The 57,671-nt window shown below is 40.7% G+C and carries 50 protein-coding genes, 1 tRNA gene and 1 CRISPR repeat array (1 of these 52 cut by a window edge); of the genes, 45 read left to right on the forward strand and 6 right to left on the reverse strand.

The window, feature by feature from the left end; genetic code table 11:
* The first annotated feature begins 230 nt into the window (after positions 1 to 230).
* From AU255_RS09125 to AU255_RS09160, 8 genes are all read left to right on the forward strand, one after another.
* The gene (locus AU255_RS09125; RefSeq protein ID WP_080522583.1) at positions 231 to 1,118 is read left to right on the forward strand and encodes a viperin family antiviral radical SAM protein; all 888 of its coding nucleotides are present in this window, start codon (positions 231 to 233) and stop codon (positions 1,116 to 1,118) included.
* A gap of 401 nt (positions 1,119 to 1,519) precedes the next feature.
* Positions 1,520 to 2,476 (forward strand): CRISPR-associated endonuclease Cas1, encoded by a 957-nt coding sequence (gene cas1, locus AU255_RS09130; RefSeq protein WP_080522584.1) that lies wholly within the window; start codon positions 1,520 to 1,522, stop codon positions 2,474 to 2,476.
* Complete coding sequence (gene cas2 / locus AU255_RS09135; protein WP_158083091.1) at positions 2,457 to 2,735, forward strand: CRISPR-associated endonuclease Cas2; 279 nt, start codon at positions 2,457 to 2,459, stop codon at positions 2,733 to 2,735. The genes cas1 and cas2 overlap by 20 nt, the downstream gene beginning before the upstream one ends.
* Before the next feature lie 177 nt (positions 2,736 to 2,912).
* Positions 2,913 to 6,371 (forward strand): hypothetical protein, encoded by a 3,459-nt coding sequence (locus AU255_RS09140; protein WP_158083092.1) that lies wholly within the window; start codon positions 2,913 to 2,915, stop codon positions 6,369 to 6,371.
* A gap of 13 nt (positions 6,372 to 6,384) precedes the next feature.
* Positions 6,385 to 12,216, forward strand: coding sequence for a DEAD/DEAH box helicase (locus AU255_RS09145; protein ID WP_080522587.1), 5,832 nt, complete (start codon positions 6,385 to 6,387; stop codon positions 12,214 to 12,216).
* Positions 12,217 to 12,442: 226 nt separating this feature from the next.
* Positions 12,443 to 15,181: a CRISPR direct-repeat array (repeat unit 36 nt; unit sequence GTTAGAAAGTAGCCCTGTTTACGAAGGGATTAAGAC).
* A gap of 155 nt (positions 15,182 to 15,336) precedes the next feature.
* Positions 15,337 to 15,492 carry a hypothetical protein gene (locus AU255_RS20085; RefSeq protein ID WP_158083093.1) on the forward strand — a complete coding sequence of 52 codons (156 nt, stop codon included), beginning with the start codon at positions 15,337 to 15,339 and terminating at the stop codon, positions 15,490 to 15,492.
* Positions 15,493 to 15,713: 221 nt separating this feature from the next.
* Positions 15,714 to 15,959 carry a hypothetical protein gene (locus AU255_RS21370; RefSeq protein WP_080522589.1) on the forward strand — a complete coding sequence of 82 codons (246 nt, stop codon included), beginning with the start codon at positions 15,714 to 15,716 and terminating at the stop codon, positions 15,957 to 15,959.
* A gap of 311 nt (positions 15,960 to 16,270) precedes the next feature.
* Entirely contained in the window at positions 16,271 to 19,708 is a 3,438-nt protein-coding gene (locus AU255_RS09160; RefSeq protein ID WP_080522590.1) for an SbcC/MukB-like Walker B domain-containing protein, read from the forward strand.
* A gap of 154 nt (positions 19,709 to 19,862) precedes the next feature.
* Here AU255_RS09160 and AU255_RS09165 read toward each other — a convergent pair whose 3' ends face one another.
* On the reverse strand, positions 19,863 to 20,372 hold the full coding sequence (locus AU255_RS09165) for an exosortase system-associated protein, TIGR04073 family (RefSeq protein WP_080522591.1): 510 nt from the start codon (positions 20,370 to 20,372) through the stop codon (positions 19,863 to 19,865).
* A gap of 279 nt (positions 20,373 to 20,651) precedes the next feature.
* On the opposite strand from AU255_RS09165, the gene AU255_RS09170 reads away from it, so the two are divergent.
* The 5 genes from AU255_RS09170 (at position 20,652) to AU255_RS09190 (ending at position 26,439) form a co-directional block, all read left to right on the forward strand.
* Positions 20,652 to 21,554 (forward strand): serine/threonine protein kinase, encoded by a 903-nt coding sequence (locus AU255_RS09170; protein ID WP_080522592.1) that lies wholly within the window; start codon positions 20,652 to 20,654, stop codon positions 21,552 to 21,554.
* Between the two features lie 123 nt (positions 21,555 to 21,677).
* Positions 21,678 to 22,607 carry a bifunctional riboflavin kinase/FAD synthetase gene (gene ribF / locus AU255_RS09175; RefSeq protein WP_080522593.1) on the forward strand — a complete coding sequence of 310 codons (930 nt, stop codon included), beginning with the start codon at positions 21,678 to 21,680 and terminating at the stop codon, positions 22,605 to 22,607.
* A gap of 7 nt (positions 22,608 to 22,614) precedes the next feature.
* The gene (gene ileS / locus AU255_RS09180) at positions 22,615 to 25,446 is read left to right on the forward strand and encodes an isoleucine--tRNA ligase (RefSeq protein WP_080522594.1); all 2,832 of its coding nucleotides are present in this window, start codon (positions 22,615 to 22,617) and stop codon (positions 25,444 to 25,446) included.
* Between the two features lie 238 nt (positions 25,447 to 25,684).
* On the forward strand, positions 25,685 to 26,152 hold the full coding sequence (lspA, locus tag AU255_RS09185; protein WP_080522595.1) for a signal peptidase II: 468 nt from the start codon (positions 25,685 to 25,687) through the stop codon (positions 26,150 to 26,152).
* Between the two features lie 101 nt (positions 26,153 to 26,253).
* Positions 26,254 to 26,439, forward strand: coding sequence for a hypothetical protein (locus AU255_RS09190; protein ID WP_080522596.1), 186 nt, complete (start codon positions 26,254 to 26,256; stop codon positions 26,437 to 26,439).
* 19 nt (positions 26,440 to 26,458) lie between these two features.
* Here the strand turns inward: AU255_RS09190 and ampD are convergent, their stop codons facing one another.
* Positions 26,459 to 27,019, reverse strand: coding sequence for a 1,6-anhydro-N-acetylmuramyl-L-alanine amidase AmpD (ampD, locus tag AU255_RS09195; RefSeq protein WP_080522597.1), 561 nt, complete (start codon positions 27,017 to 27,019; stop codon positions 26,459 to 26,461).
* Between the two features lie 159 nt (positions 27,020 to 27,178).
* Here ampD and AU255_RS09200 point away from each other — a divergent pair, with 159 nt between their 5' ends.
* The 6 genes from AU255_RS09200 (at position 27,179) to greA (ending at position 34,513) form a co-directional block, all read left to right on the forward strand.
* On the forward strand, positions 27,179 to 27,754 hold the full coding sequence (locus tag AU255_RS09200; RefSeq protein ID WP_080522598.1) for a hypothetical protein: 576 nt from the start codon (positions 27,179 to 27,181) through the stop codon (positions 27,752 to 27,754).
* Positions 27,755 to 27,882: 128 nt separating this feature from the next.
* The gene (gene nadC / locus AU255_RS09205) at positions 27,883 to 28,725 is read left to right on the forward strand and encodes a carboxylating nicotinate-nucleotide diphosphorylase (protein ID WP_080522599.1); all 843 of its coding nucleotides are present in this window, start codon (positions 27,883 to 27,885) and stop codon (positions 28,723 to 28,725) included.
* Entirely contained in the window at positions 28,713 to 29,192 is a 480-nt protein-coding gene (locus AU255_RS09210) for a flavin reductase family protein (protein ID WP_080522600.1), read from the forward strand. Before nadC ends, AU255_RS09210 begins: the two co-directional genes overlap by 13 nt.
* A 321-nt stretch (positions 29,193 to 29,513) precedes the next feature.
* Positions 29,514 to 30,641 (forward strand): glutamine-hydrolyzing carbamoyl-phosphate synthase small subunit, encoded by a 1,128-nt coding sequence (carA, locus tag AU255_RS09215; protein WP_080522601.1) that lies wholly within the window; start codon positions 29,514 to 29,516, stop codon positions 30,639 to 30,641.
* Between the two features lie 24 nt (positions 30,642 to 30,665).
* A complete protein-coding gene (gene carB / locus AU255_RS09220; RefSeq protein WP_080522602.1) occupies positions 30,666 to 33,884 on the forward strand; it encodes a carbamoyl-phosphate synthase large subunit in 3,219 nt (1,072 codons plus the stop codon).
* A gap of 152 nt (positions 33,885 to 34,036) precedes the next feature.
* Entirely contained in the window at positions 34,037 to 34,513 is a 477-nt protein-coding gene (gene greA / locus AU255_RS09225; protein ID WP_080522603.1) for a transcription elongation factor GreA, read from the forward strand.
* 110 nt (positions 34,514 to 34,623) lie between these two features.
* On the opposite strand, the gene AU255_RS09230 is transcribed toward greA, so the two are convergent.
* The gene (locus AU255_RS09230) at positions 34,624 to 34,938 is read right to left on the reverse strand and encodes a YhbY family RNA-binding protein (RefSeq protein ID WP_080522604.1); all 315 of its coding nucleotides are present in this window, start codon (positions 34,936 to 34,938) and stop codon (positions 34,624 to 34,626) included.
* A 56-nt stretch (positions 34,939 to 34,994) separates the two neighbouring features.
* Between AU255_RS09230 and rlmE the strand changes: the two genes are divergently transcribed.
* The 14 genes from rlmE (at position 34,995) to AU255_RS09300 (ending at position 44,618) form a co-directional block, all read left to right on the forward strand.
* The gene (gene rlmE, locus AU255_RS09235) at positions 34,995 to 35,618 is read left to right on the forward strand and encodes a 23S rRNA (uridine(2552)-2'-O)-methyltransferase RlmE (protein ID WP_080522605.1); all 624 of its coding nucleotides are present in this window, start codon (positions 34,995 to 34,997) and stop codon (positions 35,616 to 35,618) included.
* 149 nt (positions 35,619 to 35,767) lie between these two features.
* On the forward strand, positions 35,768 to 37,687 hold the full coding sequence (ftsH, locus tag AU255_RS09240) for an ATP-dependent zinc metalloprotease FtsH (RefSeq protein WP_198942577.1): 1,920 nt from the start codon (positions 35,768 to 35,770) through the stop codon (positions 37,685 to 37,687).
* 59 nt (positions 37,688 to 37,746) lie between these two features.
* On the forward strand, positions 37,747 to 39,084 hold the full coding sequence (glmM, locus tag AU255_RS09245) for a phosphoglucosamine mutase (RefSeq protein ID WP_080522607.1): 1,338 nt from the start codon (positions 37,747 to 37,749) through the stop codon (positions 39,082 to 39,084).
* A gap of 54 nt (positions 39,085 to 39,138) precedes the next feature.
* Entirely contained in the window at positions 39,139 to 39,891 is a 753-nt protein-coding gene (tpiA, locus tag AU255_RS09250; protein ID WP_080522608.1) for a triose-phosphate isomerase, read from the forward strand.
* Position 39,892: 1 nt separating this feature from the next.
* Positions 39,893 to 40,351 carry a preprotein translocase subunit SecG gene (gene secG / locus AU255_RS09255; protein WP_080522609.1) on the forward strand — a complete coding sequence of 153 codons (459 nt, stop codon included), beginning with the start codon at positions 39,893 to 39,895 and terminating at the stop codon, positions 40,349 to 40,351.
* 8 nt (positions 40,352 to 40,359) lie between these two features.
* Positions 40,360 to 40,444 (forward strand) — tRNA-Leu (locus AU255_RS09260).
* A gap of 176 nt (positions 40,445 to 40,620) precedes the next feature.
* Positions 40,621 to 41,805, forward strand: a complete 1,185-nt coding sequence (locus AU255_RS09265) for a tyrosine-type recombinase/integrase (protein ID WP_080522610.1) — start codon at positions 40,621 to 40,623, stop codon at positions 41,803 to 41,805.
* Positions 41,806 to 41,913: 108 nt separating this feature from the next.
* A complete protein-coding gene (locus AU255_RS09270) occupies positions 41,914 to 42,252 on the forward strand; it encodes a hypothetical protein (protein ID WP_080522611.1) in 339 nt (112 codons plus the stop codon).
* Between the two features lie 128 nt (positions 42,253 to 42,380).
* Complete coding sequence (locus AU255_RS09275) at positions 42,381 to 42,599, forward strand: helix-turn-helix transcriptional regulator (RefSeq protein WP_080522612.1); 219 nt, start codon at positions 42,381 to 42,383, stop codon at positions 42,597 to 42,599.
* A complete protein-coding gene (locus AU255_RS09280) occupies positions 42,599 to 43,237 on the forward strand; it encodes a hypothetical protein (RefSeq protein WP_080522613.1) in 639 nt (212 codons plus the stop codon). The genes AU255_RS09275 and AU255_RS09280 overlap by 1 nt, the downstream gene beginning before the upstream one ends.
* Positions 43,234 to 43,431, forward strand: a complete 198-nt coding sequence (locus AU255_RS09285; RefSeq protein WP_080522614.1) for a hypothetical protein — start codon at positions 43,234 to 43,236, stop codon at positions 43,429 to 43,431. Before AU255_RS09280 ends, AU255_RS09285 begins: the two co-directional genes overlap by 4 nt.
* Positions 43,428 to 43,787: a hypothetical protein gene (locus tag AU255_RS09290; protein WP_080522615.1), complete on the forward strand. Its 360-nt coding sequence runs from the start codon at positions 43,428 to 43,430 to the stop codon at positions 43,785 to 43,787. The genes AU255_RS09285 and AU255_RS09290 overlap by 4 nt, the downstream gene beginning before the upstream one ends.
* Positions 43,774 to 44,025 (forward strand): hypothetical protein, encoded by a 252-nt coding sequence (locus AU255_RS09295; protein WP_080522616.1) that lies wholly within the window; start codon positions 43,774 to 43,776, stop codon positions 44,023 to 44,025. The genes AU255_RS09290 and AU255_RS09295 overlap by 14 nt, the downstream gene beginning before the upstream one ends.
* A gap of 272 nt (positions 44,026 to 44,297) precedes the next feature.
* Complete coding sequence (locus tag AU255_RS09300) at positions 44,298 to 44,618, forward strand: hypothetical protein (RefSeq protein ID WP_080522617.1); 321 nt, start codon at positions 44,298 to 44,300, stop codon at positions 44,616 to 44,618.
* Here AU255_RS09300 and AU255_RS09305 read toward each other — a convergent pair.
* Entirely contained in the window at positions 44,536 to 45,507 is a 972-nt protein-coding gene (locus tag AU255_RS09305) for an IS1595 family transposase (protein WP_080521899.1), read from the reverse strand. The two genes, AU255_RS09300 and AU255_RS09305, sit on opposite strands and share 83 nt — an antisense overlap.
* A 97-nt stretch (positions 45,508 to 45,604) precedes the next feature.
* Here AU255_RS09305 and AU255_RS09310 point away from each other — a divergent pair, with 97 nt between their 5' ends.
* From AU255_RS09310 to AU255_RS21375, 10 genes are all read left to right on the forward strand, one after another.
* Positions 45,605 to 46,210 (forward strand): toprim domain-containing protein, encoded by a 606-nt coding sequence (locus AU255_RS09310; protein ID WP_080522618.1) that lies wholly within the window; start codon positions 45,605 to 45,607, stop codon positions 46,208 to 46,210.
* The gene (locus AU255_RS09315; RefSeq protein ID WP_080522619.1) at positions 46,210 to 47,658 is read left to right on the forward strand and encodes a DUF3987 domain-containing protein; all 1,449 of its coding nucleotides are present in this window, start codon (positions 46,210 to 46,212) and stop codon (positions 47,656 to 47,658) included. Before AU255_RS09310 ends, AU255_RS09315 begins: the two co-directional genes overlap by 1 nt.
* Before the next feature lie 576 nt (positions 47,659 to 48,234).
* On the forward strand, positions 48,235 to 48,744 hold the full coding sequence (locus AU255_RS09320; RefSeq protein ID WP_080522620.1) for a hypothetical protein: 510 nt from the start codon (positions 48,235 to 48,237) through the stop codon (positions 48,742 to 48,744).
* A gap of 19 nt (positions 48,745 to 48,763) precedes the next feature.
* Positions 48,764 to 49,174 carry a hypothetical protein gene (locus AU255_RS09325; RefSeq protein ID WP_080522621.1) on the forward strand — a complete coding sequence of 137 codons (411 nt, stop codon included), beginning with the start codon at positions 48,764 to 48,766 and terminating at the stop codon, positions 49,172 to 49,174.
* Between the two features lie 84 nt (positions 49,175 to 49,258).
* Complete coding sequence (locus AU255_RS09330; protein ID WP_080522622.1) at positions 49,259 to 49,720, forward strand: hypothetical protein; 462 nt, start codon at positions 49,259 to 49,261, stop codon at positions 49,718 to 49,720.
* A gap of 17 nt (positions 49,721 to 49,737) precedes the next feature.
* Positions 49,738 to 50,325: a hypothetical protein gene (locus tag AU255_RS09335; protein ID WP_080522623.1), complete on the forward strand. Its 588-nt coding sequence runs from the start codon at positions 49,738 to 49,740 to the stop codon at positions 50,323 to 50,325.
* Positions 50,318 to 51,220, forward strand: coding sequence for a S49 family peptidase (locus AU255_RS09340; protein WP_080522624.1), 903 nt, complete (start codon positions 50,318 to 50,320; stop codon positions 51,218 to 51,220). Before AU255_RS09335 ends, AU255_RS09340 begins: the two co-directional genes overlap by 8 nt.
* Positions 51,221 to 51,717: 497 nt before the next feature.
* The gene (locus AU255_RS09345) at positions 51,718 to 52,278 is read left to right on the forward strand and encodes a Panacea domain-containing protein (RefSeq protein ID WP_198942578.1); all 561 of its coding nucleotides are present in this window, start codon (positions 51,718 to 51,720) and stop codon (positions 52,276 to 52,278) included.
* Positions 52,275 to 52,676 carry a hypothetical protein gene (locus tag AU255_RS09350; protein ID WP_080522625.1) on the forward strand — a complete coding sequence of 134 codons (402 nt, stop codon included), beginning with the start codon at positions 52,275 to 52,277 and terminating at the stop codon, positions 52,674 to 52,676. Before AU255_RS09345 ends, AU255_RS09350 begins: the two co-directional genes overlap by 4 nt.
* 419 nt (positions 52,677 to 53,095) lie before the next feature.
* Positions 53,096 to 53,200: an Arm DNA-binding domain-containing protein gene (locus AU255_RS21375; RefSeq protein ID WP_408606478.1), complete on the forward strand. Its 105-nt coding sequence runs from the start codon at positions 53,096 to 53,098 to the stop codon at positions 53,198 to 53,200.
* A gap of 249 nt (positions 53,201 to 53,449) precedes the next feature.
* Here AU255_RS21375 and AU255_RS09355 read toward each other — a convergent pair whose 3' ends face one another.
* Entirely contained in the window at positions 53,450 to 54,157 is a 708-nt protein-coding gene (locus tag AU255_RS09355) for an arginyltransferase (protein ID WP_332889040.1), read from the reverse strand.
* Positions 54,145 to 54,837, reverse strand: coding sequence for a leucyl/phenylalanyl-tRNA--protein transferase (gene aat, locus AU255_RS09360; protein WP_080523319.1), 693 nt, complete (start codon positions 54,835 to 54,837; stop codon positions 54,145 to 54,147). Before aat ends, AU255_RS09355 begins: the two co-directional genes overlap by 13 nt.
* Positions 54,838 to 55,146: 309 nt before the next feature.
* Here aat and AU255_RS09365 point away from each other — a divergent pair, with 309 nt between their 5' ends.
* The gene (locus tag AU255_RS09365; RefSeq protein ID WP_408606479.1) at positions 55,147 to 55,389 is read left to right on the forward strand and encodes a FeoA family protein; all 243 of its coding nucleotides are present in this window, start codon (positions 55,147 to 55,149) and stop codon (positions 55,387 to 55,389) included.
* Positions 55,389 to 57,671: the 5' portion of a Fe(2+) transporter permease subunit FeoB gene (gene feoB, locus AU255_RS09370; RefSeq protein WP_080522627.1), read on the forward strand. It continues 30 nt past the right edge of the window; only the first 2,283 of its 2,313 coding nucleotides appear in the window; the start codon lies at positions 55,389 to 55,391; the stop codon falls past the right edge of the window. The genes AU255_RS09365 and feoB overlap by 1 nt, the downstream gene beginning before the upstream one ends.

Raw genomic sequence — 57,671 nt, forward strand, 5'->3', positions numbered from 1 at the left:
TCGTTTTCACGTCTGCACCTTGTCCAGTCTTTAGACGTATGCTGGTTTATTAGACCACTACAGAGAGCTATGGGGCGATATTCAAACCACTGAAGAGCATCGGCTTGTTCACCGTATATGCAGATGATTTAGGTTTCTATTGCTGCCAAAACTAACAAATTTGTCTAAACGGATTCAGGTTTGAATAACTGTTTTAATAACCCTGAGTTTAATAGTCAGGGAATAAAAAAATGCAAACAAAATCTGCGCAAAACAGCTTAGAGACGGTCATAAATTACCATATTACAGAGAAGTGTAATTTTGCCTGCCATTATTGTTTCGCTAAATATGGCCTGGAAGATAAATTTAAAATGGAGTTACACCATGATTTATCCCAGGTAAAGCTGATGCTTGAAGATATTTACCAGCACTTTCAAAATGGCAATGCTGGAAATGATGTGCGTATTAATTTTGCGGGTGGTGAGCCAATGATATTAAAGAAATTTCCCGAGATTATCGAAATGGCTTATGCAATCGGCTTTAAAGTTTCGCTGATAACCAATGCCAGTGTTCTGACTGATGATTTTATTAACAAGCAGGCAAGACATTTATCCGTGTTTGGATTGAGTATCGATTCATTCCAAGAGGATACCAATCAAAATATCGGCAGAGTTACCTGGTCTGGTAAAGCTAATAAAACCGCTGAGATTATGCAGAAAATTGCTTTGATAAGAAAGCTAAACTCGGAGATATCAATTAAATTAAATACCGTGGTTACGCATAAAAATTATGATGAATTAATGGCGACGGAGATCAATAGAATTGCTCCCGATAAATGGAAAATCTTTGAGGTGTTGCCTAATGGTAATGCAGGGGGAAAAGTATCTAAACAGCAGTTTGAGCATTTCATCTGCAATCATGCAGAAACGGTAGATGTCCCCAAATTTGTTGAATACAATGATGATTTGCTTGATTCCTACTTAATGATTGATCCGCTAGGCCGTTTTTATCAGAGACAAAGCGTGGGTCATAAAAATATATTTAGTGCTCCGATAATCATGGTAGGCGCAAAGCAGGCGTTGCAGCAGGTAACCTTTGATCAACATAAATTTGATCAACGTTATGTCAGTTTTTCCTGAAGTTTTATCATGTTTGCAGGGTTGTTATCGTAGTCTGCATGAAGTTTACGCAATGCAGGGAATAGGTGCCATGAATAATCCCGTATTCCGCTAGCTCCATAACGGGCTACACAGAATTTCCTGATTACCCATAACTCTCAGTTATATTCGTCATTCCTGCACGCTTTTAGCAGGAATCTCGTGGGGTAAGCAAGGATTCCCGATAAAGCTTGTGCCCAAGCTTGACTGGGTAGACTTCGGGAATGACGAGACTATTAACATACTGATATTTAAAATTTTTTTAATATGGCTGTGAGTTGTACGTTTTCAAAGAATTTTGGTTATAGGCTGAAAATTATACGTCATCAGGGAATGCTATAGCGCTGGCTAAATAAGTGAGTTCCTGATTTTTGGAGAGAGTGATGAAGACTTTGTTTGTAGAAAAAAAGGCGATGGAATTACGCTATGAGCGCTCCTGTTTATTGCTTTATCATGCAGGTAAGCGAGTGAGCAGTGTGCCGTTAGCGCAACTTGAGCGCATTGTGGTTGCACCTCATGTGGCTTTAAGCGCGGGCGTTTTAGGTCTGGTGGCTGAGAAGCAGGTGGCGTTATTAGTCCTTAATACGCGCTATCCGGACCGTACAGCGATTTTATCAGGTACGATGCAAGGCGATATCCATCGCCGTTTAGCGCAATATCAATGTCATCAGGATGCAGCGTTCCGTTTGCACTGGTCGGTGTTGCTGGTCAAGCTTAAAATCATCCGCCACTGTCGATTATTGACACAACTTCGCCTGCAACGCCCTGATCTGCGTTACCCACTGACCCAGTCAATTGAGGCATTGGAGAAAATAATAGCCGAGATGTATAATGAACAGTTGATCACTTCCTTGCCACATTTGCGCGGTAAAGAAGGTGCTGCGGCTGCACTGTTTTTTAAGGCGTTTACACATGTATTTCCTGCGGCATTGAATTTTACCGGGCGTAATCGCAGACCGCCTAAAGACCCTGTTAATGTCTGTTTATCGCTGGCCTATACTTTGTGTTATCAGGAGTCGGTTAATGCGATTAAAACAGCGGGATTGGATTCTGCCTTAGGCTGTTTGCATGAGCCTTATTACAACCGGGATTCGCTGGCTTGTGATTTAATGGAACCCCTTAGACCGTTAGTGGATAAGTGGGTCTATCAGTTATTTCATCAGGCTGTATTAGGCCAGGAAGATTTTACTATCGCGGAGAGTTGTTTGTTACATGCCTCCGGAAAACAGCGGTTTTATGAGGCCTTTAGATTAAAGGCCCCTGCGTTTAGATGTTTGTTGCGGCGCTATGCGCGTTATGCGGCACATATTGTTAGCCAGCATGAGCAATCACTTCATTAAATATCTGGTTTGTTACGATATTTGTGATGTATCGCGTTTACGTCGCGTACACAGATTGATTAGAGATTGGGGCATCCCTATCCAGTTTTCTATTTTTGAGCTTGAGCTAAGTGCGTGTCAATTAGATCATCTGATGGCTGAGCTAAAGGGCATCATTAATTTGGACGAGGATAAAGTGATGTTTTATCGCTTGAGTCCACAGCAAGAGCGCATTTGTTTGGGGTGTGCAGTGCAGACAGAAGATTTGTTGTTTGTTTAACGATCCCTGGGTGCGCAGGCAGCTTGCCTCTTACACAGACGAGCCGTCTGTGCCCGACATGGTACTGGCAACGTTGTCAGAATGCACATAGAGCAATAATTACTTTACTAGCATTGTTTTACTATTCTTTGTGAAGCAGCTGCTAGCCCTTAGCACACAAATATTAAAAGGAATTTTATGATGTCTTTAAACCCGACTGCCGCTATCTGGCACCAACATACTGAGGAAGCCTTGCGTAACTCTATTACACAAGGTGAATACCCTTATCTAGGTCTATATCGTGCTAGTTTTACAACTAAGATGCGCGAGTTCCTGGATAAGCAGGCCAGGCTTAAAAGTAAACCTGTTAACGAATATATCCATGCTTTGCGTAAATGGCCGGCTATTTATGCGTGTTATTTAACGTTGCATGTCGCTGAAAACTATGGTGATGAAACAGTTCGCGGCGTTTATCCCGCTATTGGCTTTGCGATATCTGGTACGCGTCAAGAATTATCGACACATGACAGAGAGGCGCTTTGGCTTGCTTATCGGCAGGCTTGTTTAAAGCTAGGTTTAGCGGTTTCTTCGCGCCAGTCGGGTACAAATTATATGGTGAATGAGTATCTTCAGCAGAGTGGCGTGCCTGTAAACTATGTTGAAGATCTGGTTAAACGCATGATTCGCTACGCTAAGAAAGTCGGTTTACCTTCCGATGATAATCCGCAAGCGATTCAGCAGTGGATGAGCGCTTTTGCCGAGCGCTTAAAAACCCCGGTTTCAATTACTGTACGTAATGCGATTGAAAATGATGAGCATGGCTTTTATTTACGTTTATTTTTGCGCCTTATTGATAGTCCTGAGTTATCTGCCTCAGAGTCAGAGCTTGAAACTATTATGGCTAAAACGATTACTGATTTTGGTGCTGAGCAGTTAAGCAATGTAGGTCAATTATCTTTACCGCGATTGTTATGGTTAGATAATGGCTTTGCGCTTGAGTTGCCAGCAGGTGAGTCGTCTATATGGACGGTACAGTTAGATGATGAATCAATCTCGCAAGTCGGAAAGTATGAGCTACAACTAATACCTTTGCAGAGGACTGACTATAAAGCGATTAACTTATCGGATGAGGCAAAAAATACGTATAGTTTTAATTTGTGGCCGGATCATAAGGACAATCGCTTGTTGGTTTTTTCTGAGCAGGGTGAATTTATAACGCAGGCTCAATTAAGTGCCGAGAGTAATGTTTTGGCATTGGCACCAGGGCATTATCAGTTTGTCAGTCGTTTTAGACCCAAAGGCCTGGATGCTGAAATTGAGTGTTTGGCAGAAGGGCCTGATTTGTATGGCTTAGAGGTGGATTTAAGACCGGAACAAAAACTTAGCTTACAACGCGGTCATGCAAGTTTGCTTGTTCAGGCGGATGCTAAGCCGTATGTGGGTTTAATAGGGCAGTCTTATCATGATACCAAAGGGCATGAAATCTATGCTTCTGCGGGATTAAAGCTTGGGGTTAGCCTCCCCGCGGAGTATTTAAAGCAAACTGAGTCAGGGTATGTTGTTCGCTTAGTGCCTGGTGATTCGGGTGAAGCGTGTGAAATTACAATTAATCCTGCAGATAGCGGACTTGTGGAATTAGCTCTTTCTACTCAAGCCAAACAGTGGAAAGCGGGGCTTACGCGGTTGTTAATTGAATTAAAGCGGGGCGATATTGCCCGGCCTATTGCACGTTTATCGGTGTTATTCTGGAATGGTCTGGTGTCTGTCAAAAATGCGAATCAGTTTTATTGTGATCGATTGCCTGAGAATTTGCTGTCAGCAGAATCTGATAATTCAGCGACGTATGAGAAATATGTTTCGTATAAGGATGCGCATCAGAGATCTTTTGGTTTATGTTTTCAATTAAGTGAACATAAAAAAATCTCGCTTGCCTGGTTTGTACAGGGCGTCTTTATAAGTCTGAAAGATTATTCTAATGGCCAGTATAGTGAGCGTATTTTACAAAAAAATACGCCTTTGACCGTGAATAATGCTTCGCGTGCTTTGCTGGAGGTTTTTTCCTCTACGCCCGGTGTTTTGCAATTAGGTCGTTTTAGTAAAAACATAGGGGTTAAAAACAAGACGCTAAGACTGCATCTTTCCAGTTTGGTGGAATATTTAACACCAGAATCTCATATATTGCAGTTTACTGCTCATGGTTCACTGGTCGCTGAGCCGCTATTAAATTTAATGACCTCGAATGAATTATTGTCATTCAGGGTGAGTCGCGTTGATGATTTTCAGTTGGTTGCTATGTCATTGAGCCACGTTGTCAGTGTTTTCAGGTTGACGGCTGTTGATCAATTAACTGGGCAGTGTGTCAGCGTTGAATTGGTGCCAGATGATGTGAGTAACCTGCATAATGCAAGTCGATTGGCTAATGTAACCAGTAGCACTGAAGGTGATATAAGGCATTATTTACTGGAATGTCCAATAAGCAACTGGTCTTCAGGGGCCTGGGTGATTACTTTAGAGGTTAAGGTTAATAATCGCTGGGGTTTTTTATGTAATGCCAGGCAGGATCATTATGCTTTTGGCTTATTGGTTAATGCGAGCGGTCATAGTCTGCTGCCATCAGATATTGAAGCTTTGTTAAGTTTCTTGTCAAATAGTGAGTTATTACCCGTTTTGCGACGTGTGCATTTGGCATTATTAATCTGTTATGCGCAAGAGTCATGGGATGAGATTGCGTGGTTAAAATCACTGTGGCTTTATCTGGTGCATCGGCTTAAGCCGCAGACAGGCGAGTTGCTGTTAGAGTCTTTGCATTTGGCGGCGCAATATCCCCCTGATACGGCTTCATCTGGTTGGGTGCCTATTCTTTCTTTAGGCGCTACTATTCCCTGGATTTTTTCTTGTTCGGCCGATGCTTATAAAGGTTTTGAGCATCGTAGAGAAAATTTATTGTTAGCTTTTAAAGTATTTGAGCCGTTAAATGACGGTGTTGCCTCTTTATTAAGACAGGGCCTGTTGAATGGCATTCTGGCATTTTCGTTTGCCAATCTTCAGGCAGTTATGCAAGGAAGTGAGCCTAGAGGCTTTGATATGGGTACTTATAGAGATGCATTGGTGTGTGAGGATATTTCCAGTAAGGTCAGTGTTATTTATCAGGATGACTGGCAGCCAAGAGCATGTGAATTTTTAGGGGCATTGCATTATCAATGGGCGGTGAAGACATTTAAAGATCATTACCTCAGAACCAGCAAAGGCAATGATTTTAGACGCATTACCGCTTTAGGCTTGATTAAAAATTGTACTCGCCTGTCTATTGATAAACTTTGCTCTGAGGTGTTGCCGGATTCTTTTCAAGCCTATTCTTTGGGTTTACTTGATGCCTTAAGTGATGATGATATTGATTTATTATCCGATGAAGCTGCGCAACAAAGAGAGAATTATCTGGCTATGATTCAGTTTCTTGCGGTTTTTGCGCAAGTGTGTCGACATGAGGTGCGTAGCCCAGGTGTACTAAAACTATTTATTAATGAATTATCTGCGCAAGTGGCTAACGGATTAAATGAGTTGCAGGGCGTGTTAGGGTATTTATTGTTTGTTGGTGAAGATATTTTTGCGTTTTATCTGCTTCTTTGGGAAATCGTTTTTCAAGCGGATATGGATTAACCTGGATGACTAAATGACTGAGAATAACCCTTTAATTTTATATAGACAGTTGCGTGACACCTTAAGACGCTATATTCCAACGACTTTACCGATTAGTCGAAATTATCCTGAATTAAAAAAAGCATTTCAGGCAGTATTAAATGCAGAAGTCTTGGTTAAAGGGCCTTATATTGAGGCTTTGCCCGATTTTGAAAAAGGTAACTCACTGCGTACCTTACTCAAAGAACACGGCGGCTTTTTGCATCATGGTTTTGCTCAATTACCTGATGCTTTGCTTGACAGAGCCTTGCATGCGCATCAACAAGAGGCGTTAACCGCCGCTTGCCGAGATCAGCAAAGTTTGTTGGTCGCAACCGGTACAGGCAGTGGCAAAACCGAGTGTTTTTTATATCCATTGGCCCAGCAATTATTAAGTGATTCTAATCCAGACGAGCCAGGGGTACGTTGTTTATTAATTTATCCGATGAATGCTTTGGCAAACGATCAACTGTATTACCGTATCGCTCCGCTTTTTGGTCAGCAGCTGGCGCAGCAGCAGATTTCATTTGGGCGTTTTACTTCGCAAATACGCGCGAATACGACGCGAGCTGAAGAAGAAATTCGTTTGCAGGATAATGATAAATTGATGCAGGCATTAGGCGGTAAAATTCCTGGCCATTGGCGACTAACCAGAGAGGAGATGCTAGCGTCTCCGCCGAAGATTCTGGTGACGAATTACGCCATGCTGGAACATTTATTGTTGTTACCCAGAAATGCCCCGTTATTTGTACACAATACCTTAAGAACGATTGTACTGGATGAAATTCATACCTATCAAGGCGCACAGGCGACGGAGGTTGCCTTTTTATTACGCAAACTGAAAAATCGTTTAAAGGTTCAGCAACCTTTACAGGTTTTTGGTACCAGTGCGAGTTTACCGGCGGGTATTGCAAGCGATACAAAAATTCGCTCCTTTGCAGAGGATTTATTTGGGGAGCAGGTGCATCGAGTGGTCAGAGGGCTTCGAGTGCCCCATGTACGGCTACAGCAACAGGCTTCTTTATTTTCTTTAAATGCACAGACATGGTGTTGTGTCGGTAAAGTGCTGAATAGTCTGATCGAAGATGATAATTTCAATCTGCGCGAGTGGCAGTATTTAATAGAAGAGGAAGGTATAGCAGCGCAAATACCCAAATTAAATGAATCATTAGCTTTAGGACATTTATTAGAATCTGTCTTTGCTAATAATATCGAAATCAGAAAAGTGTCTGAAATTCTTGATACAGGGAGTGTTGTCGAGTTTAAAAATCTTGCAGAGTTAATTTTTGGCGCGGATGATGAGCAAGCTTGTGCCGCTCTAAGCGCTATTATTCATATGGGCATGCTGGCTAGAGCAGATGATAATGGTTTTCCTTTATTGCCTGGGCGTTATCATATTGCGACGAATAGTATTGAAGGTATTTCAATTCGTCCGAGTAATACCCATAAAGAAGGCTGGAGTGCTATTAAAGCCTATCGCTTTTATGCGGATGAGCAAGGTATTTATTATCCAATGTTAGTCTGTCGTAAGTGTGGTCAGCCTTATATGGAAGGTTTTAAATATCATAATAAACTGCATAACCGGATGCCCATCCTCAGCTCGGGCAGTGCGAAACGTATGCTCTTTTGGCTAGGAGAACCGTTAGGCCATAGTACGATTGATGAAGAAGATGATGATACAGAATTGGTTGAAAGCGAAAATCAAAGCATCAGGATTGATCCTTTTACCGGTGAGCTATCTTCTAATGAGGCGGCTAGCCTGAAGCTATACCAAATAGCATCCAAAGATGACGAGGAAACCGGCCGTTTGTATGTGCCTCGTTGTCCCGCTTGTAATGGTTCAAGTGGTATGGCAGGGGCTGAGGTAATGACGCGAATGCACCCGGGCAATGAAGCATTAGGTTCCGTTGTGCTACAAAAATTACTCGAGTCTTTGCCTGGCAATCATGATAATTCAGTGCCTAAACCAATGGGTGGGCGTAGTTTATTAACTTTTTCTGATAACCGCCAGGATGCCGCTTTTTTTGCGCCGTATTTTGAGCGTACTAATAGTGATTTAGCTTTGCGCTCTGCTTTAGTTCAAGTGCTTCGTAAGCATAGCGAAGAACGAATGGATTTGGAGTGGTTGTTTGAGGAAGTGTATAAGCACTGGAAGATACAAGGTCTCCCCGTGATGATTAATCATCAGGGCTTACTTATTCAGCAGAAAGCCAAAATGCATGATTTGTTAATGGGGCGTATTGCGGCTGAATTTTTTACGCCGACAGGGCGACGAAATTCATTGGAAGCATTGGGTTTGGTACGTGTTGAGTATGATGAAAAGCTCATATCTCGTCTAACACGAGATATTTCTGAATGGATTCCAAAGAACTATCAAAACGACAGTGACGCACTGATTTATTTTTTACTGGAAACGATCAGGCGTGAAAAAGCGATCGCTAATTTATATGAATTAGATATGCACGACCCGTATATTTGGGGGCAGGTGTATGCTAATCATCGTGCTTTTGAACTGTATAAAACCAATGACAAAATTCGCTTTGCATGGATTACCCAGGAAGGTTCTAAGCGACATAATCGCCGTACCTGGTATTTAGTCGAGCAATTAGGCTGGACCTGGGAAGAGACAAGAGCCTTTTTAAATAACTTTTGGGAGTCACTGATACAGGTAAGATTGTTATGCCCAATTAAGCCTGGCTATGGCCTGGATGGTAAAAAAATCACCTTTATATCCGCCCAGTCTTTTCCATTATATGCGTGTAATGAGTGTGGCTTGTTGCAGACGGTCTCAGTGAGTTTAAAGTGTACTGCCTTTCGCTGTAAAGGCAGTGTGAGTGAATTATCACATGATAAACGAGTATCGTTGGAAGAGGAAAATCATTATATTTATAACTACCTGAATGCCAATACGACAACAGCACGGGCGCGAGAACATACCGCCTCTTTATCGACGGAGTTAAGAGAAGAAATAGAGCGTGAGTTTGCTGATAAACAAATCAATGTTTTAAGTTGTACCACTACAATGGAAATGGGCGTTGATTTGGGCGATCTTGATGCGGTATTAAATCTTAATATCCCACCTAATATTTCCAATTACCAGCAAAGAACAGGTCGAGCAGGCAGGCGGGCACAAGCCGCACCTGTTTGTATTACCGTTGCACGTTCAGGCCAATATGATCAAGCTATATTTAGAGATTTTAAGAATTTCTTAAGCAGCAGTGCGGATGTGCCTTTTATTAGAACAGACAATGCCCGATTGTTTAGACGCCATCAAAATGCCATTGTTTTAGCGCATTTTTTGCGCAATAGAATTTCAGATCTCACAACGAATGCGCCCACGCTAAAAGCCATGTTTGATGAGCGTTTTGATAATGCGGCACACCAGGCATTTACGGATCAGCTTAATCAATGGATAGAAGGAGAGCAGGGCAAAATAGCGCTGGATGAAGCGGAATTGTTAGCAACTCTTTTGCCTTTTAATACCTCGCCGATGATTGCCTTGTCGGGCAAAGAGTTGATGAGTTTTTTCCGTAGTCAGATGATGAATTTTGCCAATGAGGTCAATGGCAAGTGGTCTTTGTATGCGGACAAGATAGCAGAGGCGAGCGACACAAAAGACTATAAAAAAGCCGCACATTGGGAAAATTTGCAAAAACGCTATATTCAGCAGTTTTTAGTCAATCAGCTGTCACAGCATAGCTTGATTCCAACCTACAGTTTTCCTGTGCATTCATTAACGCTTGAAGTCACAAAGGAGTACGCCAAGAACAATAGTTATGGCAATCAGGGTGATGTTGCGCTGAGTCGGGATGCGAGTCAGGGGATTAGTGAATATGCTCCCGGAGCAGAAGTCGTTGCCAATGGCCGTTTGTGGAAAAGCAGCGGTTTGGTGAGTTACCCTAAAATGTTTATGCCAACAGAATGGTATGCCTTGTGTCGCTTATGTCATCATGTGGATATCGGTATTGAAAAGCAAGATGTCGCACTGGAATGTAGCCATTGTGGTAATACCGATAAACGAACCGTAGGGCAATATATAAAGCCCTTAGGCTTTGTCACCAGTTATGCTGATCGGCATGGCAGTGATCCTGGTATGATGCGTAAAAAACAGCGTAGAGCCGATGAGGCAAAGTTAATTACCAGGCCAACGTCTGAGCAGTTTGAGGAAACCGATGTCACGTTAATTGAGAAGGCTATTTTACGCGCACAGCCTGTTGATGATTCGCCTGCCGGGAAACTATTTATATTAAACAGAGGGCCTTATGGTTTGGGCTATCACGTATGCCCGCTGTGCAGATACAGTGAGCCTGCTAAGCTTAAAAAGTTTATAAAAATGAAGCATGCTGATCCGTTGTCAGATAAAAGTTGTCAGAAAAATGAGCTGCCATATCCAGTGGAGTTAGCGCATGAATTCGATACCGATGTGTTAATTTTATCGTTTAGTAAAACCTTACCTTGTGCTGATGATAAGGCAGATAATATACAAAGCTTTCTTGATGGCTTTTGTCGAACTTTAAGTGAGGCATTACGTTTTGCTGCAGCGCGTTGCTTACACGTTCAATCCAATGAGCTGCGTTCTACTTTCCGTATTAATGGTAATGAAGTTGAAGCCATTTTATATGATGCAGTTTCAGGCGGGGCAGGTTACTGTACGCGTATTTATTCTGATATTGCGTTTAAAGATATTTTACAGCAAGCGTTATCCATTTTAAGTTGTCCGCGTGATTGTGTCAGTGCATGTAGCGCTTGCCTATGTGATTACTCCAACCAGCATGTCTGGGATTTATTTGATCGAAAACCAGTGATTGAATGGTTAAAGCAGCTTGTGCAGGAAGGCGATACCGATCCCTACGCAGTAAATGGCGCTATTCGATGGCATAGCCCGAGTTTACAGGGGTTTTCTGGGAAGCTAGACGGTTGCGAGCATTTGCATATAACCGGCAAAAGATTAAACCTGCTATCCGGAGGGTCAGATCAAGTACGTCAGTGGTTAGTTGATTGGCTCAACTCTGGAAAACGCTTAAGTATTTATTTGACCGAGCCATTCAATATATCAGCAAAGACAAACTCACCTTATATGCGTCAGACTATTCGCTATTTGTATCCTTTTATCAAAGAAAAGCGTTTAGAGATTAGATTTAGTCCAGTAAAGGGTGAATTCCCGCGTATTTTTATAGACCTAACGTCAGGAGCAACAAGCTGGATAACGCCCAAAGATTCGCCGGCGATATTAGAAAATTTATGGGTCACACCTATCTACCAACAACCCATAAATGCAGTGATGCAGGACGCTTTAAATAACTTTATTGCAGCTTCTGAGGTCTATCCTGATAGTCAATTCCAGGAAGGTCAGCCTATTGATTTGTGGCAGTTCTCAGCAGGAGAAACAAGAGATTTCAACGCGGTTTTTTCAGCGATTAACGGCGCTTACATTGAAGAAATGGTTATCAGAGATCCTTTTTGCGGCTCTCCAGATTGGCAAAGAGCACGTTTGCTTCAGTTTGTTACTCTGTTACTGGATATGGTAAAAGAAGTAGAGCATATAGTTATTCACTGTCGTGAATTACATTATAAAGATGCCAATTATGAGGCCAGCTATTATATTAAGGATTGTTTGGAGGCGAAATTAAACCACCTTAGATCCACAGTCACGATAGAAATACATTCATTTAAAGATAAAAAAGAGTTTCACGACAGAAGTGTTGATATAAAATTGCTTGCTGCTGATGGTTCTTCAATGCTGCATAAATATGATTTATCCGGTGGAATAGATAAGCTTATGGATACTCAGTCTGCAACAAAAGTTTATCGCTACGATATTTCTTGAGATTGCATGTCATGGGCTTATTTGATTTAGATGATGCCTTGAGGGGGAAAAATAAAGTAAGCTAATAGTGTCTTTTAGCTTATAATTCACATTCGAATAAATAGTAGTATTTAAGAGAAAAATGAGCAAAAAGTCGCCTTTTTTATGTTCAAAAAATCACCCAATAACCCTACTTGTGAAGGGTATTTGCAGCTTATTGAATATAAAGGATTATTGGCGGCGTGCAGTTAGAAAGTAGCCCTGTTTACGAAGGGATTAAGACTTTCCCTCTCTAACTACCTAGGGACCCAGCCCTGTTAGAAAGTAGCCCTGTTTACGAAGGGATTAAGACCTATAAAGACCTCCAAATTCTCCAGGGTCCTAGGTTAGAAAGTAGCCCTGTTTACGAAGGGATTAAGACTAAATTGCCTCCTTTACCCCATACATTCTTTACGTTAGAAAGTAGCCCTGTTTACGAAGGGATTAAGACAGTTAAAGAATACTCTCTACAACCTTTACCTTTGTTAGAAAGTAGCCCTGTTTACGAAGGGATTAAGACCCAGACAAACACTTTATGAGGTATCTAAGAATGCGTTAGAAAGTAGCCCTGTTTACGAAGGGATTAAGACTCACTTGTTTTGATGTAACAATTGCAATTTGTTTGTTAGAAAGTAGCCCTGTTTACGAAGGGATTAAGACAGTAATTGAGCTTAGTTGTGCAGGTGTATTGATGTTAGAAAGTAGCCCTGTTTACGAAGGGATTAAGACAACATATGACTAGTATTAATTTCCACACATTATGTTAGAAAGTAGCCCTGTTTACGAAGGGATTAAGACCTACTATTGTAGGTAGCTGCCCCACTCCTGTAGGTTAGAAAGTAGCCCTGTTTACGAAGGGATTAAGACCGAGCAGAACTTACAGCAGCACCCGATTGTTTAAGTTAGAAAGTAGCCCTGTTTACGAAGGGATTAAGACGGTGCTGTGAATGTAATAGAACAAGGAGGGCCGGTTAGAAAGTAGCCCTGTTTACGAAGGGATTAAGACCTATGAAATTTGTTTCCGTTTCTAGTCTCTGTATGTTAGAAAGTAGCCCTGTTTACGAAGGGATTAAGACATATATATTGTAGGAGGCATGAAAGATCTATTTAGTTAGAAAGTAGCCCTGTTTACGAAGGGATTAAGACTTATGGCGTTGTGTTGTGCGGCTGTAATATTCTTGTTAGAAAGTAGCCCTGTTTACGAAGGGATTAAGACTGGTAGAATCTGTAACTCCTACACAGTCTATAAGTTAGAAAGTAGCCCTGTTTACGAAGGGATTAAGACGCCACGATATTTTTAGTTATTTTAGTCATGATAGTTAGAAAGTAGCCCTGTTTACGAAGGGATTAAGACTTTATTTACGCTGAGTGATGCGATAGTTTATGTCAGTTAGAAAGTAGCCCTGTTTACGAAGGGATTAAGACGGAGAAGGGAATCCCACCGAAGTGGTAATGGTGTTAGAAAGTAGCCCTGTTTACGAAGGGATTAAGACATTAATTTATAGCGATCCTGGCCGTAACTTATGTTAGAAAGTAGCCCTGTTTACGAAGGGATTAAGACCAAATTTGTAGGTGAACAAATAGCAAAGTCAGTCGTTAGAAAGTAGCCCTGTTTACGAAGGGATTAAGACACAAACAATAGGTTCAATTTTATGGCTATTATTTGTTAGAAAGTAGCCCTGTTTACGAAGGGATTAAGACATCAGAGATATTGCCGCTATAATGAGTCGTTTCTGTTAGAAAGTAGCCCTGTTTACGAAGGGATTAAGACATCGAGACCTGGACATTGGCAGCAACCCAACTATGTTAGAAAGTAGCCCTGTTTACGAAGGGATTAAGACAACTAAATATAGTTAAGCCTAAGAGAACGGTTAAGTTAGAAAGTAGCCCTGTTTACGAAGGGATTAAGACGTATGTGGCGCGTTGGTCTGTGCTGAATAGTACTGTTAGAAAGTAGCCCTGTTTACGAAGGGATTAAGACATAACCATATAGCCATTAGGAACGATAGCTTCTGTTAGAAAGTAGCCCTGTTTACGAAGGGATTAAGACAAACAGTCCGGAGTTTCTGTTGTTGCTGCTAAGTTAGAAAGTAGCCCTGTTTACGAAGGGATTAAGACTGCTGCTTCTGTTTGTTCTGTCATTTTCTTGCCGTTAGAAAGTAGCCCTGTTTACGAAGGGATTAAGACGAAAGCGCTTTTTCGCTTGCTCTTGTGAATTCGTTAGAAAGTAGCCCTGTTTACGAAGGGATTAAGACTGTTTTTGCAGACTTCTTAGGTGACTCATATGCGTTAGAAAGTAGCCCTGTTTACGAAGGGATTAAGACATCAAGGGTGGAGGGCCTGATTGCGTTACCTTAGTTAGAAAGTAGCCCTGTTTACGAAGGGATTAAGACAAAAAAAAGCGCATCAATCTGCTAGAACAACAAAGTTAGAAAGTAGCCCTGTTTACGAAGGGATTAAGACCGCATCAAGCTCTGTTTTTAGCTCGGCATTTTGTTAGAAAGTAGCCCTGTTTACGAAGGGATTAAGACGACCAAACTAAATAGAAAGGTAATCTATTTAAAGTTAGAAAGTAGCCCTGTTTACGAAGGGATTAAGACAAAAAAGGAATGATGAATGAGTTATTGACCAAAGGTTAGAAAGTAGCCCTGTTTACGAAGGGATTAAGACCATTAAAAAATCTGACAGCGCACATGCCATAGCCGTTAGAAAGTAGCCCTGTTTACGAAGGGATTAAGACGAGTATGTTTCTTCGTATTGCTGCTCTTTTGGCGTTAGAAAGTAGCCCTGTTTACGAAGGGATTAAGACGAGTATGTTTCTTCGTATTGCTGCTCTTTTGGCGTTAGAAAGTAGCCCTGTTTACGAAGGGATTAAGACGAGTATGTTTCTTCGTATTGCTGCTCTTTTGGCGTTAGAAAGTAGCCCTGTTTACGAAGGGATTAAGACTTATATCTATCGTAAGCTGTTGCGTAGCTACCCAATATAGACTGATGGCCGTGCTCTATAAAGATGGGCACGAAAAAGACCTTTGCCCATCCTACAAGTTGCTCATATTATTTCGTGCATGTTCCTTAGTGGAGCTCATTGCAACAGTTGAAAGAATGAAAAAGACATCACATTTTGCCTATTTCAGTGCAGACTTGAGTCTTTGTATATTTAGTTTTTTAGGCTGGGCGAAAAGCATTGCAATTGTAATTAAACTAGCATTAGAATTCCCATACTTTGACTACATGGGTGAAATAGAGCGCTATCAATAACTGGAATGAAAACAGATGGTTACTACGATGCACATTTGGACACTTAACGAGCTGACTCGCCCCGTATCTATCCTGACTTGAAGACGCTGTCAAGGGGGCGATGAGGTCATTCGAAAACATTGCCGCATGCACAATTCTGGGTATTGACTTGTCCGAAGGAGGAAACGCTGTTTACGCACTAAAGCGCCTGATTGGCAACGTGCGTAGTGTGTCAAATTTAACTGTCTCGGTTTTTTCTAAGCGATTTTCCTGCGAATGATTTCAACCCTCTGTTTGCCAACTTGTTTCCGGGCGGAGACGCTGCTTTTGGAGGAGACTGTGTCTTTTCAGGCACAATTGCGGGTTCCGCATTCAATCGTTATGTCCCCGCAGAAAGCCTTAATATCGCAACGACGCTCAATGCGGTCGGATATCTCGAAATCAAGCCATCCAACAACAAGACTTGTTCACCGAACAAAGCTCAATAAACTGGCTTAAACCAAGCTATATAAAACTGATGACTTGATTGTCATCTATTTTAAGGGTGTCAGATTAAGTGTAAGCCAGTATAAATTATTGCAAACTGCAATTTGCATCATTCATTTTAATGCAATTACTGTAATTAAACTTATTGAGCTAAATGTGTCGTGTCTAATACTAAAATAATTAGAATAATGGTTTTTCATTTATAATAGGCAGAGATGACATATAAGTGAGTGATTGAAGTATACCAAAGGGTGTGCTAATTGTGTGAAAGACAGCTTATATCCTTGGTGTAAGCCACGTAAATCAATAAGATATGAAAATACTGAACGTTTATTTTAATAATATCAATTCACTGGCAGGTGAAAACCGAATTGATTTTGATAAGGCGCCCTTTGTGGATGCGGGTGTCTTTGCGATTACTGGACCAAATGGTTCCGGGAAAACCAGTATTTTAGATGCCATTAGCCTGGCTTTATATGGCGAGACATTTCGGTTTAATAAGCCTGCGGAAAATGTCATGACTAAAAATACAGCTGTGTGCTTTGCACAAGTCGAATTTATAGTGAATGGTGAAAAATATCGTTCCAGCTGGCAGGTTAAGCGAGAGGATGCTTCCCCTGAAGGTAAGATCATGGCAGCACAAATGCAATTGATGCATGTGAATGGTGAAGATCAGATTATAGAACGCGAGGCGTATAAGGTGCTAGCACTTAATACTGAGATAACCGGGATGGATTTTCGCAGGTTCACTCGCTCAATTATGTTGGCGCAGGGCGATTTTGCGGCATTTTTAAATGCGCTGGATGCTGAACGTCTGGATATTCTGGAACGTATAATCAGTAATGATATTTATACTGATTATAAACAACAGATTCACGTATTAACTAAACAGGCAGAACAGCAATTAGCCAGTTTGCAAGTACGCCTGGATGAAATTGATTTGATGACAGATATTCAGCGTGAGACAGCTGAGCTGGATTTAGCGGATCAGAAATTAACTTTTGCAGAATTAAAGCAAGAAAACACTAGCTTATTGCAGTTACAGGCTGGTTTGCAGGATTTACAGAAATTAGAGCAGAATATTAGCCAGTTAGAGCGAACTCAAACTGAAGAGCAGAAAAAATTAGTTCAAGCGCAGGCCGATTTGGTCAAGATTGCTAACGCGACAGATGTATTGGCATTCAAGCCTGGTCTGGATAGTGTCGCTGACAAAAGGGTATTGATAGGTCAAATACATCAGCAACAAGCGACTTATCAAAAGGATTTACAGAAAATTCAAGATAAATTAGCTGTTGATGGAGTTGATGACAGTACATTAGCTTCTTTGACCAGGCAGGATGCTACGCTTGTTCAGCAAAAGCTATCAGATTTAAGAGCTAAAACTGCTCAACTCAAGTTAGACAGGCAATCAGAAGCAGCGCTGTTAAATGCGATAGAGGCTCAATTGCCGGATAAGCAGCAGACCTTATCGGAGGTTGATAGCTGGCTGTCTGACAGAAAAAAAGATCATATTCTTATTGAGAATATGCCTGAATTAGGGCGTTTAAAAAATTTACGCAATCTTAGTGTTGATATACAAAAGCAACTTAAAACATTTAATAAATTACATAAAAGTAGCTCTTACGCTTCAACTAAAAACCTCAAGCGGTTATCTGTAACAGAGAAAGAAATTGCCAGTGGTAAAAAATCTTTAGAGCAATTAGGTCATGAGCTGGAGTATATAGCTGATGGACATAGTTTTGAAGAATTCATTGCCTTGCATCAAGAGCAGAAGGAGCGTGTAGCCAATTTTGTTGAATTATTCAATTTAGCAAAAGTACATCGGAGTTTTGTTAAAAAAGGTTTTTCTAAACGCTATGAGCATTTTGATAGGGCGCAGTTAGATAAGCAGTTAGATGCTAAAAATAATCAAATTGAATCAGCACAAAATATTCAGCAGATATTAGAAAAAGCGGTCTATCGCGAGCGACTAACTATTAAGTTAGCGGAAGATAGAACAAGGCTGGAATATGATACACCCTGTCCATTGTGCGGCTCTCTTGATCATCCGTATACCAGAAAATCACCTGCAATATATGATTCGCAAAAGGCTTTAAATGATCAATCTGCAACAGTAAAATCACTGCAAAATGAAGCGAGACGAATTGCACAACAGCTTGCTGCCTATATGGCTGTCAAAGACAAGAATACCGAGCATGCCGAGCGGATTAACCGGGTTAAAACAGAATGGTTGACCTTGTGTACGCGGCTAAATGCGGTGAGCGATGATTTTGATATAACGAGCTTTCGAGCTATGAATAGTCGTATAAAAAATGAAAAGCAGGATCTAAAAGAAATTGCAGCTGTGATTAAACGCTTTCAGGCAAAAAAGAAAGAAATTGCAAAAATGGATGTCTGGGTAATTAAAAAACAGGTTCAGCTGGAAAGAATACAGGCTAAACAGAAAGTACTCGATGAAAGTGGTCAGGGACGACCTCAGGAGATTGTTAATCTGGAAGCTGAATTAGCAAAATGTATGCAGGAAGAAAGTACTCTTACAAAACTGATTAGCACCCTTTTAGCTGAATTGGGTGAAAAGTTACCAGGTGTCGGCAAAGAGGATGGTTTGTATGATTTGCTTAGTAAGCGTAGGCAGGATTATCAAAGTTACAGTTTTCGCCAGAAATCCCTGTCGGATGAAGTTGCGCAAATAATGGCAAAAATCACTGCGAGTAATGAATTACTGCATGATCTGGATCAGCAGTTTCAGGCATTATTAGCCCAGATTCGTGAGCAAGAAATTGCACAGCTGTATTTTGCTAAATTAGATTTACAATCTCAGTTGGCGGGACAAGAAAAATCAATTGCACAATTAGAGCTAGAGTTAAATCAGAGGCTTTCAGCTTTAAATGTGCAGTTACAACAATCAAATTTTCAATCTTTGGATGAAGTTCAGGAATTGATTGATTTATGTGTGCGTAAGGATGAAATACAGTCCCTATTGCTAAGTTTGCAGGAAAGTATCGTGCAATATCCTGCTCAAATTGAGGCATTGCATAGACAGTTAAATGCCGAACGCGAAAATATAGCGACTGAGGAGACGCTGGAAAGTGTTGTGATAAAACTTAGGGATAAGAAAGTACAAATGGAAATCGCCCAGCAAGAAGTCAACACATTGGAGACCAGTCTGCAAAAACAACAGCAATTACAGCAGGAAAATGCACAACTGATCAAACATATTGAGCAGCAGGAAATTTCTGTACAGCAAATGCAGGAGCAGCAACAGAAAATTGATGCTGAGCCAGAGAATATTTTCAGGCGTCGAGTGCAGACAGCTGTTGCAGAAAAGTTATTGGTCTTGACCAATAGTTTTCTGGATAAAATAAACGGCCGATATCATGTCTCTAGTGTGCCTAGTGAACTTGGGCTGGCAATAGAAATTATTGATAATAAACAGCAAAAAAGCAAGCGTGCCGTAAAATCTCTATCAGGAGGCGAGGCTTTTGTCGTCAGTCTGGCGATGGCCTTAGGTTTGTCAGAGATAGCCAACAATGGCAGGGCTATTGATTCGTTATTTATTGATGAGGGTTTTGGAAACCTGGATGCAGAGACGCTTTATACAGTAGTAACAACACTGGAATCTTTAAAGGCGCATGGGAAAACGGTTGGTATTATTTCTCACGTTCAAGGCGTAAAGGAACGCATTAAAGCGCAGATTGAATTAATTAAGGAACCTAATGGTATGAGTCGTGTTATTGCACAAGAGTATTAGGTGATGGCTCTTTTTTGTCTTCAAACCCTTTTCGGAGGGTATATTGGGGATAATAAAGGCCCGTATGAAATATCAGGTTTCTCCTTCCAGAGGAAGGAGATTGTGCTTAAGTTAGAGTGTTTAGTATGATACTTGCCTATTGGCTCTGCTTGTTTTAAAAATCCAATACGAACATATCGTCATAGGCAGTATATACGTCTAAATAATGATTCCAGGGATAAACCGGTTGAGTAATGGATTTAGTCGCCAAGGGAAAAGTGAGTAGATCAAGTACGCCGACTGAGATACGTCCAACTGTATTTAGTATGCCTAGCCCAGTACCGCCGGTGAGACCATATAACAGATTGGTTCGGTTGGACACTATGATGATATTTTTGGGGATCTCTATTACTCCCGCTGAAATATTAGCTAAAGCCCTTAGAGTTTTGTTTCCTATTTTAGAGCCATAAGTATCCTTAGCTTTTTTTTGTGAACCAGTTTCTGTTTCAGTTGTATTTTTTTGCGAATCAGTTTCAGCTTTTGTTGTACTTTTTTGCGAATCAGTTTCAGCTCCAGTTGTATTTTCTTGCGAACCAGTTTCAACTTCAGTTGCGTTGCTTATGCAAGAAAAAGATAGCAAAATGCTGGCTAATAGAGCTAAGACGATTGTTTTATTAAATTTCATCAAGGGACCTTAATATGTATTGGTTATTTAATTTTTAGTATAGCAGAACTTTTGAGGAACAAAATCGCAGTAGAATAAAATAGGTTCGGCGTTTTTTGAGGCAAAACTCTGAAATCAAATATAGAGAGCAAGAATAGTTTTTTCATCAGCTCTCGTTAAGGCAAATAAGCAGTTTTAATCGTATTTTTCTGCTATCGTTTTAGCCTAAAAAATAAGTATTTTATCAATAGAAAGAAAATATGCTAATGTACCAGAGATACGTTTTAGCCAGGGATTTTTATGTCTGAATATTACGACCCCAGAACCTACCCGGCTCAATGGAATTATCTAGAACCGGGTACCGTGGTTGATGACTATATTATCGAGCGTGAGATTGCGCATGGTGGGTTTAGTTCAGTTTACTTAGCCAGACATCGTATAACCCAGGTGCAGGTAGCGATCAAGGAATATTTACCACGTAAACTGGCGCATCGAACCTGGAACAATAATATTGTCGCAAATAGTGATGAAGCACAAAGATTATTTGTACACGGGCGAAGCCTATTTATTGAAGAAGCAAAGGTGCTGGCAACACTGAAACATCCTAACATTATAGAGGTGGTTAATTTCTTTCATGCCAATTCGACTGTTTATCTGGTGATGATGTATGCTTATGGTATTACTCTGGATAAGTTATTACTAACGCAAAAAGTCAATATTAATAACCAGTGGTTAATACAAATTTTTAGTAGATTGCTGGAAGGTTTGCATCTGATTCATGAACATAATATGCTGCATTTAGATATCAAGCCTGCTAATTTATTGATCCGTCCTGGTAATGATCTATTGTTGCTCGATTTCGGTGCCATTCAGTCTTTTCCACTGAGTACAAATAAGCAGAAAGCACAGGTTTTAAGTAAAGGATTTTCGCCTATAGAGCAATATTCTGCGACAGGTGTTTTGGGTGCATATTCTGATATCTATGCTGTGGGCATTAGCATGCGTACCTGCCTGGATTGTAATGTGCCGCCGCAAGCGCCGGATCGAGAAGCTCATGATGATTTTCCTTTAGCGCAAACTGCCCATGCTGGGAAGTTTGATAACAGGCTGCTAATGATTATAGATTGGGCTATGGAAGTGGCACCGGATAAGCGACCTCAATCGGTGCAGGAATTGCAGGATGCTTTGAAAAATTTACTCTAAGCAATAGGATGAACGCATTTTGGAGTCTGGTTTCAGAGTCAATAACAATTCGATTCTGTTGATCCTGAGTGCTCATTTGTTATAAAAATGTTAATATAGTCGTTTTTTCTAAAGCAGAATTGAATGCAGCTAATTCGTGGTGTACAAAAGCTACAGTCCATTGCTTCTGGATGTGTGCTTACAATCGGCAACTTCGACGGTGTACATAAAGGCCATAGTGTTGTTATCAACAAGTTAGCTGAAAAAGGGCAATTGTTAGGTTTGCCAGTGGTCGTTATGGTATTTGAGCCACAACCACTGGAATTTTTTCTTAAAGATAACGCGCCATCACGATTAACGCGATTAAGAGAAAAAATAATTCATTTCAAGGATTTGCCCGTAGATAATTTACTAATTGTCAATTTTAATCAACGTTTTGCAGATTTAGACCCCGCGTATTTTATTCAGGAAATATTAGTGCAGCGTTTAAATGTTAAATACTTGGTCGTAGGCGATGATTTCCACTTTGGTAAAGCTCGGCGAGGTAATTTTGCGTTATTACAGGAGGCCGGGGACAAATATAATTTTAAGGTGATCGATACAGCGTCTTATTCAGTTAAGGGCAGTAGGGTCAGTAGTACTTTGATTAGAGACGCCCTTAATAATGGTGATTTAGCCAGTGCTGAGTCGATGTTAGGGCGTAATTATTCAGTATGTGGTCGAGTTGTTCATGGAGAAAAACTGGGACGAAAGATCGGTTTTCCTACGGCAAATATACAAATGCAACGAAAAAATACGCCAATACAAGGCGTATTTGCCGTGACTATGACAGGTATAGGCGAAAAGCCGGTATATGGCGTAGCAAATGTCGGCACTAAGCCAACGGTTAATGGCGGTGCAAAAGTGTTATTGGAAACACATTTGTTTGATTTTAACCAGGATATTTATGGAAAGTATGTAGAAGTGCATTTCAAATACAAAATAAGGAGTGAGATGCGCTTTCAATCAGTGGATGATTTAAAACGGCAGATTCAATTGGATACTGCACAAGCCAAGACTTTAATGCATATTTAGCAAACTAATGACCATCGATTATAAAAAGACACTAAACTTACCCAAAACAGCCTTTCCAATGAAAGGTAATTTGGCGCAACGTGAACCTGAACGCTTAAAAAAATGGACTGAAGCGCAGCTTTACCAAAAAATTCGAGCTGAATTTGCGGGCAAACCGCAATTTATTTTGCACGATGGCCCTCCCTATGCGAATGGTGCCATTCATATTGGTCATGCGGTAAATAAAGTTCTGAAAGATATTATTTTAAAGTCGAAGACGCTCTCCGGTTATGATGCACCTTATGTGCCTGGCTGGGATTGTCATGGTTTACCGATTGAATTAATGGTCGAAAAGAAAGTGGGCAAAGCTGGAGGTAAAGTTTCTGCAGAGGTTTTTCGTAAAGCATGTCGAGAATATGCGACCAAGCAAATCAAATTGCAAAAAGATGAGTTTGTGCGTCTGGGTGTTTTAGCCGATTGGGATAATCCTTATCTGACCATGAATTATAAATTTGAGGCTGATATCGTTCGTTCATTAGGAAAAATCAATGCCAAAGGACACTTAAGCAAAGGCTTCAAACCTGTTCACTGGTGTACTGATTGTGGGTCTGCTTTGGCTGAAGCTGAAGTAGAGTATGAAGACAAGCATTCTCCAGCGATTGATGTGCGTTTTGAAGTTATTGATGAAAAGAAATTTTTTGCCAGTTGCCATCACGTACCTGAACATGAGGGTGAAGGGCCATTATCGTTGGTTATTTGGACGACAACCCCATGGACCTTGCCTGCTAACCAGGCAGTGTGTTTAAATCCCAAGTACGAATATGTGGTTGTACAATGCGAAAAAGATGGACAAAAAGAGCGCTTGGTACTGGTCAGTCAATTATGGAACGATGCCATAGCACGTTATGGCATGGAAAATAGCCGTGTACTGGCTTACTGCAATGGTGATGCGCTAGAGAATCAAATGTTGATGCATCCTTTTTATCATCGTAAAGTGCCGATTATTTTAGGGGATCATGTGACTGCAGAAGCAGGAACTGGAGCTGTGCATACGGCCCCTGGGCATGGTCAGGATGACTATGTAGTTGGTCGACGTTACGGTTTAGCTATTGATAATCCTGTTGGCGATAATGGCGTATTTTTGCCTAATACAGAATTATTTGCCGGGGAGCATGTCTTCTCTGCTAATGATCATGTGGTTAAGGTTTTAAGTAGCAGGCATAAACTATTACACCACGAAGCATTGTTACATAGCTACCCGCATTGCTGGCGACATAAAACCCCGATTATTTTTCGGGCAACGCCGCAATGGTTTATTTCTATGGAACAAGGTGAGTTGCGTGAAAAGGCGCTACAAGAAATAAAAAAAGTCCAATGGATACCTGACTGGGGACAAGCCCGAATTGAAGGTATGGTAGAAAACAGACCTGATTGGTGCATTTCAAGACAGCGTACCTGGGGTGTTCCTATCCCTTTCTTTGTGCATAAAGAAACAGGTGAGTTACACCCGGAAACAGATAAGCTGGTTGAAGATATTGCGCTACATATAGAACAAAAAGGTATAGAAGCATGGTTCGCTTTGGATAAAGCTGAATGGCTAGGGGATGAAGCGGATAATTATGAGAAAACTCAGGATACCTTAGATGTCTGGTTTGACTCAGGTGTAACCCATGAAGCGGTATTAAATCAACGTAAGCAACTGCGTTTTCCGGCTGATTTATATCTGGAAGGCTCTGATCAACATCGTGGCTGGTTTCAATCATCATTATTAACTTCAGTTGCCATGAATGGTGAGGCTCCGTATAAATCAGTTTTAACGCACGGTTTTACTGTTGATGCCGATGGAAAAAAAATGTCCAAATCTCGCGGTAATGTAGTCGCTCCGCAAACGGTAGTGAAATCACTGGGTGCGGATGTTTTGCGACTCTGGGTATCTGGCACAGATTATCGTGGTGAGATGACCGTTTCTGATGAGATCTTAACGCGTACATCTGATGTCTATAGACGATTAAGAAACACTTCACGCTTTTTGTTATCCAATCTGGATGGCTTTGATCCGGCGCAGCATTGTGTGCAAGCAGAAGATATGCTGGCATTGGATTGCTGGATAGTCGATCGGGCATTCCAATTACAAGAGGACGTGATACAGGCCTATGAACAATATCAATTCCATGTTATTAACCAGAAAGTACATCATTTTTGCGCGATGGATCTAGGTGGTTTCTATCTGGATATTATTAAAGATCGTCAATACACTGCAAAAGCAGATGGTTTGGCGCGTCGTTCAGCTCAAACTGCGATGTACCATGTCATGGAAGCATTAGTGCGTTGGTTGGCACCCATTACTAGTTATACAGCAGATGAGATCTGGCAGTACATGCCTGGAGAGCGCAGTGAGTCAGTGTTATTGGAAACATGGTATCAGGGTTTATTTCCCTTGGCAGAGGATGCTTTACTCTCCGGTGCAGATTGGGAAACAGTCATGTCCGTTCGTGAAGCTGTCAGTAAAGAACTTGAGCAAAAACGTAAGTCTGAAGTTATCGGTGCCTCATTAAATGCTGAAGTAACGTTATATTGCAGTGATGAATGTGCTTCAGTGCTGAATAAACTAGGGGATGAATTACACTTTATTTTTATTACCTCTAAAGCATTCGTTGCGCCTATGCAAGATGCACAGGAGGGGGCGGTAAATACTGAGTTAGAAGGATTAAAGATCAAAATCAGTGCCTCTGAGCATGATAAATGTGTCCGGTGTTGGCATTACGTAGAAAATGTTGGAATTGATGCAGGGCATCCTGAGCTCTGTGGGCGTTGTGTGGAAAATGTTGCGGGTGAGGGTGAAGTTCGGCAATTTGCCTAAGCTATTTATTTTCAGTGCATGGTTTTTCTAATACACAGGCCTGTAATAATGCAAAATTAAGAATTCGTTATTCCTGTATGCCGTTAGCAAGCATCAGTGAAGTTAAATATTGACTCCTGATTAAACACCAGGAATGACGATTTTATGCACAAGTGCCTGGATTATGGCGCAGGTTAACTAAAGTACACACTGTGGATATTACTTTTACAAGCTATCCACCCTTTTTTAAAAGAAGATTATGATGAAATGGCTGTGGCTATCTGTCTTGGCGGTAATATTAGATCAGCTAAGCAAGATCTGGATTGCCAGTAATATGAATTTGTATCAATCTATGCCGGTATTTCCAGGTTTTAATATTACTTACGTGCATAATTTTGGCGCTGCCTTTAGTTTTTTAAGTGAAGCAGGCGGCTGGCAACGTTGGTTCTTTGCACTACTTGCCGCATCAATTAGTGTCGGAATTGTCATCTGGTTAAAGCGGCTGAAACCCGAAGAAACTTTATCGGCAATTTCTCTCGGTTTGATTCTGGGTGGAGCTATTGGTAATTTAATTGACCGGGTTATTTATGGCTATGTGATAGATTTTTTTGATGTCTATTATCAGGTATGGCATTGGCCTGTGTTTAATATTGCAGACTCCGCAATTACACTTGGAGTGGCTTTAATGTTATATGAATCTTTTATGCATAAACAACAAGAAGGTTAATGGCTACCCTCATGCGACAGGTGAGCTTTTCATTACTTGAATCCTTAAAGATAATAAAAAAGCTACTAAAGAAAACGAAAATAGTAAACAACAGGAAAACAATGTCTGAACTAGCAGAAAAGCGTATTAATTTTATTGCGCAATTACATGAAATTTTTATGATAAATAAAGGTTATGGTGCTTTGGCGTATATTTCTCTTAACGAAGTTATGGATCTATTTAATAGTTATCTGGAGTCAGGCGAGTCAGCTGAGATATTTATTAATCGATATGTCAAGTCTTTTTGATAGCCGCTTTACGGATTTTTCAAGTTAGCAATTCTAAATTTTTTAACTGCTGATTAAGTTTTTCCCAATCAAAATACTTTCCCGGGTCGGTTTTTCGTTGTGGAGCAATATCACTATGCCCTGTTATGTCCTTCTGGCTTAGGTTTGGATATGACTGGATTAAGCATTGAATTAAAGTAGCAAGTTGTGAATATTGTTCCTCGGTATAGGGGCTGTATTCTGTTCCTTCCAATTCTATGCCAATAGAGAAATCATTGCATTTTGTTCGTCCATGGTACTCTGAAGCGCCAGCATGCCAGGCGCGTTTATTGAATGGGACATATTGAGTCATAGCTCCATTACGCTGGATTACGATATGACTGGATACTTGTAATTTGCATATTTCTGTAAAACTGGGATGAGCCACGGCATCAAGCTGATTTGTAAATAATTGCTCAATAAAAGGCGTGTCGAATTGCCCCTCTGGCAAGCTAATGCAATGTATGACAATGAGAGAAATATCGTTTTCATTTTCACGGTTATCGCAATTTGGCGAGCATGTTTTGCGAGCTGATGTTAGCCAGTGATTGTTGATTTTCATTGTTAACTATGGCTTAAAAAGAATAAAAAATCTATTACTATCCGCTTTATTATATGGAATAATGCTGCTCGAGTAATGGGTATTTTTTAAGGGCGTTCACTGGGCGTGTTCTTTAATCCCATATTATAATAAAAATATGTGTAATAGAAGGGGAAGATTGTGATTGAAATTGGGGTGATTTTAGCTGTGATTGTTGCAGCATGGTTTTATCTGCGCGTAAAAAAAGAAAAACAAGGTTCAGTAACACAGTCTGCAACGATGCAGACGGTTACACCAAAACCTAAAGTTATGCAAGAGCAAGAGCCTGAGCCAGTAAAAGCTAAGCCTGTAGAAACAAAAAAGGTAAGTAAACCTGCTATTGTTATTCCAGAAGACTCTATGTTAAGACGGCATTATATGCAGAACTTAACGGCAACAAAAGAATGTCGGGAAACGCCATTCCCTGAGGATTCAACCCTAAGGCGCCATTATCTACAGAATTTGGCGGCTCAACAGGATAAAAATGTAATCAGTAAAGCAGATAGCAAAGTCGCTGCTGCTGAAGACTTAATCATACCAGCAAGCAAAAAAACAAATATTCCTGAAGAAGCGGAATTAAAACGTGATGTCATTCAGCAGTTAGTTGCAGAAACAGAGGCAACTATGCCGCCTCGCCCTACAGATTCTACTCTAAAGCGTCATTATGATACTCAATTAATGAGTGTTGTACTGAGCAAATTGCAAGCATCAAAATAACAATTGTGTAGTCTATAGTTTTTGAGCTCATTGCGCGAAAAGCGCACTGCGTATCTCCTGTCTCCCAGCGGTTTTATCGGCTTGAGTCAGGTTGTATGCAGCTTTTCTCTATTATTTCCACGTTAAATATGACCTATTCAAGCCCTATTAATGTTCAAGCTTTTCTGGATGAAGATATAGGCAGTGGTGATATTACTGCATTAATTATTCCTGAAACCAGTATGGCTGTAGCGGAAATAATCACTCGTGAAGCCATGGTGTGTTGTGGGCAAGACTGGTTTAATGCGGTTTTTAAAATATTACAAACAGACCTGTATGTGCAGTGGCATGTTCAGGAAGGGCAATGGTTAGAAGCAGATACCTTGCTATGCACACTAAAAGGTAATGCGCGATCATTATTGACAGGTGAGCGTACTGCGCTGAATTTATTGCAAACACTTTCAGCAACTGCCACACAAGCTCGCTTATATGCTAATGCAATTGCAGGAACGGGGTGTAAAATTCTGGATACACGTAAAACCATTCCGGGTTTGCGTGACGCGCAGAAATATGCAGTAATCTGTGGCGGTTGCCATAATCATCGTATCGGTTTGTATGATGGTATTTTAATTAAAGAAAATCATATTATGGCAGCAGGTTCTATTGCTCTGGCAATCGCTCAGGCAAGACAAATTAGCGATAAATTAGTTGAAGTTGAAGTTGAATCAATGACTGAACTGGAACAGGCTTTAGCAGCTAAACCAGACAGAATTATGCTGGATAATTTTTCTATTCCCCAATTGCGGTTGGCGGTTAACAAGGTAGCAGGGTGTTGTGCTCTGGAAGCTTCGGGTAATATTTTATTAACTAATATTCGCGAGATTGCAGAAACAGGAGTTGACTATATTTCTGTCGGTGCTTTAACTAAAAATGTACAGGCAATAGATTTATCCATGCGTATCGTTTTGGAGAAAGACTTATGCATAATATAGACAGTATACTGCAGCAGTACATTACTCAAGGCGTTTACGTAGTTGGAGTCGCCGATGGCGATAAAACTAATGCCTTTACTGCTGCATGGGTGATGCAGGTTTCCTTTTCCCCCGTGTTATTAGCGATCAGTATTAATCCCGAGCACTATTCTTATCAATTACTTAAACAAGGCAGTGTCTGTAGCGTGAATGTCTTAAGTCAGGAACAAATGCAAATGGCCGCACATTTTGGCCGGTCTGGGGTTCCCGATAAAATGTTAGTTGGAACCTGGGCGGCGGCAGTGACAGGGGCACCTGTATTGCAAGAGAGTCTTGCATATTTTGATTGTAAAGTAAGTCATGAAGTCTCAGCGGGTGATCACCAGTTGGTGATCTGTGAAGTTCTGGAAGCCAGGCAGCTTAATGTTGGTGCTGCAATGCTTTATAGCGAGACAGGCAATATGGATAATAGTACTGCGCTATATTAATATTATTTTTGTTATATTAAATTTCTCTTTTAAGAAAAATTATGCAAGCAGGATAGGCGAGGTGTAACGAATCCATTTGCTGATAATGCATCTGAGTTTCAGTATGACGAAAAACCTTTGTCCAACTTTGGATGTCTTATTTAGATGAAATATAATAGTAGATAAATGGTTTTTTCAAAATCTTAATGACCGCGCCCTGATAATTCAGTAAAATTAAACAAATAATTCGGTTATCCGAGTGACGCTTTTGTTGGGCGTATTTATTCTATAACGGGAAGGGCCGCAAGGTGCTTCCCGTTTTGCACATTTAAGGTGGCTACATTGAACAAACCTGCATTATTAATGTTGGAAGATGGAACAGTATTTAATGGCATATCGATAGGCGCGGATGGTTGTTCGGCTGGAGAAGTGGTGTTTAATACATCCTTAACCGGGTATCAGGAAATTCTTAGCGATCCTTCATATGCGAAACAAATCGTAACCTTAACCTATCCGCATATTGGTAATGTCGGAACTAATGATGAAGATAATGAATCGACTGGTGTGTTTGCCAGTGGCCTGGTTATTCGTGATTTACCGATACTGGCTAGTAATTTTCGTTCTAAAAAAAGCTTATCCGATTATTTGCAGGCCAATAATGTGGTTGCCATTGCTGATATTGATACACGTCAATTAACGCGCTTATTACGAGATAAAGGAGCGCAACGTGGATGTATCATCGCTGGTGACACGATTGATGCAGCGCTTGCAAAGGCCGCGATAGAAGCATTTCCGGGATTGAAAGGGATGGATCTAGCTAAAGAGGTTACGGTTAAGGAGACTTATGAATGGATGGAAAATACCTGGACTTTAGGGCAAGGCTATACCCAGACTAGTATCCCAACTAAACATGTTGTTGCTTATGATTTTGGTGTTAAGCGTAATATATTACGTTTATTAGTTAATCGCGGTTGTCGAGTAACAGTGGTGCCAGCAATGACACCAGCAGGTGATGTTTTGGCTATGAATCCAGATGGCGTTTTTCTATCTAATGGTCCGGGAGATCCAGAACCTTGCACATACGCAATTGCAGCAATTCAAACTATATTAGAGAAAAAAATACCTGTATTTGGTATTTGCTTAGGCCATCAGTTATTAGCTTTGGCATGTGGTGCCAAAACAGAAAAAATGAAGTTTGGTCATCATGGTGCTAACCATCCGGTGCAAGAAAAAGCGTCCGGACGAGTAATGATTAGTAGTCAGAATCATGGCTTTGCGGTTGATGAAAAATCATTACCCGATAATTTAACGGCAACCTATCATTCTTTATTTGATGGCAGCTTGCAAGGTATAGCACGTACCGATATTCCTGCAATGAGTTTTCAGGGACACCCTGAAGCAAGTCCAGGGCCGCATGATGTAGAGTCATTATTTGATGACTTTATCGAAATGATGAATCAAGCTAATTAATCAAAGCAGAGTAATTATACTAATATGCCAAAAAGAACCGACATAAAATCCATCTTATTATTAGGCGCGGGCCCTATTGTGATTGGTCAAGCCTGTGAGTTTGATTATTCAGGTACGCAAGCCTGTAAAGCGCTACGTGAAGAAGGTTACCGTATTATTTTGGTCAATTCTAATCCGGCAACGATTATGACTGACCCGGATATGGCGGATGCGATTTATATCGAGCCGATTGATTGGCAAACCGTCGAAAAAATTATCGAAAAAGAACGTCCTGATGCGGTTTTGCCAACTATGGGGGGGCAGACAGCGTTAAATTGTGCCTTGGATTTAGATAAGCACGGTGTATTGGAAAAATATGGCGTGGAAATGATCGGTGCAACAAAAAAAGCCATTAATATGGCGGAAGATAGAGAGCTATTTAACCAGGCGATGGGAAGGCTTGGTTTTGAAGTGGCAAAATCTAAAACTGCACATAACATGGAAGATGCTTTTGCTGCGCAAGCAGAAGTTGGTTACCCCACTGTAATTCGACCGTCGTTTACTATGGGTGGGAGTGGTGGAGGAATCGCTTATAATAAAGAAGAATTTGTTGAAATTTGTGAACGCGGTTTGTATTTATCGCCCACCAACGAATTATTGATTGAAGAATCTGTTCTCGGCTGGAAAGAATTCGAAATGGAAGTAGTGCGTGATCGTAACGATAACTGCATCATTATCTGTTCAATTGAAAATTTTGACCCGATGGGTGTACATACGGGTGATTCGATTACCGTTGCCCCCGCACAGACTTTAACAGATAAAGAATATCAGATTCTGCGTAATGTTTCCGTGGCAGTGCTACGTGAAATTGGCGTTGATACTGGTGGATCTAATGTTCAGGTTGCGATAAATCCAGCTGATGGACGTATGGTTGTCATTGAAATGAATCCTCGAGTTTCACGTTCTTCAGCCTTGGCCTCTAAAGCAACCGGTTTTCCAATTGCCAAAGTAGCGGCAAAGTTAGCTGTCGGTTATACACTGGATGAATTGAAGAATGAGATTACAGGCGGTGTGACTCCTGCCTCTTTTGAACCCACAATTGATTATGTGGTTACAAAAGTACCACGTTTTACGTTTGAAAAATTCCCGCAAGCGGATGATCGTTTAACTACACAGATGAAATCTGTAGGTGAAGTGATGGCGATTGGCCGTACTTTTCAAGAGTCTTTACAAAAAGCCTTGCGTGGACTGGAAATAGGTGTCGATGGTTTAGATGAAATTGTAGATTTTAGTGAATCTGATGCAAGCGATAGAATGCAGCGTGAAATGCGACATCCAGGACCTGAACGACTATGGTATGTTGCAGATGCGTTTCGTAGTGGCATGTCACTTGACACGATACATGAGGCTAGCAAAATTGATCTGTGGTTTTTAGCGCAAGTGGAAGACCTGATACTGACGGAGAAATCTTTAGCAACAAAAACCCTGGCAACGATAAAGAGTGAAGAGTTATTCCGCTTAAAGCAAAAGGGGTTTTCTGATGCGCGTTTAGCAAAATTGCTGGATACTAACGAGTCGGATATACGCAATACACGCCATAAGCTGAATATACGCCCAGTATATAAGCGTATTGATTCCTGTGCCGCAGAGTTTTCCTCAGATACCGCATATCTGTATTCCACTTATGAGCATGAGTGTGAAGCACGTGTCTCGGATAAAGAAAAAATTATTATTTTAGGGGGTGGGCCTAATCGCATTGGACAAGGTATCGAGTTTGACTATTGTTGTGTACATGCAGCTTTAGCATTGCGTGAAGCAGGTTATGAAACCATCATGGTGAATTGTAATCCGGAAACAGTTTCTACTGACTTTGATACTTCAGATCGCTTGTATTTTGAATCACTCACATTTGAAGATGTGATGGAAATTATTCAGCTAGAAAATCCTAAAGGTGTTATCGTGCAGTACGGTGGTCAAACGCCACTAAAGTTAGCACGTGCCTTAGAAGCAGCTGGTGCGCCCATTATTGGCACTTCACCTGATGCGATTGACCTGGCAGAAGATAGAGAACGTTTTCAGAAATTACTGACAAAATTAGACTTGAAACAACCACCTAATGGCACGGCTTCTTCATCAGAACAGGCCATGAATGTTGCTAAAGAATTAGGTTTTCCTTTAGTGGTGCGTCCTTCTTATGTGTTAGGTGGACGTGGTATGGAAATCGTATATAACGAAGAAGCTCTACAGCGTTATATGAAGGATGCGATTAGCGTGTCTAATGATTCACCCGTGCTTTTGGATCGTTTTCTGGATGATGCAATTGAAATGGACGTGGATGCTATTTATGATGGCGAAACCTTATTAATTGGTGGCTTAATGCAGCATGTTGAGCAAGCCGGGGTGCATTCTGGCGATTCAGCTTGTTCGATTCCACCTTATGATTTAGCGCCACATTTGCAAGATGAATTGCGTATTCAAGTTGCAAAAATGGCGGAAGCGCTAGGTGTAATTGGCTTAATGAATACCCAGTTTGCGATTCAAGGTGAAACCATTTATGTTTTAGAGGTTAACCCGCGAGCCTCACGAACTGCACCTTTTGTCTCTAAAGCAACAGGTTATCCTTTAGCGAAGATTGCTGCGCTGTGTATGGCAGGCAAGTCACTAATAGAGCAGGGCATAACTGAAGAACGCATTCCAGAGTATTTTTCAGTTAAAGAAGCCGTATTTCCTTTTGTTAAGTTTCCAGGTGTAGATCCCTTGTTGGGGCCAGAAATGAAGTCAACAGGTGAAGTCATGGGTGTTGGCAAAACCTTTGGTGAGGCCTTTGCTAAATCACAACGCGCAGCTGGAGTAGATTTAAGTCATAGTGGTAAAGTGCTAATCAGCATAAGGGAAGCAGATAAGCCTAAAATAGTTGAAATAGCACAAATGCTGATTGCCAAAAATTATGCAATTGTTGCTACACGTGGTACAGCAAAAGTACTTCAGAAGGCTGGAATTGATTGCGAAGTAGTTTGTAAAGTAAATGAGGGTCGCCCTAATACCGTTGATATGATTAAAAATGATCAGATTCAGTTGATTGTTAATACCACTGAGGGCGTTAAAGCAGTAGCAGATTCTTTTACTATGCGCAGAGAAGCATTGCAGCATCATGTGACATATTACACAACCATGGCAGGAGCAAAAGCTGCCTGCTATGCACTAGGTGAATTAGATGCGGGTGATGTCAATTGTTTGCAGGATTTGCATAAAAAAATACATTAAGATTAATAAATCCGGATAATTTAAGGACATGGCTTTGGCCATTTTATTGGCGAGCCAAAGTCTCGTTCTGCAAGTTTGATAATACCCTGTCTTAAGTTGAGAGCCTTGTTTTTAAATGATTGAATATAAAATTTTAAAGTTTGGAGTTTTGGATGGATAAAGTACCTCTTACAATAGCGGGAGCTAACAAGTTAAAAGCTGAGTTAGAAGAGCTAAAAACAGTGATACGACCACGTATAGTCGAAGCAATTGCAACGGCAAGAGCGCATGGTGATCTAAAAGAAAATGCAGAATATCATGCTGCGCGTGAACAACAGAGTTTTTCAGAAGGACGTATTAATGAAATTGAAACAAAATTGTCTAATGCACAAATTATAGATGTCACAACAATTGATGCTAAAGGTAAGGTTATTTTTGGTGCAACGGTAGAAATTGAAGATTTAGAGTCCGAGAAAAAAGTGACTTACCAAATTGTTGGTCAAGATGAAGCTGATATTAAGCAAGGGCGTATTTCTGTAGGATCACCTATTGCCAGAGCGTTAATTGGTAAAGAAGAAGAAGATGTCGTGACTGTTAAAACGCCTGGCGGTGAAGTGGACTATGAGATTTTGTCTATTAAGTATATTTAAATAACTTTTATGAAACGCTATTAGCATTTATTTAAGCTCATAATAAAAGGCGCAAGTTGGGTTAGATTTATTTCTGCAGTCATAAAATTCTAACCCAACCAGGTTACTATTTAACGAGTTCCATCTCTTCTTCTGGTATGTGGTGCGGGTTTTTTCTTGGCTTCTTCGGGTTTCTTGCGATAAATAACAATAATCTGACCGATACCCTGAATGAGTTCAGCCTTAGTTTCTGTGCAGATTTGCTGCTGGATCTGTTTTCGAGCTTCTCGTTCAGCGCGAATTTTTATTTTAATCAATTCGTGAGTATCAAGTGCAATCTCAATTTCTTTTAGTACTGCTACTGTCAATCCGGCTTGACCTATCATAATAACTGGCTTAAGTTCATGGGCCAGGGCTTTCATTTGTTTCAGTTGTTCAGAATTCACTCTGTATTTCCTTCAATATAAATAATTAATGCAATTCTACACTAATAATATGATATATGGCGCGCAGTAAAAGTAGTAATCAATGGATGCAAGAACATCTTAATGATGAATATGTTAAAAAGGCAAAAGCACTGGGCTATAGATCGCGGGCTACTTTTAAACTGATTGAAATCATCGAAAAAGATAAGCTGGTGCAAACAGGTATGAATGTTGTTGATCTTGGGGCAGCGCCCGGTGGGTGGTCTGAATATGTGCGCGGCATTGTAGGTAAAAAACAAAAAGTTGTAGCACTGGATATTCTGGATATAGACCCTATTGATGGGGTGAATTTTATTCAGGGTGATTTTAGGGATAACGAGGTCTACGAACAGCTGTATAGGATTCTGGATGGAGCTCCTATCGATGTGGTCTTATCCGATATGGCACCTAATTTAAGCGGTAATAAGGCTATAGATCAGCCTGGCACGATGTATTTGTGCGAATTAGCATTAGAGGCTGCAGAGGCTATTTTAGTCGAGGGCGGTTCATTTCTGGTAAAGGTCTTTCAAGGGACTGGTTTTGATGCGTATAAAAAGCAAGTAGCAAACTCATTTGATAAAGTGCTGATAAGAAAACCTAAGTCTTCAAGGGCACGGAGTAACGAGGTTTATATTTTAGCAAAGGGCTTTAAAAAGCAATAACAGCCCTTATTGTAAGTATTTACTGGTTTATTTGCGATAAACCAGAATGAGAATAGTGATAAGTCAGAGTTCACAACCCTGATATAATCACTATCTAATGAATTTTTGATAAGGACTGTTCTGGTCAGGGGCGAAAGAAATTGAACGATATGTTTAAAAATATACTTTTATGGGTAGTCATTGCCGTTGTTTTGATGTCCGTATTTAATAATTTTGGTTCTCGGGGAACCCAAAAAAGTGAAGCGCTTTCCTATTCGCAGTTTATTGATGCGGTAAAATCAGGACAAGTACAGAGTGTTGTATTAGATGATGAAAATGGCATAAAAGGAGACTTGCAAGGTGGTGAGAAGTTTACCTCATATGCGCCGAACGATCCTCATCTGGTTGATGATCTATTAGCAAATGGTGTGGAAATAAAAGCCCAAGCAGCTCAAGAAGAGTCGATGTTAATGCAGATATTTATTTCCTGGTTTCCTATGTTATTACTGATTGGTGTGTGGGTGTTTTTTATGCGCCAGATGCAAGGTGGTGCCGGTGGTAAAGGTGGGCCAATGAGTTTTGGTAAAAGCAAGGCCCGGATGCTTGAAGAGGACCAGATAAAAGTGACTTTTGCCGATGTTGCAGGCTGCGATGAAGCTAAAGAAGAAGTGGAAGAAATGGTCGATTTTCTTAGAGATCCTTCAAAATATCAAAAACTGGGTGGTAAAATACCTCGTGGTGCATTGATGATAGGACCACCAGGAACAGGTAAGACCTTATTAGCTAGAGCAATTGCGGGTGAAGCTAAGGTGCCATTTTTCACTATTTCTGGTTCTGATTTTGTGGAAATGTTTGTTGGTGTTGGTGCTTCGCGTGTACGTGATATGTTCGAACAGGCAAAGCGTCATGCCCCGTGTATTATTTTTATTGATGAAATTGATGCAGTTGGTCGTCAACGTGGCGCAGGTTTGGGAGGCGGAAATGATGAGCGCGAACAAACCTTGAATCAACTCTTAGTTGAAATGGATGGATTTGAAGGCAATGAAGGCGTCATTGTTATTGCAGCAACCAACAGGCCTGATGTATTAGATGCAGCACTTTTACGTCCTGGGCGTTTTGATCGTCAGGTGACAGTGAGTCTGCCGGATGTAAAAGGTCGTGAAAGAATTCTGGCTGTGCATATGGGCAAAGTTCCTGCAGCTGATGATGTGCAGATCAAATATATCGCACAAGGCACGCCAGGTTTTTCTGGCGCTGATTTGGCAAACCTAGTGAATGAAGCAGCTTTATATGCTGCTAGAATGAATAAACGTCTGGTCAGTATGTTTGATCTCGAGAAAGCGAAAGACAAGCTCATCATGGGAGCAGAAAAACGCTCGATGGTCATGGATGAAAAAGAAAAGAGAATGACTGCTTATCATGAGGCAGGTCATGCCATTGTCGGTAAAATAGTACCTGAACATGATCCTGTTTATAAAGTCAGCATTATGCCGCGAGGTCGTGCTTTAGGTGTTACTATGTTCTTGCCTGAAAAAGATCAATACAGTGCCAGTAAGCGTAAACTGGATAGCATGATTTCCAGCTTATATGGCGGGCGTATTGCTGAGGCGCAGATTTTTGGTTGGGAACAAGTCTCTACCGGTGCTTCTAATGATATAGAACGTGCGACCGAACTTGCAAGAAATATGGTAACCAAATGGGGTTTATCTCAACGTTTAGGTCCCCTGGCTTATAGCGAAGAAGAAGGTGAGGTGTTTTTAGGGCGCTCGGTAACTCAGCATAAAAGTGTTGCCGATGAAACCTCGCACACTATTGATGAAGAGATACGTTCTATTATTGATAAGAATTATGAGCGTGCAGAAAAAATCTTAAAAGAGAATGAAGATATACTCCATGCCATGGCTGATGCTTTAATGAAATATGAGACCATTGATAAAGATCAGATTGATGATCTGATGTCGCGTAGGCCAGTAAGGGATCCGCAGGGATGGGATGATAGTGCACCGCCTAATTCAGGTGTTAAGGTGCCAAGTGCTACTGAAGCTAAAGAACCACAAGCTCCAAACATTAATACCGCTAAGCAAAACTAAATAAATAAGGGAGCAGTCGAAACTGCTCCTTTTTTTTGTTATGGATAAACAGGATATATATGAAGAAATATTTTGGTACTGATGGTATTCGAGGTACAGTCGGTGAACAACCTATTACGCCCGATTTTTTTCTAAAATTAGGCTGGGCAACTGGAAGAGTTTTTGCTGACTCAGGACAGGGGTTTGTATTAGTAGGTAAAGACACTCGTATTTCAGGGTATATGTTTGAATCTGCTCTAGAAGCCGGCCTTTCAGCTGCGGGTGTTAATACACGTTTATTAGGGCCTATGCCTACACCAGGAATTGCATATTTAACACGAACATTACGCGCGCAGGCAGGTATTGTTATTAGTGCCTCACATAACCCTTATTATGATAATGGTATTAAGTTCTTTTCTACAGAGGGTACAAAATTAGCTGATGAGTTAGAGCATCAGATTGAGTATTTTCTGGACCAGTCTATGACAACCGTCGCCTCTGATAAACTGGGTAAAGCTAAAAGACTTCCTGATGCGGCAGGTCGATATATAGAATTTTGTAAAGCTAGTATTTCTGCAAGTATCGATTTTAAAGGACTTAGAGTTGTTGTCGATTGTGCGAATGGCTCAACTTATCATATTGCACCTCATGTCTTTAGCGAGGTAGGGGCAGAAGTTATTAAGATTGCATCTGATCCTGATGGCTTGAATATTAATGAGAAATGCGGAGCAACTAAACCTGAACATTTACAAGAGGCGGTTATAGAGTTTCGTGCAGATTTAGGGATTGCATTAGATGGTGATGGTGATCGTCTGATAATGGTAGATCATAAAGGTGAAGTCGTTGACGGGGATGAGTTGATTTTTATCATTGCTAAAGCTCGCCAGGCTTCAGGTGATCTTCAAGGGCCGGTAGTCGGGACGTCAATGAGCAATCTAGGCATGGAACATGCACTTCAAAAATTAAATATCAATTTACTGCGTGCAAATGTTGGAGATCGATATGTTATGGAGTTAATGAAGCAGCATAAGAGTGTTCTAGGTGGTGAAGGTTCAGGGCATATTATATGCCTAGACAGAACAACTACGGGTGATGGCATAGTGGCAGCCTTGCAGATATTAGCTGAAATACATGCGACGGGAAAGACTTTACATGAGCTTAAATCTGAGATGCGTAAATATCCACAAATTTTACTGAATTTAAAGGTCAGTAAAAAAGTAAACCTGAAAGATAATGAAGCTATTCAAAATGCGGTGAAGTCCGTAGAAAAAGTATTAGGAGTTCAAGGTAGAGTATTGCTTCGTGCTTCAGGAACAGAGCCGTTGATAAGAGTAATGGTTGAAGGCTCGGATGAAGCGCAAGTTAAAAAATATGCCCATTCCTTAATTGACGATGTTAAGAATGCAATCACTGCTTGAAATGCAAAGCCATAATAGCTATGATAAGCGGTTTATTCGATTCTGGAGTGAGTGATGCGTAGAGATCTTGTTGTTGGCAACTGGAAAATGAAAATTAATCAGCAAAGTGCACAAAAGCTGGTTGATGAAATTATTGCGGGTATGCCTGATATAGATGCCGATCTTGCAGTTTGCCCTCCGTATTTGTATATCCCTGAAGTTAGTCAGCGGCTTGCGAATACTTCGATAGGTCTTGGTGCGCAAAATGTTGCAACACACCTGGAAGGGGCTTATACGGGCGAAATTTCAGCACTGATGCTAAAAGACTTTAATTGCAAATATGCGATCGTTGGACACTCTGAGCGTAGAGCAAACTATGCGGATACAGATGTTACAGTTGCTCAGCGATTTAAGCAGGCTATAGATGCAGATATAATCCCTATTCTTGCTATCGGCGAGTTATTAGAGCAAAGAGAGCAAGGCATTACATTTGACATTGTTGCAAAACAACTCAATGCAGTTATCGATTTTGCTGGAATCGAAAGTTTTCAACATGCTGTTATTGCATATGAACCTGTGTGGGCAATAGGCACTGGGTTGACTGCCTCAGCAGAACAGGCGCAAGAAGTGCACCTCTTTATTCGTCAATTATTAGCGGATAAAAATCAGCAAATTGCCGAAAATATTCAGATTATTTATGGTGGTAGCGTTAAACCCCAAAACGCAGAAGCATTATTTGCAATGCCTGATATTGATGGCGCGTTAGTTGGCGGAGATTCGTTAAATGCGGACTCTTTTTTAAAGATTTATTCTTCATTTCAAAAATAAAATGTATCAAGTTATCATCATAGGTCATGTATTAGTCGGTTTAGCCGTTATAGGATTAGTTTTAATGCAGCACGGGAAAGGTGCTGATGCAGGTGCTGCTTTTGGTAGTGGTTCATCTGGTACAGTATTCGGCGCACAAGGCTCAGCTTCATTTTTATCCAGGACAACTGCGATACTTGCAGCAGTTTTTTTCTCAACCAGCTTAGCCCTTGCCGTTCTTAGTGGTAGCACTGGAGGTGATGTGGATATTATGGATGTTCCCGTTGTTCAGGTAATAGAAACAGATGTGCCTGTGATTGAGGGTGAGCAAGCCACTATTGATGCGCCGCCGGTTATCGAAGCAGACATACCAGAAACTGGACAAGAAGTCATCATAGAAGATGTCGTTACGAAAGAAGAAGGGGTACCTGAGATTGTAGTTGACGAAGATGTCATTGAAGAAGGCGTAGTAACTCCATAATAGAAAAAGCCGATGTGGTGAAATTGGTAGACACGCCATCTTGAGGGGGTGGTGACGCAAGTCGTGCCGGTTCAACTCCGGCCATCGGCACCAATAGAAAAACCGGTACAGTCCGGAGAAGTCCAGAAAGCCCACGCCAAATAAGGCCTTGGGCTTTTTTTATGTCCGCTAGTGTCCGATGAAAGCCATTGACAACCGCGTCTTATTGGCGGTACATTTGGCGGTACAAATTAAAATATTTTTAAAATGTACCGCCAGATACCGCCAACATGACTTTAAAATGTACCGCCATAAAAGCCGCAAAGCCACAGGATAAGCAGTATAAGCTTGCCGATGAAAAAGGCATGTATTTACTGATTATGCCAAATGGAAGTAAATATTTTCGTTTTAATTACCGTATACACGGAAAACGAAAAACATTACCTTTAGGCGTATATCCTGATATATCGCTAAAACAAGCCAGGGAAAAACGAGATACAGCCAGACATCAAATTGCTGAAGGTATCGACCCAATGGCCACAAAAAAAACCGAAAGCAAATTATTTACCGATATTGCTTTGAAGTGGTTTAAATCCAAACAGCACAGCATTGATGAAAAAACCCATATTAAAAAACTACGGCGTTTTGAATTGCATGTATTTCCTATTATCGGTCATCTTGCCATTGGTGATGTAAAGTCCCCTGATGTATTTGACGTAGTAAGGCCGCTGGTAGATCGACTGAAAATCGATACAGCGCACAGACTACGAGCAGAAATAAGCGAAATATACGCCTATGCTATAGCGCATGGCTATACAGAATACGATCCAGCGCAGGCAGTAGCAAAACAAATTCCAGCACATAAAGCAAAGCATAGAGCAGCACTGACAGAACCCAAAGAAGTTGCACAGCTCCTTCGGGATATTTACGCTTATGAAGGAACTTTTATTGTGCAGCAGGCTTTACGCATTACCCCGTTATTATTCCAGCGCCCCGGAGAAATAAGGAAAATGTTATGGCAAGACGTAGACCTTGACGCTAAAGAATGGCGGTATCTGGTCACAAAAACCAAAATACAGCATATTGTTCCCTTATCAGATCAGGCGATAAAAATATTTAAGGAATTGAAACAGGTCACTGGTAATCAACATTATGTATTTCCATCGAGCCGCAATGATGGAAGGCCTATGTCAGATAATGCAGTTAGAACAGCACTGAGAACGCTGGGTTATGGTAACGAGGATATGTCACCACACGGGTTCCGAACAACAGCCAGCACATTATTAAACGAGCAAGGATGGTCACCTGATGCCATTGAGCGACAATTAAGCCACATGCCAAAAGACCAGGTGAGGGCGGCTTATAATCGAGCGCAATATTTAGATGAACGCAGGAAATTAATGCAGTCATGGGCTAATTACCTGGATCAATTAAAAAGTGGCTCAAATGTAATACCGTTTAAAAGGGTATTGTAACTTCAGGTATAATCAAATTTCAGGCTACCTTTAGCGGGGGAACCGGCGGACTCATTACCCGCCTTGCCTGAAACCTATCAGTAATGATTGCACTTTAATGGAGTGTTTATGCCTTTAATTATTGATTCAAAATATACCATTGCTAAAAATAGGTATATAGAAACAGGTGATAAAGAATTGATTATTAAGTTACTTCGCTCAAAAGAACCTTTTCCTGATGATTTTAGAGACTTTGTTGCGGACTTGCTTGAAGGAAAAGTAAAAATGCCTGTAGGTCGTGTAAAAAAAAGCTCTTGGAATAAAGCAAAAGAGCAGGCATTTATTCAATGTGAATATGAAGAGCTTTTAGGTTTTTTCAAAAAAAAGGGAAAAGTATTAATGGAACTCCAAAAGAACAAGCGATTGAATTGCTTGCAGAAAGATATCATAAATCAGAGAGTGCTATAAGTTATATTATCTACCCACGAAAAAAGCGACAAAAACAAGGTAATTAATTATTTTTTTAAATGCCCTGATAAATAAAAAAATGTGATTAGAATGGATAACCATGTTAACAACGTCCTAAGGAGGGCAACATGGTTCAACTACCCGAAACCGGATTTTTACGCTTACCCCAGATCATAGGCGACCCAAAAGCAAAACCACCAATCCCCGCAATTATCCCGATTTGCAAATCTAGTTGGTATGCTGGAATTAAAGAAGGGCGTTACCCAAAACCAATAAAATTATCTAAGCGATCAAGCGCGTGGAGAGTTGAAGATATACGTGACCTCATTAGTGAGGTTGCAGCTTAATGTTGAATTCCTTATTGACACACCGCGACCAACTGACTAATATAGCTATGCCCTTGACACATTCAGGGGACGGGATTTGCAGCCCGGTACGAGGTCGAAAGGCCGCTTTTAATGCGGTTTTTTATTGTCCATCAAAAATAATTGAAGCTGGATTAGTCCGTTTTAACACATCTTTGGTGGATTGTATTGAGCAACCCTTAATTGGGTTGGCCGTCTCCTTGTACGGTACTGCAAACTTGATACAGTCCACCTCCAAAAAAATTGCAGTTTTAAGAGGTGGTTTATTCCAAAAACAAGGACATAAGCCAATGCTTAACTACACTCAAAATCCGCATAACATTTCTGTTAGCGCAATCAAAAAACAATCCATACAAAAACAACTCGAAATTATTAGCCAGGCGCTAACTATTTTTTGTTTTGATTCCAGCAAAATCAACAAAGATCAATTAAAGCAGGATGCGCTCGAATTGGCGCGCATGCTTGACGAAATCGAGCACGACAATCAACGCAAAACTTCCCGTTTTAACGTATTGGCAAAAGGCACCCGCCGATTAATTGCTGAACGCGTAACGTTTAACCAAGCCAAACAATATCCCGACTGCATTGTAAAATTTTCTTGCATGGAAGCGTCGCTATGAGCCAATTAACGGAACAAAATCTAATAGATGCTGCGTTAGCCATTGGCAATATTGCAGATTCTAACGGCCATTACACCGCCGGACTTGCGGCGCGAATTGATGCGACGGGTAAAACAGTTTTTCAACTAACTATCATTGAATTATTGGCCCTGGATCATTTGCAGCGCATTCAGTTCAACGGGAGAACATCATGAACAATTTAATTATAGACGGCAAAGAAATAAATCAACCTGGATCATCTAGCGCTGCAAAATTCATTTTTTCAGTTGCCTACGCGTATCATGCAAAAAAACGAAACCCCAAAACAGGCCGCATGGAGTTAAATGCCAATTTAGATAGCCATGAAGAATTGCATGCTCAAATTGAGAGCTTAGAAATTTTTCTGAATGATTCCTTGAGTGGTGTTGGTGAAGCGTTGGCCATACAGGACGCGCTTAGTAATGAAGCCATTCAAAAACTCGGCTTTTTAATTTCTGGTTTAGCTGACCTTCAAGCGTTAGTTAGCGATACTCGCAATCTTGTTAACAGGGGGAGTCATGAGCATTTCTAGTTTTACCAAAATGAAATCAACTGAGTTGATCGAGATCCTGGCCGCGTTATCTGTCGTTAACAATGTTTCTGAAAAACTGCGCATGCACCTGAATGGAGAATGTGAAATTGATAATGTTGACGAGTTGGCGAATTTTTACGTTTTAGGCGGGCTGGGTGCCTCAATAAAATATCTCGCTAAGTCCGCCGCGTTCCGTGCTGAATGGATCGAGCAGAACTCAACAGATTTACAATCATAAAAAAAACCCTGAGCAATGACGAGTTGCTCAGGGCCTTTATTTGTAACCAAAACAAAAAGATATACACCTTTTATATCTTATCATTTTTGGTTATTGGTTCCAACAAATAACTGATATTCAAATGACTAAAAAATATAGAAAATCTGTATGTGGTAATTGCGGAGCAAATGAACGCAGCTATAACGGATTATGTAAACAGTGCAATGCCTGGCTTAAGATTTTAAAGCATGTGAGATCCATTAAAGTTCTTCTATCTAACGCAGGGGGTTGATATGGGTGTAATTGATCAAATGGCTGATGTTGGTCTAACAGGTCTTGCAAAGCAAAATTTAATTGTTGATGGGTTGTTACATCGTTTTAGACCCGATTGGGAGCCAAAGGCAGCTAAAAAAAGAGCGTGGTATATCTTATTTCCTTTTAAAACTGATTCTGGAGCAGACTTAATTGCCGGTTCTTTTGGATGGTTTAAAGGGGCTGATTCTTACGCGTTCAATGTGTCTTTAAAATCGGCTATGTCACCGTTAAGTATTGAAAATCACCCAGAGCAGAATGTAACAATTGCTCAGGGGTTAGATTGTGGTTCCGATCCATAATTCTGCACCAAGCCAAATAATTAGGTAAATACTTGGTGGCTACACCATGAAAGCGGTCTAGCCATGATTTAAAACGGTGGTGGTATGCATTGACATTTTGTATATGATAGGCCCCTTTAGTCACCCGCTGCCCTTGACTCATGTTAACGATTTCATGAGATACTTTTTCAGCTTTACAAAATGCACCATAAGTTGGATTGCCATCACTCACAAGGAGGGCATCCTGGTCTAGTATTGGCTTTAAATGCGTATCAAGAACAATTTTGCTTATTGGGCCATTACCTGTCACAAAATCTACGGTTTGTTTTGAGCGATCACGAGCAATTAAAATGCAAATTTGCTCATCAGAAATCCCTCGCTTAGTCGCACAGCCCCCTCGTTTCCTTGGTTGACGATTGAGATGGCGTTCTCCTTTATGTGACTCAAGTAAGTAGGTTTCATCAGCTTCTGTAATGCCATGAAGAGCACTGGGACGATCCTGCTGAATCCAGCTTAAAAAACGGTGCCGCCATCGAAAGGTTGTATTTCGATGCACATTAATTTCTTTAGCTGCCTGCCGGACAGTCAATGATTCTGCGATAGCTCCTAAGTAATCAAGCCACTTTGACTTGAGGCGTAGATGAGCAAGAGGCGTTCCTGTCAAAGCATTAAATGTCTTTTTGCAGGCTTTACAGCGGTAGCGCTGAAGGCCATCTTTTATTCCATGCCTGTGGCTTTCGGTATGGGAGCAATGAGGGCATTTACCTTTGCTATCAAATATTGTTTCAATTAAATCAAAAACCTTAGGTTCGTCCTCTAGTTGATCCAGTGCTTTCGTTAGAACAGTGCGTTGATGGTGGTCAAGTTGATTTATTTCGGAAATGAACTCTAAAAACTCTGGGGCTTTCATAACTATCTCCTTAATTTACATGGGCTTTATTTACTTATACGCTCTTGTTATATGAAATTCCATACTTTACGGTGACATAGCCTTAAAATCTGATGCGGTGCTTTCACCAGCAGAAAAAACGCGTTATGCAAAAGAGCAGGAAGAAAAACGGAAACTTGCCGACCAGGAGAGAAAAAAAGAAATTGAAGCCACCGCAAGGCGTGCGACCGAGATATGGGAGAAATTACCGAAACACGGCCACTCTAAATATTTACAACGTAAAAAAATTGCGGCATTTAATATTCGATTCACAAGAGGATCGATTGTTTTACCTGTCTATGGTTTTGATCGTGTTTTATCTGGTTTACAGTTTATTGATCCTGATGGCAATAAGAAGTTTTTGACAGGAACCATTAAAAAGGGCCGGTTTTGTATCCTGGGGAATTCATTAAAGCCTGATGGTTTTATGGCGATTACTGAAGGTTATGCAACTGGAGCAAGCGTCCGTATGGCTACACATTGGCCGGTATATATCGCGTTTGATGCGGGTAATTTGATTTATGTTGCGAAAGCAGTTAGAGAAAAATACCTAAGAGCAAAGATTGTAATTGCTGGGGATGATGATTTTGGTAATCCTGATAATCCTGGACGTAAAAAGGCAATACAAGCGGCTAAAGCGGTAGGTGCTTTAGCTATATTTCCTAATAGAGAGGTTGTTGCTTAATGAGTAATTCTTTAGATTTTAATGATTTTCATGTTGAGCATGGTATTGAACAAACAAAAGCGGCCATTATTGAGCCTGCTAAGCAGTTTTATGAACGTAAGCAAGATAAAAATTCTGGAATTACTGATGAAGAAGATGCTGAAGCAGATAATGATTTATTAAATTTACCGCCTGAGCTTGCTGCAGAAGGGTTTCATGGTGTGTTAAAGGAGGCATGCGCTATATCTACACGCTACAGCGAAGCTTCAGCGGTTGCCATTGCAGCAAATATAATTGCTACGTTTAGCGCGATGATTGGTCGAGTTGCGTATCAGCCTATTGGTGATGGTATTTGTCATGCCCGACCATTTTTTATTTTAGCGGGTAAAACCGGAAAAGCACGAAAGGGCACTTCAGAATATACACCTTATCGAATCTTTGATGAAGTCGAGACTATGTTAGGCAAAGACCACCCTAAGCTTAATAGGCATAATGGCGGACTTTCAACGGGTGAGGGTTTGGGCTGGGCTATTCGTGATGCCATTATCACCACGGATAAAGATGGTAATGAGTCCGTTGCTGATGAAGGAATTAATGATAAGCGGCTCTATGTAACTGAAGCAGAATTTGCAGGGGCTATGGCTTCAGCAAGCCGTGAAAAGAATAATCTAAGTGCAACTATAAGAACTGTATGGGATGGGCGTTCAATCAGTCCATTGGTGAAAAATGCGAAGTGGTGCGCTAGCGATCCGCATGTGGTTATTAGTGCGCATATTACAGCGGCGGAACTTATAGACCGTATGACTGATGTAGATGCGCAAAGCGGTTTTATGAACCGGTTTATTATTTTGCATATTGTACGGCCTAAGCTGGTCCCATTACCCAAGAGAACATCGATTGAAGATATACAGCGCGTGGCAATAAAAATAGCTGAAGCGGTAGATTTTGCAACATATGAAGCAGGTAGTGAAAACAATAGTCTGGAAATAAAGCTATCACCTGAAGCAGCAAAGTATTGGTGCGGTCAGTATAGAGAACTAACCAAAGAGCTGAATGGTTTACCTGGCAATCTATTAGTAAGGACTGAGATTTATTGTCGAATGCTGGCCATGATATTTGCTCTATTAGATTGCTCAAAAGTTATTGAGCCGCAACACATTAAAGCCGCATTAGCCTGGATCAACTATTGGAAGGATTCAGTTATTTATATCTTTGGCACTTTAGCCGCAAAAGCAGAAAGTAATAAATTGAATGAGAACGCAAAAAGCGTTTATGAATTTATCACCAAGAACCCTGGATGCACTCGAACAAATTTAACCACGTTTTTTAGAGGGAAGATATTGAGTCCTGAAATGACGGGCGTGCTTAATCATTTGATGAATGCAGCGCCACCATTAATAAGACAGGAAACCAGACCACGACCAGATAATAAACCAGGGAAAGGATCAATTTTATTTTGGAAGGTGTAACTAATAATTAAAGCCTCGTGAGTAACTTAGGTAACTTAGGTAACTTAGTTATATAGCAAGGCTTAGAGCATTGTAGCTTAGGTGTAACTTAGCTGTAACTTAGCTTTCATTAAAACAGTAATTCTTCCTAAGTTACAGCTGAGTTACCTAAGTTACAACCTCTACAGGCCGCGCCATTGCTCTATGTTACCTAAGTTACCTAAGTTACAGGGTAATAATATATTAAGGATTCATTTTATGAACAAAACATCATCATTAGATTTTTAAAATGATGTTGCTGTGGATAACAAAAAGGTACTTTCCTGAGTTTGGTCAGTGCGGGGAAAAAAGAGCGCAATAATTTTGAGTTTTTGTACTTCCATAGGTCTCGACTGCATTGTGTTGTATAGCCTACAGACCTCTATTTTAAAGGCTTTCAGTGTTTAGGCATAAATTGACCCGAGATTATTATCTTGGCTAAATAATAAAAGGTACTTCTGAAGACTCAACCCACTGCGGGTGATAGAAAGTGCGGTATTTGTCTGATTATGAGCATCCTCTAATGGGGTTGCATAGCATTAATTAAGGAAATGAATAGTGAATACAATTGAAACTCTATTAGCTCACCAGGTAACCAGGTCTGAACTGGGGCGTGTTATCAGCGCTAGCAGGCAAACAGTAGACGGTTTAATTAAGCGCGGTGTGGTTGATTCTCATGCGCCGCTTGGCGAACAACTGGAACTGTATATTAACCATTTACGTGAAATTGCCGCCGGTCGTGCCACAAATTGCGATCTTAACCTTGCTACTGAGAGAGCAGGGCTTGCAAAAGAGCAGCGGTTACGGCTGGAAATGCAAAACGCTGTAGCCAGGCGCGAATACGGCCCAATTATTGAAATGGAATTAGGCCTTGCTGATGTGCTGGCAATGGCTGGATCTAAACTTGACACAATCGTGGGCAAGTTAAAAAAGCAGTCTGATATCTTAACTGCGGATGATCTGGATATTGTCGGGAAAATTATTGCGGATGTCAGAAATGATATTGCAGATACCGTCATAGACTGGTTTCCGGCAGAATCAGATACTGATGATAATGACGACCTCTAAAAGAGCACTGGAAAAATGAATGGAAATTTCTAAGATCAAACAGCAATTAATTTCGCAAAAACCACTAACTCAGCCACAACAAAATTATTTAATTAATGTAGCGACAAGCATCGAGCAGGGCTTACCACTGGATTTTATTTTTGAACACACAAAAATCATACCCCTGGCCCGTGGTAAAAAATCGGCACAATACCAGCATTTTAAGAAGCAAAGGGATTTAATTTTAAAACGCGCGACATCATTACTACAGGGCAGTGATTATGGCCGCTGTACTGAACTTGCGGAGGTGGTGAAAACGATTAATAAGGCCCTGAAATCGGGCGCATTTGAGCCAAAAACCGAGCTTGAAACGCTTATCATCGAGATTATTAAAACTGGCGTTAAAATCCCATCAACGCCACGCCAACTTTATAACATTATTTACAGCTGAAAAATTAAACTAATCAATTATTTCTGTTTAAGCTATTGATTTTGATTGATATAATTGAAATTAATTAAAAAACAAAGGATAAATATGAAATTTAATTTACTAAAATGGCAATCCATTCAAGATCGGCGCAATGATCTTCATGTAGCGCTGATGAACATCAACGAGGAGCTATATTTTGTCAGGCGGGAATATCACAAACACCGAGACTCTTTTTTGCGGGGGCATGACACTAGGCGTGATTATCCATTAACGAGCATTATTGATAATGATCGAAAATTATCCTATCCACAGCTAATTGAGCGCGTTGAGGAAATAAAATCCGATTGGCCAAACGTTTGCGAAGAATTCACACTTCCAGAAGAATCATCGGCAAAACCCGCACTTATTGCCTTGTACAATCGCCTACTTGACTTAAAGCGGCTTGAGCAACGCTATGACCTGGTGCAATCCGAATGGAAAAGCTACGGGCAATCATTCAATACGCTACAAGAATTCGCTACAAAACATACCAAAATTTCGAGTCAAATCGTAAGTCCTGTAAATTAAATTAAGGTTTTCAAATTATGATTAATCCAGAAAAATTAGAGTCTGCACTAGCAAAAAACGCGGTAAATGCTAAAAAGGCATTGGACGCCATTCGAGTGGAGATTGATAACATTGACGATGAAATACATTGGCTAGAAAATTCCCCGCTTTGCTTGGATGATGCAAAGGCGAAGATCCGGAGTTTTATTAAAAAAAATACCACGGCCAATGGTATAGAACAGTTTTTTTACGATCATGAGTTACAGGCGAATGGAGTATTTGATGTCAGAGTGAAGCTTGATTCAGAGATTCGTGTGGTGGATAGCTTCCTAACCGGAAGAGGTGGTATTGCAGATCTGTCACAGATAATGTGTAGCCTGTTTGGCCAAAACCTACAGCGTATCTTAGAAGATATGGCGACAAAGGCAGCAAAAAATATTCAAAGCGGCCCCATGCTTCATGAACGCCCAAAACTCAAAACTGAGCTATTAACCAAAAAGCGCACGCTGGAGATTGAGGAGGAAGCAATAATCTGCGCGTCAGAACGCTTGGGTGGCCGTGGCTTCTATCGTCGTCATGATTGTAACCCAGAAGTTGTACTTATGATGGAGAAAGAAGATGCTTAATGAAACTATATTTGCAATTCGTCAAGGTGATCTGCAAGGTATTTTCGATCTGGAGGCGAAGCTTTTAGCAGCAGGAGCAGCAGACGCACCAACGCCAACAGGCTCAACCATTGAAAAAGTCGGCAATACAGTAATTATTCCCATAACCGGCGTATTATTCCGGGACATCAACATTTTAACGCTGTTTGGTTATGGTACCGCACTGTCATCAATACAAAACCAGCTTTACCAGGCGGTTAATGATTCAGGTGTGAGTAAAATCATCCTTACCTTTGATTCGCCTGGCGGCGCTGTGAATGGAATTCATGAGCTGGCTAACACAATAAACGACTTAGCCAAGCCTTGCAGCGCTTATGTTACGGGAACCGCCGCAAGTGCCGCGTTTTGGTTAGCGGCCGCCTGTAATGAAATTATTGTGGATAAAACCGCGGTGATAGGTTCGGTGGGGATCGTCTCAACCTATCAAAAAAATGGTAGTAAATCTGAAATTGAAATCGTGTCCAGCCATGCCCAGGATAAGCTTCCCAATGCAGAAAGTGAGCAAGGTAGAGCAACGATCCTAAAAACATTAAATGCGATTGAAGCGGTTTTTATTAGCTCATTGACAACCTTACGCCCTGTATTGACCAAGGAAAAGATAACCGGCGAAAACGGCGGAGTGTTAGTTGGGGCCAATGCGGTCAATGCAGGTTTTGCAGATAGCACCGGATCACTTCAGGCGCTTATTTCGGGGTTACCTAAAAATAAGACACTGAACAATGATTCAGGTAATCAAGCAGGCAATCAAGCCGCCGATCATGGATGGAATAGTATTTTTGCGAATGTGAACAGCACTGCCAGCCCAGAAAAAACTAAAAATAGTGTGTGGGCTGAAGAGATTTCAAGAATATCATAAAACTAAGATCATAAAGTTAATTTTTATGACAACCAAATTCATGCAATCATTCCGCGATGGTTGTATGGATCCGCTGCCGTCGCTAAATCCGGCAGCGGTTTCCTAGTAGCCCGACACTATGCCGGGCTATTTTTTTTTATTCAGGATATGACTAATGAATGACGAGAACGTGAAGCCTTCACGACTGAATCGCAGACAAAAAAAACGATGGCAAAGGCAGCGCAAAAAACCGGCAAACCTTGAGCAATGAACTATTTAAAAGCACTCCGGCAGGCGATCGGGGGCGCTGTTGGTAGAGCAACTGGTCCGGCAGTGTCGGCCAAGAAAAAAGCCCCTGTAAATCCTGCGCCAGAGCCTAACCCACCTGTAGGCACGGTGTAATCGGTTGAGGGTGCGTGTGGAACTTCTTAAGTGCTATAATGTCCTTTAAAGTCCATAGAATTATTATTTATGTAATATTATGATAATGATCAGGTTAATGTTACATGGGGGTGAATATGTATTCTGAAGAACGTACAGCACAAATGGCAGCCTATTTTCTCTCTAAAAAAGGCTTGCAGATGGCATATATAAAGCTAATTAAATTACTCTATTTAGCTGATAGAGCCGCTCTACTAAAATGGGGAGAGTCAATAACAGGGGATTGTTTTGTATCGATGCCACAGGGTCCTGTTTTATCCCAAACTTATGACTTAATCAAAGGTGCAAGCTTTTCATCTAATGATGGCTGGGATTACTGGATTAGGGATGAAAAAAATTATGAAGTTTCATTAAGACAGGAAAATGTAATCAGGGATAATTTTGATGAGCTTAGTGATGCTGAACTTGAAATATTAGATGATGTTTTATTAGAGTTTGGCAACATGGAAAAGTTTGATATTGTTAAATATACTCATGATCATTGTGCTGAATGGGAAAACCCCAATGGCAGCTCCTACCCTATAAAGCCAGAGACTATATTTCGAGCACTGGGAAAAAATGAAGATGAAGTGAATGCACTAGTGCATCATAACCACACTCAACAGCAACTTGATTCAGTTATTAATCAATTGAAGTGAATAATACTCAAGTGCTGCGCAAAGGAACCATACTTATTCCTACAGGCCCTTGTGATCACCTCCATGTTATCTGCAATAATCCAGTTTTTTACCCATACCTTGTGAAGGAGTGTGTTCTAGCGGTTAATATAAGTACAGTTAATGCTCTAATTGATTACGACAATACCTGTATATTAAAAATAGGCGAACACCCTTTTATAAAACACGATAGTTATATTCTTTATAGAAAAGCTGATATTTTTGGAGTGAATTCCATATCAAGAAACATTGATGATGGGTCGTTTTCTACTCACCAACCATTTGATGATAATACTTTTGAAAAGATATTAGCTGGATTTGCAATTTCTAAAGAAGTAAGACCAAAAATTAAGTCTTTTTATAATAAATTTTGTATTTAACAGTGAGTTTCTAATTTCCTGGTACTTATGAGTATTAAAAAAATTCTATTTAATTTTTAATAAAAATACAGGTGACTTTAATCACTTGGCGGTACATTTGGCGGTACATTGAATTTATATTTTTTATAAGTAACTGATTAATATAATATATAAGGCTCTATTCAAGACAGGCCATCGCACCAATAGAAATACCGGTACAGTCCGGAGAAGTCCAGAAAGCCCACGCCAAATAAGGCCTTGGGCTTTTTTTATGTCCGCTAGTGTCCGAGGAAAACCATTGACAACCGCGCCTTATTGGCGGTACTTATTTTAAAGATAGGAAAAAGTACCGCCAGGTACCGCCAATATGACTTTATCAAGTACCGCCATAAAAGCCGCAAAGCCACAGGAATGCTGTATAGGCTTGCTATTGAAATGGCATGTATTTATTAATTCTTAAGAGTTGTAGTAAATACTTTAGGCTTGATTATCGAATTTTTAGCAAGCGAAAAGCTTTAGCTATTGGGGCTTATCCTGATATTTAGTGGTTTGCTAATAGTTGTCGCGCCATATAAAAAAAGAAGCTTTCCGTGCCTTTCTGATTATATTGAGTGGCAAACAAATGAAATAGGGAGAAATCATTTACTAATCAAGTATATCGACAGGGGGATGGATTTTCTTTTTAATGCAGGAAATATTTGGTTGCTACTCTTCTGATGAGTTGGTGAATTTACAGGAAACAGCATTGGGAAGTATCGTCCACATACAATTATAAGAGCTCAGTTACATTGTGTTTACGGTATTAGTCGCCACTGATTATCAAGTAGCCCTTGCAGAGGTTGATAGTTGATTTTATAGGACATTTTTTGGCAGCTTTCTATCCAGTAACCCAGATAAAGCCAGTCTAACCCAAGTGATTTGGCGTATTCTATTTGCCAAAGTACAGCATATACTCCGAGGCTTCGAGCTGAAAACTTAGGGTCAAAAAAAGTATACACAGCGGATAGGGCATTATCAAGCAGATCAATTACGGCGACACCAGCTAGTTCATTATTGCAGGAAAACTCGACAAACAGAGTATTACACCAGTCACTACTTAAAAAATTAATATAGTTTTCTTCAGTGGTATTAGCCATGTCACCACCAGTGTGACGGCTTAATTGATAAAGTTGATAGAGGTCATAATGCGCTTGTTCATATTTAGCGGGTTTGATTTTAGCTTCAATATCAGTGTTCTTTTTTAAGGTTCTGCGCTGCTGTCGAGATAGTTGGAAATCTTCTACAGCTAGGCGTGCCGGAATACATTTTTTACAAGTAGCGCAGTAGGGTTTATAGGCATAATCACCGCTACGTCGAAATCCCTGGCTAATCAGCTGGGAATAAATATCGGTATTTACTGAAAAATCCGGGTGTATATAAGCGAATTGTGCGCTGTGATCCGCTAAATAACTGCATTTATGCGGCTTATCAAGATATAAAGGAATAGAAATCATGTTTGCCATGCATGAACCGCAGGTTTACGTTGCTTATAAAGTTGCAGTAATGAGCAAAACCGGGTGCGTCTAATTTCTTCTGCGCCCATGCTGACCAGGTGTTGGGTGTGAACCTGACAATCGATCAGCTGAAAGTCCCATAATGAAAGTTGCTGAATAAGGCTGACAAAAGCCACTTTTGAGGCATCAGTTTTGCTATGAAACATGGATTCGCCAAAAAATACCTGACCAATAGCTATCCCATATAAGCCACCTACTAGCTTATTATCATGCCATGCCTCCACTGAATGAGCGTAGCCTTCATCATGTAAGCGTATATAAGCCACTTGCATTTCAGCCGTTAGCCAGGTGCCCGATTCTTGTGATCTAGGCGCTGCACAGGCTTTGATTACTTCGGTAAACGCAGTATCAAAGCTGATTTTGAAGTCTTGTTTGCGTAGAGTTTTTTGCAAGCTCCTGGAAATATGTAATTGTTTAGGAAAAATAACTAACCTGGGGTCGGGTGACCACCATAAAATAGGGTCTTCATTACTATACCAGGGAAAAATTCCCTGGCTATATGCGTTAATAATTCGCTGGGTTGATAGGCAGCCGCCCACGGCTAACAAACCATCTGGATCGCGTAAAGCGAGGTGAGTTGATGGGAAGTCCTGATTCGCAAAGTTTGGGTCAAGAAGTGTTAACATGATTAAGGGTATTAGAAATAATACAAGTATTATAAAGGAATAATGACTAGATGTAGAAAGAGGAGCAAGGAAAGTTGTTGATTTAAGCTTTGTTAGCCACAAGATAGTTGACTAATGAGAATAACTTCTATTCCCTGATCCCCCACTATCTCCTCCTGCAACAGCGTATTTTTTCCTTTTTTATTTGAATAACTGCTTTTTCCAGGATAAGTAAGAAAAAAAGGATTTTTTTTTTGGAATATGCTATATTCAATACCATTAATGAGAATGATTATTAATTAGATAGGTGTTTACTCTTAATTGGAGAAGTAAATGGATATGAGAATATTTGATTTAAAAGATATGGCTATAGGCGATAAAGGGCGAGTTACAGGTTTTAGCAAGCAAGGCAGAGCGTATAGAAAGCGTTTGTTGGCAATGGGCTTAACTCCAGGGACCGAGTTTTCTATCGTACGTTATGCTCCAATGGGTGATCCGGTGGAAATTGCCCTGAGAGGTTTTTCTTTGACTTTACGTAAAAATGAAGCCGATATTTTAAGTATAGAGAAGGTTTGATGCAGATTGATTATACAGTCGCTGTTGTCGGCAATCCTAACTGTGGTAAGACGACACTTTTTAATGCGTTAACGGGCGCACGTCAGCACGTTGGCAATTGGCCTGGCGTGACTGTAGAGAAGAAAACCGGCGAGTATACGCATGAAGAGAAGCAGGTTGAAGTTGTCGATTTACCAGGTACTTATTCTTTAGAAGCCGATAATGATATTTCTCTGGATGAGCGTGTTGCCAGAGATTTCGTAGCTGCTAAAGAAGCAGATTTAATTATTAATATTCTGGATGCGTCTAATATTGAGCGTAATTTGTATTTAACTTCTCAGTTAATAGAAATGCGTGTGCCGATGATTATTGTGCTGAATATGATGGATGTCGTTGCACAGCGTGGCCTGGAAATTGATATCGAGCAATTGGCTGAGCAGGTCGCATGTCCAGTTGTCGCCATTTCTGCTTCTATGCGTCAGGGTATCAAAGAGCTGAAAACGAGTATTAACCTTGCTGCTTTTAAAAAGCCTGTTCCGCATTTAGATATTGAGTATCATCCAGAAATCGAAAAGGCAATTTATACTTTAACTGTTGCTTTGCAACAAAAAGCCATTGAGCACCATTGTGATACACGCTGGTTAGCGATACGTTTATTAGAAAGAGATACTTTGGCTCGGAAAATTGCTGGCAGCGAGCTCATTCATCAGGCAGAGGTGCTGGAGCAGGCGATTGAAGATGCAACTGACGATGAAGTAGATATTTTAGCCGCTGATGCGCGTTATGGTTTTGTTAATAAAATGACGCAGAGTTGTGTTAATAAAATAAATGAAGTTAGTCGGGGTATGACTAATAAAATCGATCAATGGGTTTTGAATCGTTATTTAGGTATCCCCATTTTTCTGTTAGTCATGTATTTGATGTTTATGATCACTATTAATATAGGTAGCGCCTTTATTGATTTTTTTGATCAAGTTGCCGGAAGCGTGTTTGTTGATGGTTTTGCAGTGCTATTAAACGCTCTGTCATTGCCTGAATGGTTTGTGGTTTTATTAGCAAGTGGCGCAGGAGGAGGTGTGCAGGTTGTTGCTACTTTTATTCCTATTATTGGCTTTTTGTTTCTGGTCTTATCCTTACTGGAGGATTCAGGTTATATGGCGCGTGCAGCGTTTGTTGTTGATCGTTTTATGCGTATGATCGGGTTGCCCGGTAAATCTTTTGTACCGATGATAGTTGGCTTTGGCTGTAATGTCCCTGCGATTATGGCTACCCGTACCCTGGAAAGCCAGCGAGACAGGATATTAACCAATATTATGAACCCTTTTATGTCTTGCGGGGCGCGCTTACCGGTTTATGCTTTATTTGCAGCCGCATTTTTTCCCGTAGGTGGGCAGAACCTGGTGTTTGCCTTGTATGTTTTTGGTATTATGGTGGCGGTTTTTACCGGTTTAATTATGCGTCATACCTTGTTTAAAGGTGAATCTACACCTTTTATTATGGAGTTGCCGAATTATCATTTACCCACTTTGCAAAGTATTGCTATTCGCACATGGGATCGTTTAAAAACTTTTCTGGTTAATGCGGGTAAAGTTATTGTACCCATGGTTCTGGTTCTGAATTTTTTGAATTCTTTAGGTATCGATGGTAGTTTTGGTAAGGAAAACACGCAAAAATCTGTGTTGAGTGAAATAGGACGTACCTTAGTACCCGTATTTCAACCTATGGGTATCCGTGAAGATAACTGGCCTGCAACGGTAGGTATTTTTACTGGAATTCTGGCAAAAGAAGCTGTCGTTGGTACGCTGGATGCTTTATACACTCAACTGGCTTTAGAAGGCGTAGAACAAGAACCAACAGTTTTTGATTTTCAACAAAGCTTGATTGATGCGGCGCTGACTATTCCAGAAAATTTGGCTGCTGTTGCAGATAATTTGCTCGATCCATTAGGGCTTAATATTGGTAATGTAGGTGATATGCAATCTGCTGCAGAAGAGCAGGAAGTGAGTCATGGCACCTTTGGGGAAATGCAGGCGCGTTTTGATGGTCAGGCGGGTGCCTTTGCGTATTTATTATTTATCCTGCTGTATGCGCCCTGTGTCGCGGCAACAGCTGCAATTCAACGTGAAACAGGCACTAAGTGGACGATATTTGTTGTTTCATGGACTACAGGTATTGCCTATATGACAGCAACTATCTTCTATCAACTGGCTACCTTTACACAGCACAGAGAGGCTTCTTTATTCTGGGTTATTGGCTTATTAATGTGCTTTTCTGGAGTAATATTTGCTTTTTGGATAGCGGGA

The organism is Methyloprofundus sedimenti (assembly GCF_002072955.1).
In the GTDB taxonomy this organism is placed as follows: Bacteria; Pseudomonadota; Gammaproteobacteria; order Methylococcales; family Methylomonadaceae; genus Methyloprofundus; species Methyloprofundus sedimenti.

Excerpts from the sequence above, each read along its gene's own strand:
- ampD (WP_080522597.1), bottom strand. The coding sequence starts at position 27,019 with ATGAAAATCAACAATCACTGGCTAACATCAGCTCGCAAAACATGCTCG.
- AU255_RS09295 (WP_080522616.1), top strand. The coding sequence starts at position 43,774 with ATGAGCATTTCTAGTTTTACCAAAATGAAATCAACTGAGTTGATCGAG.
- AU255_RS09165 (WP_080522591.1), bottom strand. The coding sequence starts at position 20,372 with ATGAAATTTAATAAAACAATCGTCTTAGCTCTATTAGCCAGCATTTTG.
- AU255_RS09210 (WP_080522600.1), top strand. The coding sequence starts at position 28,713 with ATGCATAATATAGACAGTATACTGCAGCAGTACATTACTCAAGGCGTT.
- AU255_RS09300 (WP_080522617.1), top strand. The coding sequence starts at position 44,298 with ATGGGTGTAATTGATCAAATGGCTGATGTTGGTCTAACAGGTCTTGCA.
- AU255_RS09305 (WP_080521899.1), bottom strand. The coding sequence starts at position 45,507 with ATGAAAGCCCCAGAGTTTTTAGAGTTCATTTCCGAAATAAATCAACTT.
- carB (WP_080522602.1), top strand. The coding sequence starts at position 30,666 with ATGCCAAAAAGAACCGACATAAAATCCATCTTATTATTAGGCGCGGGC.
- AU255_RS09275 (WP_080522612.1), top strand. The coding sequence starts at position 42,381 with ATGGTTCAACTACCCGAAACCGGATTTTTACGCTTACCCCAGATCATA.
- tpiA (WP_080522608.1), top strand. The coding sequence starts at position 39,139 with ATGCGTAGAGATCTTGTTGTTGGCAACTGGAAAATGAAAATTAATCAG.
- AU255_RS09340 (WP_080522624.1), top strand. The coding sequence starts at position 50,318 with ATGCTTAATGAAACTATATTTGCAATTCGTCAAGGTGATCTGCAAGGT.
- AU255_RS09290 (WP_080522615.1), top strand. The coding sequence starts at position 43,428 with ATGAACAATTTAATTATAGACGGCAAAGAAATAAATCAACCTGGATCA.
- secG (WP_080522609.1), top strand. The coding sequence starts at position 39,893 with ATGTATCAAGTTATCATCATAGGTCATGTATTAGTCGGTTTAGCCGTT.
- AU255_RS09280 (WP_080522613.1), top strand. The coding sequence starts at position 42,599 with ATGTTGAATTCCTTATTGACACACCGCGACCAACTGACTAATATAGCT.
- AU255_RS09145 (WP_080522587.1), top strand. The coding sequence starts at position 6,385 with ATGACTGAGAATAACCCTTTAATTTTATATAGACAGTTGCGTGACACC.
- AU255_RS20085 (WP_158083093.1), top strand. The coding sequence starts at position 15,337 with ATGAAAAAGACATCACATTTTGCCTATTTCAGTGCAGACTTGAGTCTT.
- AU255_RS09125 (WP_080522583.1), top strand. The coding sequence starts at position 231 with ATGCAAACAAAATCTGCGCAAAACAGCTTAGAGACGGTCATAAATTAC.
- AU255_RS09325 (WP_080522621.1), top strand. The coding sequence starts at position 48,764 with ATGGAAATTTCTAAGATCAAACAGCAATTAATTTCGCAAAAACCACTA.
- greA (WP_080522603.1), top strand. The coding sequence starts at position 34,037 with ATGGATAAAGTACCTCTTACAATAGCGGGAGCTAACAAGTTAAAAGCT.
- AU255_RS09285 (WP_080522614.1), top strand. The coding sequence starts at position 43,234 with ATGAGCCAATTAACGGAACAAAATCTAATAGATGCTGCGTTAGCCATT.
- AU255_RS09270 (WP_080522611.1), top strand. The coding sequence starts at position 41,914 with ATGCCTTTAATTATTGATTCAAAATATACCATTGCTAAAAATAGGTAT.
- ribF (WP_080522593.1), top strand. The coding sequence starts at position 21,678 with ATGCAGCTAATTCGTGGTGTACAAAAGCTACAGTCCATTGCTTCTGGA.
- cas2 (WP_158083091.1), top strand. The coding sequence starts at position 2,457 with ATGAGCAATCACTTCATTAAATATCTGGTTTGTTACGATATTTGTGAT.
- ileS (WP_080522594.1), top strand. The coding sequence starts at position 22,615 with ATGACCATCGATTATAAAAAGACACTAAACTTACCCAAAACAGCCTTT.
- glmM (WP_080522607.1), top strand. The coding sequence starts at position 37,747 with ATGAAGAAATATTTTGGTACTGATGGTATTCGAGGTACAGTCGGTGAA.
- nadC (WP_080522599.1), top strand. The coding sequence starts at position 27,883 with ATGACCTATTCAAGCCCTATTAATGTTCAAGCTTTTCTGGATGAAGAT.
- ftsH (WP_198942577.1), top strand. The coding sequence starts at position 35,768 with ATGTTTAAAAATATACTTTTATGGGTAGTCATTGCCGTTGTTTTGATG.
- lspA (WP_080522595.1), top strand. The coding sequence starts at position 25,685 with ATGATGAAATGGCTGTGGCTATCTGTCTTGGCGGTAATATTAGATCAG.
- AU255_RS09265 (WP_080522610.1), top strand. The coding sequence starts at position 40,621 with ATGACTTTAAAATGTACCGCCATAAAAGCCGCAAAGCCACAGGATAAG.
- AU255_RS09190 (WP_080522596.1), top strand. The coding sequence starts at position 26,254 with ATGTCTGAACTAGCAGAAAAGCGTATTAATTTTATTGCGCAATTACAT.
- AU255_RS09315 (WP_080522619.1), top strand. The coding sequence starts at position 46,210 with ATGAGTAATTCTTTAGATTTTAATGATTTTCATGTTGAGCATGGTATT.
- AU255_RS09140 (WP_158083092.1), top strand. The coding sequence starts at position 2,913 with ATGATGTCTTTAAACCCGACTGCCGCTATCTGGCACCAACATACTGAG.
- AU255_RS09335 (WP_080522623.1), top strand. The coding sequence starts at position 49,738 with ATGATTAATCCAGAAAAATTAGAGTCTGCACTAGCAAAAAACGCGGTA.
- AU255_RS09160 (WP_080522590.1), top strand. The coding sequence starts at position 16,271 with ATGAAAATACTGAACGTTTATTTTAATAATATCAATTCACTGGCAGGT.
- AU255_RS09345 (WP_198942578.1), top strand. The coding sequence starts at position 51,718 with ATGTATTCTGAAGAACGTACAGCACAAATGGCAGCCTATTTTCTCTCT.
- rlmE (WP_080522605.1), top strand. The coding sequence starts at position 34,995 with ATGGCGCGCAGTAAAAGTAGTAATCAATGGATGCAAGAACATCTTAAT.
- cas1 (WP_080522584.1), top strand. The coding sequence starts at position 1,520 with ATGAAGACTTTGTTTGTAGAAAAAAAGGCGATGGAATTACGCTATGAG.
- AU255_RS09170 (WP_080522592.1), top strand. The coding sequence starts at position 20,652 with ATGTCTGAATATTACGACCCCAGAACCTACCCGGCTCAATGGAATTAT.
- AU255_RS09330 (WP_080522622.1), top strand. The coding sequence starts at position 49,259 with ATGAAATTTAATTTACTAAAATGGCAATCCATTCAAGATCGGCGCAAT.
- AU255_RS21375 (WP_408606478.1), top strand. The coding sequence starts at position 53,096 with ATGTATTTATTAATTCTTAAGAGTTGTAGTAAATACTTTAGGCTTGAT.
- AU255_RS09365 (WP_408606479.1), top strand. The coding sequence starts at position 55,147 with ATGGATATGAGAATATTTGATTTAAAAGATATGGCTATAGGCGATAAA.
- AU255_RS09355 (WP_332889040.1), bottom strand. The coding sequence starts at position 54,157 with ATGGCAAACATGATTTCTATTCCTTTATATCTTGATAAGCCGCATAAA.